The sequence below is a fragment of the Arthrobacter sp. 2762 genome, from assembly GCF_040548745.1.
GTDB lineage: Bacteria > Actinomycetota > Actinomycetes > Actinomycetales > Micrococcaceae > Arthrobacter.
On record NZ_JBEPSI010000006.1, the window covers coordinates 111,265 to 168,935 of the forward strand.

Here is a 57,671-nt window from a genome sequence, read left to right on the forward strand (position 1 = left end):
ACCTCTTCATGGCACCGGTGATCGGACGCGACCCAGAGCTGTACAAATCAGTCCGCGGAATCGTGACCAATCCAATGATTGAGCCCTACCTGTCTTTCCCCGCCATCTTTAACTACGCCGACCTCTCATGGAATGGACCAGCGTACGATCCTGGCAAGTCCATGGACGCGGCCCTGAAACAGGCTTCCGGCTCGGATCCGGACGTCCGCGCGGCCGTAAAGGCTTTCGTGGACCTCAACCAAGACTGGCAGGACGACGAGCTCACGCCGTCCGCTCCGGACCTGCGGCAGGATATAGAGCAGTTCTGGTCGGATTACGACGCCGGAAGGTCGCCTTCAGGCGGCTTGAAGGCCCGAGCTGAGCTGCTGCAGAGGTTGCCGGAACTGTTACCCAGGATGGCAGTCCCGGGGTTCGCAGCGGATGCCACCCATTGGGCAAGTGCGGCAGCCAATTACGGACGAGGAGTGGAAGAGGCCCTGATCATGCTCGATGCTGCCAAGCGCGGGGATTCCTCGGCCGTGGCTGAAGCACGCCGGAATGTCCAGGCCGCGTTGGCGGCCGCCGATGCCAAGACGCAACCGACACTGGAGCTCGGCGTGGTGACTCCCGTGCTGGGGGATAGTGAACTGAAGGCATTCCTGGAGCGGGCGCTGAAGAGAGTCCCGCCCAACTAAGTGAATTGGTTAAATGCAAAAGTCCCGGTCATTTCTGACCGGGACTTTTCTTATGGTGGAGGCACGGGGACTCGAACCCCGAACCCCCTGCTTGCAAAGCAGGTGCGCTACCAATTGCGCCATGCCCCCATAAGAAGCAACCCGTCAATCATACCCCATGTCAGGACTGGCTTTTGCCAGTTCCAGACCGGGCTCCGTGGCTAGTCGACCTTGTCGGTTGACTTGCTCCAGAGATCCTTCCGGGCTTCGGATTCCTGAGCCTTTTTATAGACCAGGACGCCTGCGACCGCCGCTGCGACTACTACCAGCAACTTCTTCACAAGCACCTCATTCCGGTTCAGTGTTACCTGAACCTGTTAGGTTCCGTGGGCGTACCAGGACTTGAACCTGGGACCTCTTCGTTATCAGCGAAGCGCTCTAACCGCCTGAGCTATACGCCCCGATGCCTCATCGGGCCGAGATATGACTGTACAGCACATCCCGGCCCGATCTCAAATCGAGGCATTCCGACCGCTGAATCTCACCGTTTTCGGCGTAAATTCGCGGTTTTTTACTAGTCGTCCGTCAGGGTGACGCCGATGCCGCCAACCAACGTTGCGGAAATGTTATAGAGCACGGCTGAGAGCATCGACAGGGCGGTCAGCAGAACTACGTTCACCACGGCAATAATCGTGGCGAAGGAGGCCACCTGACCGAGCGAAGCAATCTTCTTCAACTCGAAACCACTACCTTCGGAACCGGCCAAGGTCCCCAGCAGGCTGTCCACCTGGTTGAAGATACCTGTGAGATCCAACACAGTCCACAGCACGATCGCGGCGACAACGGTGACGATGCCCAGCGCCACAGACAGCAGGAACGCCATCTTCAGTACTGACCACGGGTCAACCTTGCTGACCAGGAGGCGCGCACGGCGCACCTTGGCCTTGGGGGCCGGCTTTACAAGTCCCGGCCCGCCCTGGGCGGGGCGTTGACCGGGCGCACCAGCCGGACGCTGCCCGGGCTGTGCGGGACGCTGGCCGGGGGCTCCGGCGGGACGCTGCCCGGCTGAGGCGGGGCGTTGTCCAGGAGCTCCTGCTGGTCGCTGGGCCGAATTGGTTGCCGTTGCCGGCCGGGCCCCGGTTGCTCCCGCACCGGCTGAACCGGTTCCCGGGCGTTGCTGGGGCCTTGCAGGCGTTCCCGCCTGCGGGCTGCCCGAGGGCTGCCGGAGTCCGCCGGGGACACCTGTGCTCGGCTTGGGATATGAGTCGGAATTACTCACTCGTTACCTCCGGTGTTGTCTTCGTTCAGCTCCGCGCCCGTTTCTGTATCCGGGTCCGCGTCGTTTTCCGTTTCTGACGTGACGGTTGCCTCAGTGGCTCCGTCTTCTGCAGCCAACGTTACGTCATCGTCCTGTCCGTCCTCTGACTCTTCGCCTTCCAAACCGCGTTCGCTGTTGCGGGCGACCTCAATAATGCGGTCATTCTTGTCCGGCTTCGCAAAGATGACGCCCATGGTGTCACGGCCCTTTGCCGGGACGCCACTGACGGCAGAGCGGACAACCTTGCCGCCCTCCATGACCACCAGGACTTCGTCTTCTTCCTGCACAATCAAGGCGCCTACGAGGTCACCACGGTCCTCCGCGAGCTTCGCCACCTTGATGCCAAGGCCGCCACGGCCCTGCAGGCGGTACTCATCCACGGCGGTCCGCTTCGCATAGCCGCCCTCGGTCACGATGAAAACGAACGAGCCGTCCTGGACCACATCTGCCGCCAGCAGTTCGTCATCTTCACGGAACTTCATACCCGTCACACCGGACGTCGCCCGGCCCATCGGACGAAGTGCATCGTCCGTGGCGGTGAAGCGGATGGACTGGCCCTTGCGTGACACCAGCAGGAGGTCATCAGTTTCACTGACCAACTGTGCAGAGACGAGCTCGTCACCGTCGCGCAGGTTGATCGCGATGACACCGGCCGTGCGGTTGGTGTCGTAGTCCTCAAGCCTGGTCTTCTTGACCAAACCGTTCTTTGTTGCAAGCACCAGGTAGGGAGCTTGCTGGTAATCGCGGAGATCCAGGACCTGTGCGATGTGCTCGTCGGGCTGGAATGCCAACAGATTTGCTACGTGCTGTCCCTTGGCGTCGCGTCCCGCTTCTGCCAGTTCGTAAGCCTTCGCACGGTACACGCGGCCAAGGTTGGTGAAGAACAACAGCCAGTGGTGCGTGGTGGTCACAAAGAAGTGCTCCACGACGTCGTCGCCGCGCAACTGGGCACCCTTGATGCCCTTTCCGCCACGCTGCTGGGAGCGGTAGTTGTCACTGCGTGTGCGCTTGACGTAACCACCGCGGGTAATGGTGACAACCATTTCCTCTTCAGGGATCAGGTCCTCCATGGACATGTCCCCGTCGAAGCCCATGAGAATGTGCGTGCGGCGGTCATCGCCGTGCTTTGCAACGATCTCAGCCAGTTCCTCGCTGATGATCTGGCGCTGACGCTCCTCCGAAGCCAAAATCGCGTTGTATTCCTCGATCATGGCTTCGAGTTCGGAGTGACGGTCCTGGATCTTCTGGCGTTCCAAGGCAGCCAAACGGCGCAGCTGCATGTCCAGGATGGCACGGGCCTGGAGTTCATCGATCTCCAGGAGCTCCATGAGTCCCTCGCGGGCTGCCTCTGTGGTGTTGGACGCACGAATGAGGGCGATAACCTCATCCAGCATGTCCAGTGCCTTGAGGAGCGCACGCAGGATGTGCGCTTCTTCCTCAGCCTTGCGCAAGCGGTAACGGGTCCGGCGGGCGATGACGTCCATCTGGTGGGTCACCCAGTGCCGGATAAAGGCGTCCAGGCTCAAGGTGCGGGGAACGCCGTCGACGATTGCCAGCATGTTCGCTGAGAAGTTGTCCTGAAGCTGGGTGTGCTTGTACAGGTTGTTCAGGACGACCTTGGCCACAGCATCGCGCTTCAGCACGATCACGAGGCGCTGACCAGTACGGCCCGAAGTTTCATCGCGGAGGTCCGCGATGCCTTGGATCTTGCCATCCTTGACCAGTTCGGCGATCTTGATGGCCAGGTTGTCCGGGTTGGCTTGGTAAGGCAGTTCGGTGACCACCAGGCAGGTGCGGCCCTGGAGTTCTTCCACGTTGACCACTGCGCGCATGGTGATGGAGCCACGACCGGTGCGGTAGGCGTCCTCGATGCCCTTGTGGCCGAGGATGGTGGCACCCGTGGGGAAGTCCGGTCCCTTGATCCGCTGCAGAAGCGCCTCAAGGAGTTCCTCGCGCGAAGCCGTGGGGTTGTCCAGGGCCCACTGCACGCCCTCGGCAACCTCGCGCAGGTTGTGCGGCGGAATGTTGGTAGCCATACCCACGGCGATACCTGAGGAACCATTCACCAGCAGGTTCGGGAAACGCGCCGGCAGGATAGTGGGTTCCTGGTTCTTGCCGTCGTAGTTGTCCTGGAAGTCGACGGTTTCTTCGTCGATGTCGCGGACCATCTCCATGGCCAGTTGGGCCATCTTGGTTTCGGTATAACGCGGAGCAGCGGCGCCGTCGTTGCCGGGGGAACCGAAGTTGCCTTGGCCCAGCGCCAGCGGGTAGCGCATGGTCCAGTCCTGGATCAAGCGGACCAGGGCGTCGTAGATCGCCATATCACCGTGGGGGTGATAGGTACCCATGACGTCACCCACAACACGGGCGCACTTGTTGAAAGAGCGGTCAGGACGGTAGCCGCCGTCGAACATCGCGTACAAAACGCGGCGGTGCACCGGCTTGAGGCCGTCACGGACGTCCGGGAGGGCGCGTCCTACGATAACGGCCATGGCGTAGTCCAGGTAGGAGCGCTGCATTTCAGTCTGCAGGTCCACCTGCTCCACGCGGTCAGTCAGCACATCGCCTTCAAGGATGAGGTCGTCGACGGTGGGTTCCACCGGGACTTCGGGAGTTTCGTCACTCATAATCTAAGTTTTCCGTTTCAGGTATATGTCAGTTCTGGAATATCTGCGGCCTTGTAAAGCACTAGATATCCAGGAACCTGACGTCCTTGGCGTTCTGCTGGATGAAGTTACGGCGCGATTCGACGTCCTCGCCCATCAGCACCGAGAAGGTCTGATCGGCAGCAAGGGCATCGTCCATAGTGACCTGCAAGAGAGTCCGGCGGTCCGGATCCATGGTGGTATCCCACAACTCGGTGTAGTCCATTTCGCCAAGACCCTTGTAACGCTGGATTCCGTTGTCCTTGGGAAGGCGCTTGTTCATGGCCGCACCCTTACGGATGGTGTCGTCCCGTTCGCGATCGCTAAAGACGTAGTCGTGTGCGGCGTTGGACCACTTGATCCGGTACAGCGGCGGCTGCGCAAGGTAGACGTAGCCGTTCTCGATCAGCGGGCGCATGTAGCGGAACAGCAGCGTCATCAACAGCGTGGTGATGTGCTGGCCGTCAACATCGGCGTCTGCCATCAAAACGATCTTGTGATAGCGCAGCTTGGCGATGTCGAAGTCTTCGCCAATGCCGGTGCCGAAGGCTGTAATCATGGACTGGACTTCGGTATTACCGAGCGCCTTGTCCAGGCGTGCACGCTCCACGTTGAGGATCTTGCCTCGCAACGGCAGGATCGCTTGAGTTTCCGGGTTGCGGCCCCGCTTGGCCGAGCCACCTGCGGAGTCACCCTCCACCAGGTAGACCTCGCAACGCGAAGGATCCTTGGAGGAGCAGTCAGACAACTTGCCGGGCATGCCGAAGGATTCCAGCGGGCTCTTGCGTCGGGCATTATCGCGAGCCTTGCGGGCAGCCATACGTGCCTGGGCAGCGGAAATGGCCTTCCGGATGACGTCGCGGGCGGGGCCGGGGTTACGCTCCAACCAGTCGCCGAGCTGGTCCGTGACAACGCGCTGGACGAAGCCCTTGACCTCTGAGTTGCCCAGCTTGGTCTTGGTCTGGCCTTCAAACTGCGGCTCGGAAAGCTTGACCGAGATGACGGCCGTCAGACCTTCACGGATGTCATCACCGGTAAGGTTGTCTTCTTTTTCCTTGATGATGCTTTTCTCCCGCGCGTAGCGGTTGATCAGCGAGGTCATCGCGGCGCGGAAACCCTCTTCGTGGGTGCCACCCTCGTGGGTGTTGATGGTGTTCGCGTATGTGTGGACGCTTTCGGAGTACGCGGTTGTCCACTGCATGGCGACCTCGACGGCGATGTGCCGCTCAGTGTCTTCAGTTTCGAAAGCGATGACGTCCTCGTGGACGATCTCCACCTTCTTGCTCGAGTTCAGGTGCTTGACGTAGTCCAACAGTCCGTCCGGATACTGGTACACGACCGTGCGGTGCTCGGCAGCAATTTCGCCTTCGGTAGCGACGGCGTCGAGATCCAGATCGTCCTCACCTTCCCGGGCGGCAGGACGTTCGTCAGTCAGGGTGATTCGCAGGCCCTTGTTCAGGAAGGCCATCTGCTGGAAGCGCGCACGAAGCGTCTCGAAGTCGAATTCGGTGCTCTCGAAGATGGTGCCATCAGGGTAGAACGTCTGTGACGTCCCTGTTTGGTCCGTCTCTTCTCCCTTGACGAGTCCGCCTTGGGGCTTGCCGCCGTCTGCGAATGACATGCGCCAAACGTGGCCCTGGCGCCGGACTTCCGTGTTCACCCGGCGGGACAGTGCGTTCACGACGGAGATACCCACGCCGTGAAGACCACCGGAAACCGCGTAACCGCCGCCGCCAAACTTACCGCCGGCGTGCAAGATGGTCATCACGACTTCGACGGTGGGCTTGCCCTCGGTGGGGTGGATGTCAACAGGGATGCCACGGCCGTCGTCAACAACCTGGACACCGCCGTCTGCGCGGAGCGTAACTTCAATGTGGGTGCAGAATCCGGCCAGAGCTTCATCGACAGAGTTATCCACCACTTCATAGACCAAGTGGTGCAAACCGCGCGGACCGGTGGAACCGATGTACATACCGGGACGCTTGCGTACCGCTTCAAGGCCCTCCAGGACAGTGATGTCGCTGGCGCCGTACTCCCGCGGGGTCTCCGCGGGCGTGTCAGGCTTAGGAACAGTGTCCTCTTCGGGCTCTACTGCCAAGGTCTCTGCATTGTCGTTAGCCACAGGCGCTTTCGACTCCTCTGTATTCGATGACGGCCGTTCCCGTTGAAGACCAGGGCAAACCGAGGCCTTCAACGAGCACGTGACTGATTGCGCCGTTTACTCCGACGAAGAGGGTCCTGGAAGCCATGAAAGTGTTTCCAGGACCCCGACGACGTTTCACCGGCGCTCAGTGATCTACGCCAATTCTATCGTGGAAATCCCGGAATCCTTGCAAATACGGGGGCAGCCGACAGCTGAATATGCCTGTGGGAGGCCACTGGCCCTATCTGAAATGGCCCTACGGTGGTCCTGATGGGTGCCTATACGACTCGGGGGCGTTGAAACGCCCTGCACGCCGTTCAGCCGTACGTGTCCCGGGGTCCCCGACCGTTGACGCTGCGCCCACCCTTGCGCCAACTTGGCGCAGACGGACCAAGCACGTGGATGCTGGTCACCACACCTTCCCCGAGTTCATTCCGGAACATCTCCAGCAGGCTTGTACTCAGCAATCGCAGTTGGGTTGCCCATGCCGTGGAGTCGCAACGGACATGAAGTGTGGTGTCGGTAAAGCTCTCCGGCGTGCAGTGTGCAGAGATGTCTGCGCCCACCAACGTTTCCCATTCGGCCATGACCGAGCCAACGGCCACGGGCGAAGTCCAACCACGTTCTGCCACCAACCGGCCGACGACTTTCCCGAGGCCCAACGGGTCACGTCCGGTCCCATGAAACTGGGTAAAACCCCTCGTGTCTCGAAGGCCCTTGCGTTTAGGCGCGGATCCGGGACGGGGAGCCCGCTGCCTGACTTCGCCTCGGGCTGCCGCGGCCTCCCGCATGCGGTTCAGCGCGGCTTGGGCAGCATCGATTTCGTCCGGATCGCGGCCGGGTTGAAGTCCGTCGCGGCTATCCTTCGCCATCGATGCCTCCCGGAACAACGGATATACGCCGCCCGGCCAGCTCCTCGGGAATATCGGCGTCGACGGCGGCCGTGACCAGTACCTGTTCGGCGCCGGCCACTATTGCTGCCAGTTTACGCCTGCGCTGGACATCGAGTTCTGCAAAGACATCGTCAAGAATGAGGATCGGCGCGGTACCGCCGGTACGGGCATCATCGAGCATGACGTAGTAGGAAGCGAGGCGCAGTGACAAGCACATGGACCACGTTTCACCGTGCGAAGCGTAGCCCTTGGCCGGTGCCTGCCCGAGCACGAGCTCCAATTCGTCCCGGTGCGGGCCCACCAGGGAGATGCCCCGCTCCAGTTCCTTCTTACGGGATGTGGCGAAAGCCTGGACGTAGCGCTCGGTGAGTTCGTCCACCGACAACAGCCTGAGGTCCTCGCCCGACGCCGAAGGTTCAGTTGGGCGATCGGCGGGCCCGCCGTCGTCGTCCAGTACGCCCTGGATGGTTGAGCGGTACACCGCGCCGGCATCTTTTGAACCGTCAGTGAGCTGCGCGTAGGCACCGTTCAGGTGCGGGCGGAGCCGTTCCACAAGTTCCAACCGCGCATGCAGGAGTTCGGCACCGGCGCGGGCCATATGCTGGTCCCAAACATCCAGTGTGGCCTCGTGGCCTGCTGTAAATTTGCCCGTCCGCGCGGATTTCAGCAGGGCGTTGCGTTGCTTCAACACTCTGTCGTAGTCGCTGCGGGTAGCAGCATGGCGGGGAATCAGGCTGACCAGGAGCTCATCAAGGAACCGCCTGCGGTTGGAAGGATCGCCCTTGACCAAGGCCAAATCCTCAGGTGCAAACAGGACAGTCTGGCAGATGCCCAAAATATCCTTTGCGCGGACTGGGTTTCCGCGATTAATCCGGCCGCGGTTTGCCCGGCCTGCATTAATTTCCACCTCAATAACCGTGGACTGCTCGCCGCGGATCAGCTTGGCCCTGATCATTGCGCGTTCCGCGCCGAAGCGAACGAGCGGAGCATCGGTGCTCACCCGGTGCGAGCTCAGGGTTGCCAAATATCCGATGGCTTCCATGAGGTTGGTCTTACCGATCCCGTTCGAACCCACCAGAACAGTAACCCCGGGGCCAAGCTTCAGGTCAACCTGGGCGTAGCTGCGGAAATCGGTCAGCGAAAGATGTTCAAGATACACGCCGTCTGCTGGACTCCTGGGGTCTAGTTGGACGGACGTGTGGCGTGTCCGCCGAACTGGTGGCGCAACGCTGAAACCATCCTCATGGCCGGAGAGTTGTCTTCGCGCGAAGCGAACCGGGCAAACAGTGCGGCGGTGATAGCCGGCGCCGGGACAGCGTTGGCAATTGCTTCTTCCACGGTCCATCGGCCTTCGCCGGAGTCTTCCACGTAGTCGTCGATCGAGGCCAGGCCCGGATCTTCGTCAAGTGCTTTGACCATGAGATCCAGGAGCCAGGAGCGCACGACCGTCCCTTTTTGCCAGGCGCGGAAGGTTCCGGGAAGGTCCTTCACGATGTCCTTGGCGGCCAGCAATTCGTAACCTTCGGCATAGGCCTGCATGAGCCCATACTCGATACCGTTGTGCACCATTTTGGCGTAATGGCCTGCGCCCACTCCACCGACGTGGACGAAGCTATCTGCTCGTTCCCCCTCGGGACGCAGTGCATCGAAAACGGGCAACGCCAGTTCGATGTCTTCGTCAGCGCCCCCGGCCATCAGGCCATAGCCGTTCTGCAATCCCCACACGCCACCGGATACACCGCAGTCTGCGAAGCGGATGCCCTTCTCTGCAAGTGCCGCAGCGTGCTTCTGGTCCTCCGTGAAACGTGAGTTGCCGCCGTCGATCACCAAATCACCAGGGCTGAGCTTTTCGCTGAGTTCGGTGATCACCGCATCTGTGATCCCGCCCGATGGAACCATGACCCATACGAGCCTCGGGGAGGGCAGGGCAGCGATGAGTTCGTCCACGGAAGTGACGTCCGTGACGTCGGGATTCCGGTCAAATCCAGTTACTTCAATGCCGCCGTTCCGCATGCGTTCCCGCATGTTGAAACCCATTTTTCCGAGGCCGATCAGTCCGATGTGCACGCGTTGAACTCTTTTCTGCGCTAGTGGATGTGTGGCGGATCGCTAGTTTGGCAGGCGAACCGGCATCACGAGGTAGCGGTAATCATCCTGGTCTTCGCCATCAGCTTCAGCTTGGGCCGTGATCATGGCCGGCTTGGGAGCCGTGGTGAAGGAGAAACGAACGTATTTCGTCTCGATGACGCTCAGGCCTTCAACGAGGTAGTGCGGATTGAAGGCGACAGTGATGTCTTCGCCGGAAAGCTGGGCTTCCAGTTCTTCGGAGGCCTGCGCATCTTCACCGGTACCGGCGTCGAGGTTCAGCAGACCTTGGCTGAAGGCCAGGCGGACCGGTGTATTGCGCTCAGCCACAAGCGACACACGACGAACGGCTTCAACGAGTTCCTGAGTTTGGACCGTTGCGTGGATGGGGGTGGAATCCGGGAAGAGCGAGCGGATTTTGGGGTAGTCGCCATCCACCAGCAAGGACGTGGTGGTGCGGCCTCCGCTTTCGAAGCCGATCAGGCGGCTGTCGTCGTCAGCGAGGGCAAGGTTGATGTCGCCACTGCCACCGAGGGTCTTTGCCACCTCGTTCAGGGTCTTGGACTTGACCAGGGCGCTGGTGGAAATGCCTGGAGTGACGGGCTTCCACGGGACTTCGCGCATCGCGAGGCGGTAGCGGTCCGTAGCGAGGAGGGTGATCATGTCATCCTCGATTTCCATGCGCACGCCGGTGAGGATCGGCAGGGTGTCGTCCTTGCTGGCAGCGATGATTACCTGGGAAACAGCCTGGGCGAAGGCGTCACCTGGCAAAGTGCCGCTGATGGCTGGCAACGCCGGAAGTGCCGGGTACTCGGCCTCAGGCATCGTAGCCAGGTGGAAACTGCTGCGGCGGCAGGTGAGGGTGACTTTGCTCCCGTCGGTCTCAACTTCCACGGGAGCCGAAGGCAGGCTTCGGCAAATGTCTGCCAAGAGACGGCCGGATACCAGAATGGTGCCTTCCGTGGCGATATCCGCCGGGATCTCCAGGCGGGCTGATGTCTCGTAGTCAAAGCTCGAAAGGCTTACCGTTCCAGCCTCGGCTTTGAGGAGGAGGCCGGAAAGCACAGGTACGGGCGGCCGCGGAGACAACGACCGCGCGGTCCACGTAACGGCTTCTGCCAGGACGTCGCGGTCGACTCTGAACTTCACGGAAGGGTGCCGCCTTTCATTGCTGCTGCCAAGTAGTAGCTGCGGATTCCTGCTTGGAACCCACCAAACCTTTGCTGTCCGATACCGGAACCTGCATGGTCCGCACTCAAGCGAATTACAAACAGGCCCAAGGATGGGAGCGCTGCTGACAGCTTAGCCGGAAGATCCGCGATTAACCCATCCCCGGCAGCACTCATCCCTCGTATGTGGACAGCCGCAGGCTGGCAGTTGATCTGGTTGATTGGTCTGCCGGTGGCAGGCCGGTGGGGTGCAGAACGAGATTGTTATTTGAGGGATTTCAATTTTTTGGGATTCGTAGTGTTAATAACTGCTGTGGAAACTGTGGATAACCGGATCTGGCCGCGCAGTTTCGGGGTTAAGCCCTGTTCATGGACTGTGCGTTAACTGGGTTTTAAACAGGGTGTGGATGGGGACAACTCCCAACCCGGTTTTTGACGATCCACAGATGCCTTAAGGGTTTTAAGCCCATTAACCGCGCTTGTCCCCTTAAGTATCCACAGGGTTATCCACACTCACCTGTTAATAAGGTATGTAGTGCGCGGCGGGATGTGGATTCAGGAGTCCCGCTGTTGCTGCTTGATGCGGTTTGTGAGCTCCGTGACCTGGTTGTAAATCACACGACGCTCGGCCATCAGCTCACGGATCTTGCGGTCGGCGTGGATGACCGTGGTGTGGTCGCGTCCGCCGAGCTCCTGTCCGATCTTTGGCAAGGACATGTCGGTGAGCTCACGGCAGAGGTACATGGCGATCTGTCGCGCAGTGACGAGGGTGCGCGTACGGGACTTGCTGCACAGCTCTTCCATGCTGAGCTTGAAGTAGTCAGCGGTCTGGTCCAGGATCTGCTTCGCGGTGATCTCCTGGGCGCCGTCGTCTGTGATGAGGTCCTTGAGGACCATCTCGGCGAGGGCCACATCCACCGGCTGTCGGTTCAGGCTGGCGAAGGCAGTGACGCGGATCAGGGCACCTTCAAGTTCCCGGATGTTGCTGGAGATCTTGGAAGCGATGTATTCCAGGGCGTCGTCCGGTGCAGACAATCCTTCGCTGAGGCCCTTCTTGCGGAGGATGGCAATGCGCGTTTCCAGTTCCGGCGGCTGGATGTCCGTCAGCAGGCCCCACTCGAATCGCGAGGTCATCCGGTCTTCGAAGCCCGCCAGCATCTTGGGAGGCTGGTCGGAGGTAATGACCACCTGTTTGTTGGCGTTGTGCAGGGCGTTGAACGTGTGGAAGAACTCTTCCTGGGTCCGGTCTTTGCCCGCCAGGAACTGGATGTCGTCGATCAGCAGCACATCCACGTTTCGATACGTGGTCTTGAAGCTGGTGCCTTCGTCATCGCGGATCGAGTTAATGAAGTCGTTGGTGAACTCTTCGGAGTTGACGTAGCGTACGCGGATTCCGCTGTAGAGGCGGCGGGCATAGTGGCCGATCGCGTGAAGCAGGTGCGTCTTGCCGAGCCCGGAGTCGCCATAGATGAACAACGGGTTGTAGGCCTTGGCAGGGGCTTCGGCTACTGCAACCGCGGCCGCATGGGCAAAGCGGTTGGAGGAACCGATCACGAAGGTGTCGAAGATGTACTTCGGGTTCAGCCGGCCGAATTCATGTGAGGTGCTGGGCGGTGTCGGCTGAGGCTTCGGCTCTGCGGCCAGGTCAGGCATCGCGGAAAGCTCGACGGCGGGTTCCGGCTCTTCGTGGATGGGCACCAGATCGGTGTCAACGTCGATCGCGCAACGGATGTCATCGGAGAAAACGCTGCGCAATGCGTCGTCAAGTGCGTCCTTGACCTGCGTCTGCAGGACTTCTCGGGTGAGCTCGTTGGGAACGGCGACCAGAAGCGTGGAGCCGATGAGGCCTTGGGCTTGGGCGAGGATGACGAAACCGCGCTGGCGGGGTGTGACCCGGTCGTCCTGTTCCAGAAGGCTCAGCACCCTGCGCCAGGAACTTCCGACAGTATTGGCGTGGTTGGCTTCGTCTACTGTCATCAATCAGTTCCTAAATACTTGCTTGCCGGCGTTGCTGGCAGCCGAAGTGACTCCGACTGGCGATGTTTCCGGGGTTAATCCACAGAGTTATGCACAGCGGGTGGACAAAGGGCTACTGAGCCACTCTAGGGGATGGAATCGCTAGAAGATAGCTGGGAAGTTGCTTGTGGATAATTACACGGTTGTGGTTCTGATTTGGGCCTTGTGAGCCACTTCATCCACAGGCTGTGCAGCGTCCTTTGACACAGCTGTGGATAGCTGTGGGAATGGCTCCCGGTTTGACTGAGGGTGCCTTTTTGCCCTAACGTTGTGAAGTCCTTTGTGTCCGCTTTTGTGATCAGCTGCATCGACGTACGTTTATCGTGCGGCAGGCAGCGGCGGCAGGCACATACAAAACTTAGCGTCGGCCAGTTCTTCCCCTTTTGATCGGGTGGGCGCACCTTTGATCCACTGGAGTAACTAACGTGAGCAAGCGGACTTTTCAGCCGAATAACCGCCGTCGGGCCAAGAAGCACGGCTTCCGCCTTCGTATGCGCACCCGTGCCGGCCGCGCCATCCTGGCTGCACGTCGCGGCAAGGGCCGCGTCGAACTGTCGGCGTAAATAACTGACTTGTCGGTCAGGGTCTTTTTGCGGGTTCGACGGTGCTAGCCACCCCTAACCGCCTGCGGACGTCTACCGACTTTTCAACAACTGTACGTTCCGGCGTCCGCAATGGACGCCGGAACTTAGTGTTATATACGGCCCCTATTGGGGCCGCGGAGCCGAGTCGAATCGGCTTCATTGTCTCCAAAGCCGTCGGGAACGCCGTGACCAGGAACCTCGTTAAGAGGAGACTGAGAGAAGCAGGCGCACTGTCCTTGCATACGCATGGAACGGGCCTGGCGGTCGTGGTCCGGGCACTGCCTGCAGCTGCATCTGCCAGCTGGGAGCAACTGCTCTCGGATTACAACGCCGCATTGGCAGTGACGACGAAGCGACTGGGTGGATCAGTTCCACGCAGCGCTTCGCCAGAACACAACGGCACCACAAGGGAAGGGACACCGCGTGCATGACATAAGCACCGCCGTCGTTCCTTCCTCAGGTGACCCCGCTGGTTTAAGCGACCCCGCCGGTAAGGTTCCCCACGGGAACCTGTTGGCGGCGGTAGGCAAGTTCATCTGGGACCTGCCCCGAAACATCCTGATTCTCCTGCTGAAGATGTACCGCAAGGTCATTTCACCCCTCTACGGCCAGGTTTGCCGGTTCTTTCCGTCCTGCTCGGCATATGCCCTGGAAGCGGTGACGGTGCACGGCGCCATGAAGGGTAGCTGGCTCGCAGCCAAGAGGCTCGCCAAATGCCATCCTTGGAATGCCGGCGGAGTGGACCATGTCCCCGCCGGCCATCGTCATTGGCCCGAAGGCCAGACGCCCACAATTGTTGTACTGAACAACCCGGACCAGTTCCTGGCTGCTCAGGCTGATGAAGAAGGCCGCACTGCGGCCTAACGAATAGGGATATCGTATGGACTTCTTTGGAACGATCATGTTTCCGTTCAAGTGGTTGGTGTCAATCATCATGGTTGGCTTCCACGACGGACTGAGCTTCATCGGCCTGCCAGCCGCCAATGGCTGGACGTGGACGCTGTCGATCATTGGCCTTGTGTTGGTGATCCGTGCCGCCCTGATCCCCGTGTTCGTGAAGCAGATCAAGGCCCAGCGTGGAATGCAGCTGCTGCAGCCTGACTTGAAGAAGCTGCAGACCAAATACAAGGGCAAGACCGATCAACTCTCCCGCCAGGCCATGGCACAGGAGCAGATGGCCCTGTACAAGAAGCACGGCACCAACCCGTTCTCCGCATGCTTGCCCATGCTGATCCAGATGCCGTTCTTCTTCGCCCTGTTCCAGGTGCTGTCTGGTATTTCGACCGCCAAGAACGCTGGTGAAGGCATCGGTGCGCTGAGCCACGATCAGGTTGTTCAGTTCGATCAGTCCAGCATCTTTGGCGCGCCGCTGTCGGCGTCGTTGCTCCACGGCGGCGCCCCTGGCAGCGAAGTTGCCGTCTGGACGCTCTCCATCATCATGATTCTCGCCATGACTGCCTCGCAGTTCATTACGCAGAAGCAGATCATGGCCAAGAACATGTCCGAAGAAGCCCTGGCCAGCCCGTTCATGCGCCAGCAGAAGATGATGCTCTACATCCTGCCGCTCGTGTTCGGTATCGGTGGTATCAACTTCCCCATCGGTGTCCTGATTTACTGGACCACCACCAACCTCTGGACCATGGGACAGCAATTCTTCGTTATCCGCCGCATGCCCACTCCGGGCTCGCCTGCCGCTAAGGCACTGGAAGAGCGCCGCGCCGCGAAGGGCCTGCCGCCGCTGCTGGGTGGCAAGAAGAAGGACGACGACGACGCCGAGGCTGCCGCGGCTGCTGCTGCGGCCGAGATCAGGGCCCAGCGCGTCCAGCCACAACGTAAGAACAGGAAGAAGAAGTAATGTCTGCTGAGAGCACTGAAGATGTAACTGCCGCCGAGACCGAGGAGCAGGACGACACGCAGGAAGAGTCGCTGTCCAAGACAGCGAGCCGCCTCGAAGAGGAAGGCGACATTGCTGCCGACTACCTTGAGGAACTTCTTGATATCGCTGACATTGATGGCGACATTGACATTGAGGTCCGGAATGGCCGTACCTACATCTCCATCGGAACCGACGAAGAGTCCGCTGCCCTGGATAGCCTCGTAGGCCGGGACGGCGAAGTTCTCGAAGCGCTGCAGGAACTGACCCGTCTGTCCGTCCTTTCGGCGACTGAAAGCCGGTCCCGTTTGGTATTGGACATCAACGGCTACCGCAAGGAACGTGCCGGCGTGCTTCAGCAGATCGCCGAAGACGCCGTTGCCAAGGTCAAGGAATCCGGTGGGACCGTTGCACTGGAACCGATGAGCGCCTATGAGCGCAAGATCGTTCACGACGCCGTCGCTGATCTCGGATTCGTCTCCGAATCCGAGGGCGAGGGCGCTGGCCGTCACATCGTGGTCTCGGCTGACTAGCGGCTCATGGTTGAAATTACCGCAACAGAACTGCAGGCAGCAGAGAAGATCTTTGGGGAGCGCTTGGATCTCGCCAAGCGCTATGTAGAACATCTGGCTACGTCCGGGACCGAACGTGGGCTGATCGGTCCTCGTGAGATTCCCCGCTTGTGGAGCCGCCACGTCCTGAACTGTGCAGTCATCGAGTCAGCCATTGCCATGGACAGCCACGTGGCAGACGTTGGATCCGGCGCCGGACTTCCTGGCCTGTGCCTTGCAATTGCCCGTCCAGACCTTGAACTGACACTGATTGAACCTCTGGAGCGTCGAGTCATCTGGCTTCAGGAAGTCGTGGACGACCTTGGTCTGGACAATGTCACCATCATGCGAACCCGCGCTGAACTGGCCGTGGGGTTGGTGGATGCGGACGTAGTTACGGCACGCGCAGTTTCCGCTCTTTCCAACCTGGCCGGCCTGACTATCCCCCTGCTGAATGGCAAGGGGGAGGTTGTGGCTATCAAGGGTCGCAGCGCTGCCGAAGAAATTGAGAAGGCCAAGAAGGTCATCCGTAAACTTGGCGGCGTGGAAACGTCCGTTGTTGTTTGTGGACAGGAGCTTTTGGAGGAACCCACCACCGTGGTGAGGATCATCGTCAACAAGCCCGGAAAGACGGGCTAGTCACCGCTCGGTTTCCCGCGTGTCGGCGGCTGAGCAGTTAGGCTAGAGAACGGCAGCAAGCGCCGAATGAGAGTGAGAGTGTGACCAGTGGGCAGTAGCGAAACCTCCACGCAACGGATCCCCCCCTTTATGTCCTTGGGGTCCGCGCGGGCCATGGCCACACCCTCGGCGTCACTTCAATCCGCCATTGCGCGAACGAATTCAGTTGATAATGCTGCCGTTTCACGTGAAACGCTGACGGATGAGGTTCACAACGTGATGGACTCCATCGATGATTCGAGCCCAATTGCCCGCCAACTGGCCAACGAGACGCGTCGACGCGAGCGGCTGATTGGACGTGAACTCCCTAAACCTGATCGGACCCGGATTTTCACGGTCTCCAATCAGAAGGGTGGCGTTGGCAAGACAACCACCACCGTCAACATTGCGGCTGCTCTGGCGTCTGCCGGCCTCAACGTCCTGGTCATTGACATCGATCCCCAGGGAAATGCCTCTACCGCCTTGGGCATTGAGCATCACGCAGATGTGGACAGCATCTACGACGTCCTGATCAACGATCTTCCGTTGAAAGACGTGGTGGCTCCGTGCCCTGATATTCCCAACCTGATCTGCGCTCCTGCGACCATCCACTTGGCCGGGGCCGAAATCGAGTTGGTGTCATTGGTGGCCCGTGAACAGAGGCTTCGCCGCGCCATTGACGTCTACTCCAAAGAGCGGGAGAAAAATGGTGAGGGACGTTTGGACTTCATCTTCATCGACTGCCCTCCCAGCCTGGGTCTGTTGACCGTCAATGCGTTCTGCGCCGCCAGCGAGGTCCTGATTCCCATCCAGTGCGAGTACTACGCCTTGGAGGGGCTGAGCCAGCTACTGAAGAACATCGAGATGATCCAGAAGCACCTCAACGCTGACCTGGTGGTTTCGACGATTCTCCTCACCATGTATGACGGCCGGACCAACCTCGCAGCACAGGTGGCCTCCGAAGTTCGCCAACACTTCCCCCAGCAGGTTCTGAGCGCTGTGGTTCCCCGCTCGGTACGCATCTCTGAAGCGCCGAGCTACCAGCAGACTGTCATGACCTATGATCCTTCATCGAGCGGCGCGTTGTCCTACATGGAAGCCGCTGCCGAAATCGCTGAACGCTAGAATTCTTGAAACACTGCAACAGCCTGGGCGGGTCCGCACTCGGCTATTCCATCGGAGGGATGAATCAATGAGCGAAAAGCGAAGGGGCCTCGGCAGGGGTCTTGGGGCTCTCATTCCTAGCTCGCCCGCGGCTGCCCAGGGAAACGGCGCTGCGCCCTCCCGCCCAGTGGATCTGTTTTTTCCGGAAGCCCGGAAGACAGCAGAGCCGGTGGAAGCGCCCGATGCGACGGCTCCTGCACCTACGGCCGACTCCGCGACGACGAGTGGAGCCGGCGGTTCGCGTGGCGGCGCTGCGAAGGATGCACCCCAGTCTGCTTCCACGGCACCTGCTGCAAGCAAGTCCAGCGACGCGAAGGCCCCGGCATCCAAGCCATCCACTAAGCGCTCTTCATCTGCCTCGGTGAAGACCGCAGATGCAGAGACGAGTTCGACGGCGTCTTCCGCTGCCGCTGCAGCTACTCCACCCGAGGTGGAGTTGGTTGAAGTTCCGGGGGCGAGATTCGCTGAAATACCGGTGACGGACATTCATCCCAACCGCAAGCAGCCTCGATCTGTCTTCGATGAAGACGACATGGCCGAGCTGGTGCACTCCGTCAAGGAAATCGGAGTCCTCCAGCCAATTGTCGTACGTACTTCAACCGAAAAGGGTGGAGAACCGTACGAGTTGGTTATGGGTGAGCGCCGCTGGCGTGCAGTCCAAGCCGCTGGGCTGGAAACAATTCCGGCCATCGTACGTGACACCACTGACGATGATCTTCTTAGAGACGCGTTGCTGGAGAACCTGCACCGCAGCCAGTTGAACCCGTTGGAAGAGGCAGCCGCCTACCAGCAGCTCCTGGAAGACTTCGGAACTACGCATGAGCAGCTGGCCGATCGCATTGGTCGGTCCCGTCCTCAGGTATCAAATACGCTGCGTCTCTTGAAGCTTCCACCGTTGGTGCAGCGTCGTGTGGCAGCCAGCGTCTTGTCAGCAGGCCATGCCCGGGCTCTCTTGGCGTTGCCGGATGCGGCAGCCATGGAGCGCCTTGCGCAGAAGATCGTCGCTGAAGGTATGTCTGTCCGGGCCACTGAAGAAGCCGTAGCCCTGTACCAGGATCCATCCATGCCGGCCAAGAGTGCTATTCCTAAGCCCAACGCCCGGCACGAGCGACTGGACTACCTGGCCTCCTCGCTATCCGACCGCTTAGATACGAACGTGAAGATTACCCTGGGTGCTCGCAAGGGCCGCGTCAGCATCGAATTTGCCAGCGTAGAGGATCTCAACCGAATCATGGATGTTTTGGGACCAGGCTCTGAAGACTAGCTTTTCCTGACCAACTGAATGGGGTTTGCCTTGTGGGCAAACCCCATTCTTGTGTCCAGAAACGTGACGTTCTTCCCAGCGCAGATCGTTTGGTCGTTGGCGGACATGCGGCTCATTCGTGTGTATGGTTTCACGTGAAACATGACGAGGTACTCTCAGACTGCCGCTGATGCTTGTTGCGGCATTGATCACGGTCTGCGGTACCACAAAAGTCGTCCGTTCCTTTCTCGTGGGAGAATGCGGATGCGGATCGGGGGGTCCCTCCCATGCATATTTCAAAAGACTGACTTCGTTCGATGTGCTCCATTCGCGCTATGTGTGCGCATTCGCCCTTGAGGCAGGAAATTGGTCTTCGGGCTCCATACCCGGAGACGCGTTCCATCTGGGGCGCACCCTGGTGCCCGCGTGGGCCCGTTCTGAGACCCTTCTGCAGCGCTTTCGAAGAGGACCAATCCGCGTTTTGCTGCGATCGGCGCGCCTCTTTGATAGGAGATGTTTCACGTGAAACGCGCAAGTAGGGAAAGAGTTCGGATAGGCCTCACCCCTTGCCCCACGCTCGGCCCATGGTTTTGGATTTGTATGCCTACACTTCTTCTCCTGCAATTAGGGAAGACGGTGCTTCAATCGATTAGATGCGAGCCAAATGGTAGCGAGTCATCCATTACAGACCCTGTGATGCTGTGATGCTGTGGGGTCTCGACAGCTGTATCCCCATCGCAGCCTCGACGCAGGTCGGCAGTTCCCTCAACTGTCGCGCGGAGGGGTACGAACACTCCTTGGACTGAACGCTTCGAACTCTCGTCTTGATTGTGTTTACGAACACTGGAGCGGCTCTACTTTACGGTTCAGCAGTCTTCTGCGTGGCCCTGTTTTTTCTGTCGCTCGCGTCGACGGTGTCTTGCTGGCCTGGCGTTGTTTCACGTGAAACTGTCCCTCCCTCTCAGAGTCCCGGCTGGTGGAACATCCTCCCCTAGGCAACGAATAGGCTGGGTGAGTCGGTTGAAACATGCAATGCAGAGAACCACCATCTCCACCTGAGAATGTGGTCGCCGAAGTCATGGAACCCCTGACCTGTTCCACGTGAAACGCACAGGTCCCTGACCGGACTGCGGAAGGTGGAGGGTGGGCACCGACGAAGGCGCAGGAACAACTGACCGAACTACAACCATGTTATTCACGCCCTTGGTTGGTCCGAATACCGCATCGGGTGGAGGTGTCCTCGACAAGTGCCAAGTCCAGGGCCCTTCATGACTGACGAGTACTAAGTACCGGGAAGGACTGGTTTTCCTTCAGGACGACTTTACTGAGAGATGACTCCCTGTTGAGATGGACCATTGCGTCATGGACTGGTCAGCCATTGGAACGCCCCGTGTTATCGATACCAAACGGTGCATGTGTATTCCTATAACTGAAACTGCGTAATGGGTTGAGATACAACGGCCTAGTCGCGGTCCGGGTGAGCCTATCGACCCTTGATCTGCTGTCTGATGAGGTCCAACCGGTAGAAGCATCGAAACCAATCACCTTTCTCCAACGCACCGGCGGGTCCGAGGTCGGGGACTTCAGGTTTCGCGTCAATCTAAGATGTCGTCCTGACACTGGGGCGCCTTCCAGGAGTGTCCTTTTCCTTCGCCTGCAGCGGCGCTCCAACAGTCAGACGCGCTACTGCCCGCACTGTACCGGTCAAGGCGAACTCACCATGCAGATGGAGCGCGAGCCCCCGGACCTAAAAGAGAAGAACGTGCCAATGTTCAATGATGCTAGAGCGACGATTGAGGCCAGGTGGGCGCGCTGTCAGGAAGTAGTCTCCGCTGATCGGTCTCCCTCACGCCGACGGCTCCTCTGCCGTGATTCTGGAGCGCGATGGCTCGGAGTTACCGACGGGCGAAGCTGTGCTCGTTGGCCACCTTACCCCTTCGTCCACAGCAGGATGCGAGGCTTTCCTGGCGTGTCACAAGCAGATCGCTTCCTTCGGGGAGCACACAGCCAAACCAAGACGCGGACACGCTAGGTAGCGCTGGGCCTCCCCTGCAGCCCACGCGACTCTTGCTCGGCGAGCCACGGACGCACAGCTGTCTTGGGTGATCGATGCCGCGTGTCCGGGCCTAGTTTTGGTCCCACTTATTTGATATGGCTGCATATAGATCTGATGTTGTACGTTTCCTTGAATGTTGGTCGGTGCTGCCTTTCGGCTCAGCCATATTTCGAGTCGTGCTGGTCCAGTCCCACCGCGTCTTCAACACCAACCTCAACGAACAAAGCTCAGCCGTCGCCGGGCCTCAACTGTGGAGACTGTTTGTTTCACGTGAAACATGGTCCAACGTCTGCTGCAGGTTTGCTGACCGAAGCAGGCACAGAGAGAGCATGTGAATTTGACTATATCGGCAGTGGATAAGCCTGTGGATAACTTTGGGGATAAGTCTGTTGATGGTTCGGGCGGACCCGAGTCCAGAAGGGTGCAGATTCCTTGGGAGCAAGGGCTACGATGGGACGGCTCCATACTGACGTCCTGCCACATGTTCCACGTGAAACGATCCGTCGCTGGAACGGGTGTATTTCATGTCACATGATCACAAAACCCTTTGATTTGCGGGAATCTAACGCGCACTTAGGGACGGGCGGGGAAACCTACCAGGTCATCGCGTTCGATGTCGCATCCCTGAGACGAAATGGGCGAACGACTTCAGCCGTACGAAGAGGTGTGGAAATGATATGTGGATTGCCTAGTGGGCCGTGGATAAGCCTGTGGATAACTTTGTGAATATCATGACCCACCCTTCCAGCCTATGTCTCGCTGTTGTCTCCACGCGACATGGTGCTTGGGCACCTCCTCTCAAATAGATGGCATCCAAGGGTGACCTAGGAAGCGGCCGCCGTGCAAGCGAGTCAGCCCGTTCGATGCCGAAGGCCTCCCGGCCAGTCCTTAGACTGGCGCGTCAGCATCGCAGGAGGCTCGCGGTCCATGAGGAGTGATGCTGCAGAATCGTCAGATCCAAATGTCGACTCTGCGTAGGGGGCAACTTTGATCCGATGTCTGTGTGCAGGACATCGTTGGAGACTTACGCAGAGCGCACCGAAATTCGTAGCCGTGCGCGGTGGCTTTCCACTGGGCCCGGGAATACTAGGTCCTGCCGTGTGCAGGTTGCTGTATCGCCACTCCCTGGTAGTTCAGGGAAGAAGGGCATCAACGACTTACACTGAGCTCGCGATACTCGTCCGGGGAGGGTAGGACCACAGGTGGAGGTTTGAGAAGGGTGGGGCTGATTGCCCCAGTCCTCGAGATTGGTGCTGACGTTGGAGCAGGTCGCCCTCTGCCCATCCAGGTTCTTGGGTTGCCGGCATGTGAGCCTTACCGCCTGACAACATGCAGTGGGACGGTCAGGTTCCTGACTATCTCCCCTCGTCTGCGCTCGTGTTTCACGTGAAACAGCACACTCTCCACGTGCTTGACGTTGCCATGAACTGAAGTCGTAGGCTTGGTTCCCGAGAGTGAATCCCCAGTGCCGTCGAGTACTGCCGGGAGTCACTGATTCCCTGGCATAGATACTAGAGGAGGGCAGCACGCCTCCAGCACCAAGACTTCGTTCGCGACGATAGTCTCCCCTCCTTTCCTGAGCTTCGTCGACGTTGAGTGGAGGCAGTTGTCTGGACCGCGCTACAGATGGCCCACCATCCCTGGGCTTCGCAGGAGGAATCACGGACTGTAGGGCATCCGTCTGACGCCAGATTAGGCCAGGCTGAGGTTCTTACTCGGAGAAGGCTCATGAAAGAGTGGGTCACCATTCCTAGGCCTCTGCTCGTCCTTAGAGGAGCCCGCTATCCCCTGCCCAAGGCCCCGTTGTACGTGGCTGCGGCCCACGGCACCTTGGGACGCCTCCGTCCATGTAGGGCCATATAGGGGGCGCTGGCCCCGACAGCGCAGCTTGGCTACAACGACGAGAGCGAAGGGGCCGAAGATACAAACACTGAACCTGATAGTCACCGATGCCGATGTTTCACGTGAAACGGATGCCCGCATCAGGAGAGATCGTTGTTCTGATCAGACTAGGGGCCTACGCTTGCCGAGGCACATGGACAGGAGGCAGAGTTGCGCTGCGAGCTTAGTGGCAGTGAGCGCGGCGAACATTGAGCGGAGTCTGTCATCGCCATCGGCAGTCAGAGATCGAATGCCCGTCACGAATCCAACTTCGACCGAGGGTATTCATGTGTTTGTGCACAAGAGTTGAAGTCTTGCCTGACTGAGACCTCAAATTTCCGCGCATCCAAGGTCCAGGCCCCAGCGAGAGGAAGGCTGTGTATGGCTTTCTAAGCTCCCGCAAGGGCGTTGCGGGCCTCGGGTTCCATTGCCCTCCGGAGTGGTGAACATGAAGCTTGGCGTGAAGGACCGGGGTATTCGTCGGTAGAAAGTACCGTATTGAAGTGAGGCTGCCGCTCTCAGGCGTATGTACATACGCTGCGGGCTTCTCCTAAATGGGAAGAGCGCAGTCAGCTATTCCTCCAAGAAGACATATTCACACGAAGAACAGCACAGATGATACTTGCCGGAGGCTGGCACGATATCCAGCAGGCATTTTCCCGAGGGTCTTGGATGTCCGTCCACTCGCATAGCCAATTTTCGCACCCAGGTACCGCATCAGGTAGAGGAGCACTTGTCTGAAGCCAGCAAACAAGAGGTGCGCTCACACCACGTCAACGTCGATCGCCCCCTGGGCGCCGGCCCTTCCGGCCGGGCGATTTGTCATGCTGTGATGAATCGAGGGTTATGCCCTGCGTGAGACTGTCGCCTACTAGGCGGTTTACGCTGAGTCTCCCTGGAATTATCAATTTCCATCTCGCTGCATGAGTGCGTTTCACGTGAAACATAACGAGGCTGCCTAGCCCGATGATGAATCCACAATGAGTACCGCAGCTTCGGTCGTAAGCCAGAAGGGAATGGGAACCGCAAGTGAGGCCGAAGCGAAAGTCGTTTCACGTGAAACATCTCCAGAGCGGCGTCCCTGAAAGTGAAGAGGCAGCGATGAGAGGGTCAACAGTTTCGCGTTCGGGATGCTTCTTAGAACGTGAGCAGCATGAACTCGCCGTTTTGAAATCTCAATTCTTTCCGGATGCGGGGTGAACGATGCAACTAGCAGCAGCGGAAGGAATCGGAAATGTCCCCCACTAAAACGCTTGAGACTTGCGGGTGTTGCGTGACATGACTGCAGGTTCCACCGATGGCATTGAGCTCAGCGCCGAGGCTCGGTGTCATCGGAAAGACCACCGGCCTTGACGAAAATATGCGAAGTCCACAGACGCACTGTGGCACCAGATTAGCTCGGTCACGCACGACTGCTGGATTGCATCAACGGCAACTTTCCCGTCGGTCTAAGAGTGAGCTGAAACTTTCCGCCCAGAGTCGGAGGGAGCTTTGTCCGTTTGAACATGACCCCAAGGGAAACGTCCAACCGCGGCTCATCACTCGACACGGACGACATACTCCATGGTCCACTCGGCCGGAGGTGGTTGGGATGTGAGAGAGGGTGTGGCGGAACGCGTCGGGATGTGAGAGAGGGTGTGGCGGGAGGGGGTGGGATGTGAGAGAGGGATGGGCGGGAGGGGGTGGGATGTGAGAGAGGGATGGGCGGGAGGGGGTGGGATGTGAGAGAGGGATGGGCGGGAGGGGGTGGGATGTGAGAGAGGGACCGTGTTGACCTACCCCAGGCAAGGGGAACACGCATTCAGGAGTTCGGCGGACGCCCAGGGCGTTTGGTGAAATCAAACCGATAAAAACAAACTTTACTGGGTGCAAAATGATCAAATGCAAAAAACCGGCGACTTCCACTCCTTCAGGAGGGACAGCCGCCGGCTTTTCACTGACTAACTAGGGGAACCTAGGACAAGACGTCCGCGAATTCCTTTTCGAAGAACTGCTTTGGCTTGGCGCCGATGACCGTGCTCTTCACTTCTCCCCCGCTGAAGAGGTACACAGCCGGGATGGACGTGATGCCGTACTCGGCAGCGATGGCAGGGTTGTCGTCGACGTTGAGTTTCACGACGTCAACCTTCTCGCCGTATTCAACGGAGATCTCATCGAGGATCGGGCCGAGCTTGCGGCAGGGTCCGCACCACTCTGCCCAGAAGTCCACGATGACCGGCTTCTCGGAAGCCAGGACGTCCGTGCTGAAGCTTGCGTCAGTTACGTCTTTAGCGTTGCTCATAACTTTTCCCTTCGTATGGTTGCTGGTCTGGTGAAGCTCAGGAATGCAGGTCTGCGAGGTAGTGCTCGACATCGAGGGCAGCCACACAACCGGAACCCGAGGCCGTGATGGCCTGGCGGTAGGTGGGATCGATGACGTCGCCTGCGGCGAACACACCCTTGATGTTGGTACGGGAAGTCCGGCCCTCTACGGCAATGGTTCCTTCGGGGGTCAGATCAACTTTGCCCTTCACGAGTTCCGTGCGGGGATCGTTGCCGATGGCCACGAAGACGCCGGTGACGTCGAGTTCAGATTCGGTACCGTCCACCAGGTTCTTGAGCTTGAGGCCTGTTACCTTGTCTCCGCCGAGGACATCTTCCACAGCAGTGTTCCAAATGAAGTTGATCTTCTCGTGCGCCTGGGCACGGTCGCCCATGATCTTGGAAGCCTTAAGGGTGTCGCGACGGTGGACCACTGTTACGGACTTGGCGAACTTGGTAAGGAAGAGGGCTTCTTCCATGGCGGAGTCGCCACCACCAATGACGGCGATGTCCTGATCCTTGAAGAAGAAACCGTCGCAGGTTGCACACCAGCTAACGCCGTGACCCGACAAGCGCTTTTCGTTCTTAAGCCCAAGCTCGCGGTAGGCAGAACCGGTGGACAGGATGATGGCCTTCGCGTGGAAGGTCTCCCCCGTGCCGATGGTGACCGACTTGATGTCGCCGTCGAGATTCAATTCGGTGACGTCCTCGAAAAGAATCTCGGTGCCGAAGCGGGCCGCCTGTTTCTCGAAGTTTTCCATGAGATCTGGACCCATGATGCCATCGGGGAAGCCCGGGTAGTTTTCCACGTCCGTGGTGTTCATCAATTCGCCACCAGCAGTGACGGAGCCGGCAATGAGCAGAGGCTTCATGTTGGCGCGGGCGGTGTAAACGGCGGCTGTGTAACCGGCGGGGCCTGAACCTACGATGATGACGTCACGCACCTGCGATGCGCTGTTTTCTGCAATGCTCACGTGGCGTGAACCTCTTCCTTAGTCGATGCTGCGGCTTTCGGGGCAGCCACCTGACTCAACCCCTGCAACGGTCCAAATATTCCGTTGGATTTGGAGGGCCAAAAACCCACCATCATTCAGGGTACCGTCTGAAGGCCTGGCGCATCGAAGCGGGGACGCCGGATGACTGGGGGCCACATCAGTCACAAAGCCTGGCGTACATGCGAAAAGTAAGTAGCAGCACATGTCGTTTTGAGGGCTCAAAACGACATCTACTGTCACCTAGTTGGCTAAGCGCACCGAAACGGAACTACTGGACCGTGACCTCGGCCAAACGCAGACCAAATCCGAACTGTGTCTTGGGGGCAGCAAGTTTAGGCAGCGTCTTGATGACCACTATGACGTACTGGGTTTGCGTGGGCGCAGCCAGCGGCATCGTCAGTTCCGGAGACGTAAAGCTGTTGGTGCCCACGAGCTTGGCGCCGTCCATTGCGGGACGATCGTTGGTGTAGACGCTGATGCTTCCACCCGAGCCGCCTAATTGGTTCAGCACCACTGACTTGACCTCTGTGGGCTGCTTGAGCTTCACGACCAAGGGCATCTCACCCGAGAGTCCACCCCAGTTGGCGGAAGCGAACTCCATGTCGGACCAGTAACTGGCCGGGTTCCCATCAAATGCTTTGGGAAGGTCTTTGTCGAACGATGCAGCGAAGGGGAAATCGCCGAGGCGCGTAATGCCATCGATGGCCGGAGGCGTTGCGGGAGCAGCGGTCTCGCTGGGCGTCGGTTGTTCGGATTCGGTGCCCGCTGATGGCGATGACGCCGTTGTTTTGTCTGAGGCCGCCGGAGCGCCGCTCGGCAAGAGGCTTCCCAGGTTGGTGACCGCCAGGACAAGGCCCACGATCAAGACGGCCGCAAGCAGACCGCCTACGAGCCAACGCATGGAGCGCGGCTCGCGTTCCGGGGTTTCGTCCTCGTAGACCTCTTCATCTTCGTAATCTTCAGTGGCAGCGGCCGACGCTGGGAAGCTGGTAGGAGCACGATCGTAACCAGGGTCCGAGCTAGCTCCGGTGGCTTGAGACGCGCCACCGGCAGCGAGGCCGTAGTCCTCCTCTGACCAGAGGGAAACCTTTGGTTCGCCGGCAGGCTCGCGAGTCGGTGCGGGCTGCGGGTTCACAGATTGTGAAGCCACAGGCTGCGAAGTGACGGCTTGGGTAGGCGGCTGAACCGGGGCAACGGGCGTGGTAGCAGGCGAAGCTCCGGACGACGGCGACTGTACAGCCTGCGTCCGCGGCTGGCTTTCCGTAGTAGCACCGGCACTGGCACCACCACCAGCGCAAGCCCCGCCACCGGAAGCCCCATTCGCGGCAGCCCCGGCGTCGTGGTTCTTCGATCCAGCGTTCTTCAGCGCGGCAGCGGCAGCAACTCCCGCCGCGCCGGCGCCAGCCGCAGCAGCAGCGAGCTTCCCCGCGAGACCACCCCTGGCCGATGACGGGCTGGATGAAGGCATGGGCGGAAGGTTGCTGGCCTGCGTGGCGGGCGCTTCGTGGGCAGCATCCGATTCCGATTGGACCGGGTAGCCATTTTCGTCGTACTGGATGTACTCGGCTTCGTGCTCATCGTCCTCGTAGAGGCCATCATAGGTTTCGGGCTCGTAGGTGCGGGGCTGGCCGAAGATCTCGCTGCCGAGGGTTTCCGTGAAGAACGGTTCCACGTACGGCGGGTGGGTTGCGACTACCAGATCCAGGAGGTCCGGCGCAGTGCTGTGGTTGGTGATCAGGTACGTGGTGTTGTCGCTGACTCCGAGGTCCAGGATCTGGACATGGCCAGGGCGCTCCCCCGTGGCGACTTCGCGGGCGCTCTGTGCTACCTGCTCGGCGTTTCCGGGACCGGCAACGAGGATGCTGACGGGGCGGTTGAGGACCTGGTCCACGCCGTCGAGCACCAGATCTTGGTCATGCGAGGTCAATACGGTGGCCGTGACCTTATAGCGGCCGCCAAGCACTGATCCGACGTCGATCGGGTGGGACACGTGTTCCTCCTAGGCTGTCCGGGAGCTGCGGGTCCTGCATGCGGTCCGCCCGGCGAGCCGGTTGTACCGCTTTTGCAACTACCTGTATTCATTTCTAGCCTAGCCGATTGGCGCCCGCCGCCCATGTTGGCGCCACCGGTTCACTTCTTCCGCTTCTGCCGGGTGTGCTGTCCAGTGTCCCCTTTGGCGGGAAAGTAGGGATTGTGGCCAGGGTCGCCTTGGTAGGTTCGCCTGCCTGGCAACGGGACCTGCGGGTGGAACCTTCCTCCCTTGGCCGTGTTCGGTACGTCCTCATCCGGCAGATAGTTCGTGTGCGGTTCTTCAGAGCCGGAGGTGTCAGAGAAGTCTGAAGTTCTGGCTGGAGCCTCGGCGGCGGGCTCCGGTTCGAGTGCCGGGCCGGCCCTGAAGGAGGCAGCATCGAACTCGCCCGAGATGCGCGGAATCAAACCGGTATCGTCCGAGACCGTGGCGCGTGCCGCCGTCGTCGGTTCAGCAGCGGCCCCCGCCACGGCAGGTGCGCCGCGGCCAAAGCGGCCCATCAGCGGGCGCATGAGATCCCGCAGCTCGGTGACGTGGAAGAGGCGAAGCAGGAGCAGATAAGCCACCAGCATGACGGGCCCGACGACGACCACGGTCACCAGGGCCGCCGGCCGGCTGCTCCACGCGAAACCGTCGGCACGGTAGCTGCCCAGGAGCCACAACGCCAGAGCACCCGCAATCGCAGAGCCGAGGCCCGCATAGCCCATGCGGATGTAGGAATTGGCGATCCGGGGACCATCGAGATGGCCCATCATACGACGCAGGAACCAGACGCTGATCACCACGGAAAGGATGTTCCCCAAGGTGTAGAGGACAGCGATCGCGTAGATGATCTGGCCCACCGGCAGGAACTGAATGATAAACGCGCCCACCACATAAACGACGGCGAGCAACAGCTGCACATAGAGGGGGGTGCGGGCGTCCTCGTTGGCGTAAAACACGCGCGACATCATGAAGTTTGCGCTCATGAACGGCGTGCTCAACGCCAGGATGGTGAGCGTCTGGGCCAGCATGACGCCGTCCTGGGGCTTCCCGCCGGAGAAGAACATGCCCAGCGGGCCAGCCAGCGCGAACAGCGCCAATGCGCCAAAAACTGTTGCGACAGCCATGGTCCGCAGTCCATGCGAGAGCGCGTCACGCAGTTCGGCCTTGTTGCCATCCTGGGACGCCCGCGTCATGCGGTTAAAGAGGACAGTGGCCAGCGACAGCGCAATGATCGAGTGCGGCAACAGGTAGAGCTGGCTCGCAACTTCAAGGACCGCGTTACCCGGGAGAGTGGAGGCCGCTGTGGTCTGGCCTGAATTGTCCAGCCGGAGCCGTTCGGCACCGGGAATTGTGGCAATTTTCATGACGTACAGGAACGCCAACTGCCCGACGGCGGCAGTCAGCAACGTCCATACGCTCAGCTTGGCTGCCTGGCCCAGTCCAACGCCGCGCCACCCGAAGCGGGGCCGCAGGCCCAGTTTCAGCCTCATGACGGGAATCAGCAGGATGGCGGTTTGGGCGATCACGCCGAACGTGGAGAACCCGGCAATCAGGAATGTCTGGGTTGGTCCCCAGTTATCGAGTGTGTGCGGATTGGTGTAGTTGGCACCCAGGATCCAGATGAACATGCCCAGGCCGGCGATGGCCACCACGTTGTTCAGGATGGGAGCCCACATGGCGGGGCCAAACGCACCATGCGCATTCAGGACCTGTGTGAGAAGTGCGTAAAGGCCGTAGAAGAAGATCTGTGGAAGGCACCAGAACGCGAAGGTGACCGCCAGGGCCTTCTGCTGTTCCGAGTAGCCCTGGGTCGTTAGATCGATGACGATGGGCGCGGCCAGTGTGACAAGGGCCGTCAGCGCCAGCAGCACCAACACAGCCAGGGTGAGGAGTCGGCTGATGTAATCGGCGCCGCTGTCCGCACCCTTGCTGGCTTTAATGATCTGCGGGACCAGGACGGCGTTGAACACGCCGCCAGCCACCAACAGGAAGATCAGGTTGGGAAGGTTGTTCGCATTGATGAACGTGTCATTGACCGTTGAACCCAGGCCGAGTGCAGCGCCGAGCATCCACGTTTTGGCGAAGCCAAGGAACCGGGAAACCAACGTTCCGGCGGCCATGATGGCGCTGGAACGTGCTTCTCCGGATTGAACGGACTGGGTAGTTTTGGCTTCAGACATCGCCCTTATCGTCCCATGTAGCCGGGTCAGAGGTGTTCGGGAAGCACTTCCCGTGCCAAATCGGCGATGCGGCGTTCATTTGGGAAGGACAATTTGCGTGCCAATTCCTGGATCGGCACCCATGCGGCATCCACCGCCTCCTGGTCCGGGTCATTCTCGATGGTGAGCTCGCCGCCAGTGGCCTGGAGCAGGAAATGGTGGACGGTTTTGTGGACCCGGTGGCCGCTCACAGTGAACCAGTAGTCAATGCTGCCGAGGGGCGCCAGGATGTTGCCCTCGATGCCGGTTTCCTCGGCGATCTCGCGAACGGCAGCTTCCTCGTTGTTCTCCCGGCCTTCCGGATGGCCCTTGGGCAGGCACCATTCAAGCCGGCCACCCCTATTAAGGCGCGCGATAATCGCGACCCGGAGTTCGCCGTCGGACGTGTCTACTACGACGCCACCCGCAGACACTTCCTCCACAGTGGGAAGCGAGGCCTGGACCGGGTGCTGCGGGGCAGGCGCGACGTGGGCGCCGATTGCCGACGGCAACGGTGCGTTCGTCCTCCTGCCAGGAGCGCTCGGGATCGGATTGGCCATGAAGTCCACTCTAACGACTCTTGCCCTCGAGTGATGACCGGGACATGGCCGCAAGATGGACTGCAGGAGACGCGCGTTACGGGTCCGCTGGTTTTCGGATGCAACTCTGGCCCAATGCTGCGGAAAAATCTGCCAAGCTTAAGGAACTATGGCGCACGTATTGGACAGCTCTTCAGTTAACTTCACCATCGATCCGGTGGTGCTCGATCTCGGGCAGCGCTTTGTCGATGCCGGCTTCGAGCTGTCCTTGGTTGGTGGACCTGTGCGCGACCTTTTCCTGGGGAGGACCTCCCCGGACCTGGACTTCACCACAGATGCGACCCCCGATCAGACGATCTCCGTCATCAAGAAGTGGGCGGACAACTTTTGGGAAATCGGACGGGCTTTCGGCACGATCGGGATGAAGAAGAACGGCTTCCAGATCGAAGTCACCACGTACCGCGCCGAGGCGTACGATCCCGACTCGCGTAAGCCCGTAGTCGCCTTTGGCAACTCCTTGACGGAGGACTTGCTGCGCCGCGACTTCACCATCAACGCCATGGCCCTGCGCCTGCCGAGCCTGGAGCTGGTGGACCCTTTCGGTGGCGTCCGGGACCTCCACGCCTCCGAACTCGCCACTCCCGGCGCGCCGGAGGCGTCCTTCTCTGATGACCCCCTGCGCATGATGCGGGCGGCTCGTTTCGCGTCCCAGCTTGGCGTGTCGGTTCACGACGACGTCCGGCTCGCAATGTCCCAGATGGCCGACCGCATCAAGATCATCTCCGCCGAGCGGGTCCGCGATGAACTGGTCAAGCTGATTAAGGGCGCGCACCCGCGCGTGGGCATCGATCTCCTGGTGGATACCGGGCTGGCTGAGTTTGTCCTTCCCGAGGTATCCGCGCTTCGCCTGGAAGCCGATGAACACCACCGCCACAAAGACGTGTATCAGCACTCCCTGCAGGTCCTCGAACAAGCTGCTTCACTGGAAACCGGCGCCGACGGTCCCGTACCAGGTCCGGACTTTGTGCTTCGGTTCGCTGCGTTGATGCACGACGTCGGCAAGCCGGCTACGCGCCGGTTCGAACCGGGCGGCGCGGTGAGCTTCAGGCATCACGATGTTGTCGGTGCCAAACTGACGGCCAAGCGAATGAAGGCGTTGCGCTTCGACAACGAGTCGATCAAAGCCGTGTCCCGCCTGGTCGAATTGCACATGCGGTTCTATGGCTATGGAGACGCTGGCTGGACGGATTCAGCCGTCCGCCGCTACGTGACCGATGCCGGTCCACTGCTGGAACGCCTGCATCGGCTCACCCGATCCGATGTCACCACGCGTAACCAGCGCAAGGCCGACCGCTTGTCCTTCGCCTACGATGACCTTGAGCATCGAATCTCTGCGCTCTTGGAACAGGAATCGTTGGCGGCTGTCCGGCCGGACCTAGATGGAGCGCAGATCATGGCGCTTCTGGGGCTAAAGCCAGGTCCTGTCGTCGGCAGGGCCTACAAGTTCCTCCTGGAAGAACGGATGGAACACGGTCCGCTGTCCCCGGAGGAAGCTGAGAAGAAGCTCTTGGCGTGGTGGGAAGCGCAACCCGAGTCCGCCGTCGTCGAACCTTCAACCGAAACCGCCGCAGAAACCAAGGAGTCCTAATGAACGCCGCGATCTCCCCGCGTCCGCAACTTTGGATCCTTCGCCACGGCGAGACGGAATGGTCCAAGAGCGGCCAGTACACGGGCCTGACCGACCTTCCCTTGACCGTCGAGGGTGAGCAGCAGGCTGTCGAAGCGCGCAAAGTCCTTGAGGGCATCGACTTCGACCTCGTTCTGACCTCCCCACTGCGTCGCGCCCGCCGCACGGCTGAACTTGCAGGTTTTCCCGACGCCGTCCACGAGCCGCTGGCGGTGGAATGGAACTACGGAGACTACGAAGGCGTCAGCTCCGACCTCATCCGCAAGGACAATCCGGACTACCTCATCTGGACGGACGGCGTGCCCAACGGCGAAACGCTGGACGAAGTGGCCGCCCGCGCTGACAAGATCATTGGACGTGTACTGGAGTCAGGCATGGACAATGTGCTGGTTGTTGCACACGGGCATTTCTCCCGTATTCTCACAGCGCGTTGGCTGGAAATGGACGCCAGGGAAGGTCGCCACTTCATTCTTGGAACCGCCAAAGTTTGCACGCTTGGATGGGATAAGCGGACGCCGGCGATTGTCCGTTGGGGCCTCTGAAACGCGAATTTAGAAAAACTTTGGCTAAATAGCGAATTGCACTGGCCAAGACTCCTATTCATGGGGTAGCTTATATCTTGTTCCCAGAGCGACCCGCCGGGAACAAGGCGCGCATTACCCCGGTTAATCAGTCGGGACGTAATGCCACAGCGGAAAAGGAGGTTGGGAAAATGATTACTTTGACTAGCGGATGGAATGTGACCGTCACTGCTACCCCGGCCTCTTGCGCTGATCGACGCCATTTTTCGAAGCATTTTTCGAAGCGCTGACCACTCCCTGAACCACCGGACCGGCTCCAACGCCGGCGGTCTTCATGGCCACCCGTCAAGGGTGGCATTCTGAGCAGTCAGTTGTAGGCGCAGACCCACGCAACAAGCCGCGGGTGCGCAGTTTCCCCAAAGTTCGGAACCAGCTTCTTGTTGGGGACGACTGCAGGAAGCACACGCAATTGTGCACGATCATTCGCCGCTCCCGCACAGGTCTGCTCACTCCCCTTATTAGCGTCCGGCTATTTGTGTGCTCTTTTATGCCTTGATTTCTCCCGAATTCAATTGGCTTTATTTGTGGTGCCCAATTCCGGCAATTTCCTGCAATGAAAGGAGGTGAACCACATGCCAAAGCGCCCCAAGGACCTGCGCTTCTACAAGAGCAGCGATGCTCCCAAGGAACGCACGCTGTTCAACGACCAGTTGCTCAAGCAAGGTCGTGAAGACGTCTTCGTCGTCCTGCACCAGATGGGACTCATCCGTTGATGCCCTTCAGCCCTTCCGAAGGAGTTTCCGGTGCCGCACATGCATGCTGATCCACAGGAAGCCCACGCGGCTACGCGTGGGCTTCCCCCTTTTAACTGGGCGATCAGAGTTGCTCCGGTGGCGTTACCGAAGCTGCCTGACTGTAAGCTCGATTTATGCAGGAGACGAAGCCGCGCCGGCAGCGAAAACGTGCCCGCTTTGTGGTTCCAAGCCGCAGCGACTCCCTGCTTCGTAACTTCACGGAGGTTGTAGGTGGGCCCTTGGGCCGACACTCGGCCCCAGGACAGATCTCCCCCGCACCGTTCACGGTTGAACGCGTCCTCGTTATCTTCACCGTGACAGCTGCTCTGCTGGCCGTGCTGGCGAAGGACTATTGCCGCGTCAATGGCTGGGAGACGCCCACGCAGTTTTACGCCACGTGCTACTCCGACTTCCCCGAGCTCTTCCGCAACCGCGGCCTGGGCGATGGAGTGTTCCCCTTCTTCACGCAAGGCAGCTTGTTTGAGTACCCGGTCCTCATGGGGATCATCGCAGGCTTGACGGCGCTGCTCGTGCCAGGAAAAGGGGTGGGCGCCGAACGCATTCTGGGTTACTTCGACGTCAACGCAACGCTGATTGTTGCCGTATGGATAATTACCGTCCTCCTCACCGCCCGAATGAACAAGCGTCGCCCCTGGGATGCCGCCATGGTGGCCCTGGCCCCGGGAATCGTCCTGGCGGGGTTCATCAACTGGGACATGTGGGCGGTGGCCCTGCTCGCGTTGGCCATGTACTTCTTCTCCCGCGACAAGTTGATCCTGGCGGGAATCTGCATCGGGCTGGGAACGGCCACCAAGCTGTACCCCATCCTCATTCTGGGTGCCATTTTGGTGTTGGCGCTGCGCAGTGGTCGTCTGCGGACCTTCTTGGTGACTGCCGCCGCCGCAGCCGCGGCATGGTTGGCCGTCAACCTGCCCATCGCGGCAATGAACCCTTCAGGCTGGCGCTACTTCTTTGAGTTCACCCAGGAACGGCCCGCCGGGTACAGCTCGCCCTGGTTCGCGTTTAACCTCGTGGCCGATCGGCTTCAATGGACCCAACTTAACGCAGCCACCATCAACTCGCTTGCGCTGAACCTCTTTCTCATTGCTTGCGTGTTGGTAGGTGCCCTGGCTTTGACGGCGCCCCAGCGCCCGCGCCTCGCCCAGTTGGCCTTCCTGATTGTGGCCGCGTTCATCCTCACCAACAAGGTGTACTCGCCCCAATTCGTCATCTGGCTCATTCCGCTCCTTGCCCTTGCGAGACCGCGCTGGCGGGACTTCCTGGTTTGGCAGGCTGCTGAAGGCCTGCACTGGGCTGCCATTTGGATGTACTTGGGCATGGCCACCAGTGGTGGGTCCGTGCAGCACAACATAGATATGTCCTACTACGTCCTGGCTGTGGCCCTGCACATGATTGCAACGGCGTACCTGATGGCAAGGGTGGTGATGGATATCTGGGATCCATCGCAGGACCCTCTACGTGCTTTAGGCGAAGACGATCCCCATGGCGGGCCTTTCGAAGGCACACAGGATTGGCTCAGGATTAACCTCCTCCATCCGTCCACGTCAGTTCTCCCCTGGCGTTCAAGGGTTGAGCCTGCCGAGCCTGAAGCACCCCGGCAGTTGGAGGTGGGTAGCGATGGCTGATGTCGCCGTCGTTGGTTCTGGTCCCAACGGCCTGGCCGCGGCAGTGACCATGGCCCGCGCAGGGCTGGAGGTACATCTGTACGAGGCCGCCGATGCCATCGGAGGCGGAACCCGAACAAGCGAGCTGATCGAGCCGGGATATCTGCACGATGTATGCTCCGCGGTGCATCCAATGGCAGTGGCGTCTCCTTTCTTCAAGGAATTCAACCTTTCGCAGCGAATTGAGCTGCGCGTGTCTGAAGTCCAGCACGGGACGCCGTTGGACGTGGGCGGAGCCGCCCTCGCTTACCAGTCCTTGGAACGGACCACCATGGAACTGGGGGTGGACGGCCCAGCGTACCGTCGCCTGATTGCGCCGCTCCTTGCGCGCGTCAATGGGGTCGTGGACTTTACGTCGAGCCAGTTGCTCCGCGTGCCCAAGGATCCTCTTGCGGCTGTGTTGTTTGGTCTCGCGACCCTTGACCAAGGAACGCCGTTCTGGGGACGGCGCTTCCGTGAAGAGGCTGCTCCGGCCTTGTTGACCGGTGTGATGTCCCACGCGTTGGGCTCCCAGCCCTCGCTTAGTTCCACGGGTGCCGGACTTTTGCTCGCCGTCCTGGCCCACGCCGGCGGATGGGTGGTACCGGTGGGCGGATCGGCAGCTATCGCAGGGGCAATGGCCGAGGACCTCATTGCGCACGGCGGGACCATCCACACCGGTGTGCGCGTGGATTCTTTCGACCAGGTCAGGCCGGCAAAGGCCATCCTGCTGGATGTTGCACCTCCGACGCTCGCACGTCTGGGTGGGGCTGAGATACCCGACAACTATCGTCGGGCATTGGCTGCATTCCGCTTCGGGAATGCAGCCTGCAAAGTGGACTACATTCTGTCCGAACCCGTTCCCTGGCTGGCCCCTGGCCTGAAGCGGGCGGGGACGGTTCATGTGGGCGGTTCGCGAATGGCCATGGCCGAATCCGAGAACCTCGTGGACATGGGCAAACACCCAACGGAGCCCTACGTGCTGGTTTCCCAACCGTCCCTTGTGGACTCGTCGCGGGCACCGGCGGGGCGACACATCCTGTGGACGTATTGCCATGTGCCGGCTGGCTCTGACGTGGACATGGGTGAGGCTGTCACTGCACGGATAGAGCGATACGCACCCGGCTTCCGGGACGTGGTGGTGGCCTCGAAGACCACGACGGCGGCCGAACTGGCCGTTTACAACGAAAACTATGTGGGTGGCGACTTCAGCGCAGGATTGTTGGATTTGCGGGGTCTTGTGCAGAGGCCAGTAGTGTCCAACGTGCCTTGGCGTACACCGATGCCGGGCGTCTACTTGTGTTCTTCATCCACCCCGCCCGGGCCTGGTGTTACAGGGATGCCCGGGTACCATGCGGCGAAGCATGCCCTCAAGGACATATTCCAGCTGCCGGTACCCGGGCTCGGTCTGATTGTCGGTTAGCCCGGACTCGGGCCAGGCTGCTGTTTAGTTTGCAGCCGTGAAGCGTGCGCGGCGGTGGGCCGGGCTTTCGATTTCATCCAGCATGGCAACGGCGTAGTCCTGCGAGGAGATGCTGGTGCCGGCGGGGGAATCCTTGGCCACGGTGTATTCGCCGGTACGCTCACCGGGTTGGATAACGGGAGCGGGGGCAAGTACCGTCCAGTCGACGTCCTCGGGAGTCTGCTTGACGGCTTCCAGTGCCTTCGCAGCGGTGGTGGCTTCCGCCCTGTATGCCTCGGGGAAGTCCGGGGAATCGAGGAGTCGGACGCCGTCTACCTCGAGTGTGCCTGCACCGCCAACGATCATGAGGCGGGTTCCTTCGGCGTTGCTGTAAGCCGTGGCCATGGCATCAAGCCATTCTCCATGATCCCCGCCGGTGCGGCTGGGACCCGTAGCGAGCACAACGACGTCGTGGTCCTTTGCGATGGAGGCAAAGACCTCCGCGTCGGCCAAATCCGCTACCTGGACAGTTGCGCCGGCGATCCCGGCGCCCTTGCGGGAGATAGCCGTGACTTCATGGCCGCGAGTGATGGATTCATTGACGATTTCACTGCCGACCATGCCCGTTGCGCCGTAGACTGCGATTTTCATGACTCTCCTTTGGGTTGCTATCCTTGCGATAACACGAAGGTATCTATTGGATACTGATAGCTTCAAAGGAACTGAGTTACCTCATGGATACTAATGCCCTCCCAGGGAACGTCCTGGATCCCAATTGCCCATCACGCGTGATCTTCCAAAGAATCGGCGACAAATGGGCGTCTTTGGTGATCCAAGTCCTCGGTGACGGGCCCGTTCGGTTCTCGGAGCTGCGCAAGATGGTCCACGTTGTCACGCCGAAGGTCCTGACGCAGACGCTGCGGGCCCTGGAACGCGATGGGCTCATTACGCGGACCGTCCACGCCCAGGTGCCGCCGCGAGTGGATTACGAACTCACATCCATGGGTGAATCCCTCCTGCAACCCCTCACCCTTTTGCGTCAGTGGGCGGAGAGCCACGTCCCTACGATTCTCGAGGCCCGGGACACTTACGACGAGGCACAGGACGATCTGTTGCTCGGGTCATCCAACTAAGTAGCAGTTAAGCGCGTTCTGAACGTCCAAAACGCGCTCTACTGCGACCTAGTTGGGCAGGGCGGACGGGAGTGTGGCGCGGCTGATTCGTCCGTCCCGCATGGTCGCGACGGAGTCAGTCAGGGGAAGGAACTCCGTATCATGCGTGACCATCACAGTAGCCGTGGAGAACTCGTCCGTAATCCGGCCCAACAACCTGACGATCGATTCGCTGCGTTCGTGGTCCAGGGCTGCGGTAGGTTCGTCCACCAGCAATACTGTGGGGCTGCCCATGAGCGCCCTGGCGATGTTCACCCTCTGACGCTGCCCGCCGGATAGCTGGTGCGGCCTCTTGTTTGCCGATCGGGCCAAACCCACGATCTCCAGGAGCTCATGGGCTTTACCAAGGGCCCCGCGGACAGCCTTGCCGCGCAGGTGGTCCCGGATCAGCAACTGCTCGACGGCGGTCAGTGACGGAAGAAGATTGGGCTGCTGGAAGATGATGCCCACCTTGTCGCGCCGCAGGGCTGTGCGTTCGGCGTCCCTGAGCGCTGAAACGTCCGCGCCGTCGATAACGACGAGTCCGGAGGTGGGCTTCACGAGTGTGGCCGCAACAGCCAAGAGCGAGGATTTGCCGGAACCGGACGGACCCACCAAGGAGAGGAACTCCCCGCGTCCAACTGCAAGGTCTACGGCGTCCAAAGCCTTGAGGGTTGAGTCGCCGTCGGGGTAGTCCAGAGTGATGTTGATGAGATTCAATGCATGGGTCACGATGTATGCCTTTCTGGGAATGTTCAGAACTTAGTTGCCACCGAGGGCAAACAGCGGCTCTACTTTGGTGACATTCCGGACCGCGAGGACAGCGCCGCCCAGGCCCAGCACGACGACGCCGACAACGGGTACCAAGGTGGTCAAAGGCGTGACGAGGAAGGGCGCCGCGCTGGCCGCGAGAAGTCCGCCCGCCAGGCCCAGCAAACCGCCACATACGGCGCCGGCCAACAGCACGATCGCCGCCTGAGCCAAAGCATCTCGCAGGACATACCCGGAAGAGCCGCCGAGTGCTTTTAGGACCGCGATGTCACGTGTCCGCTGCACTGTCCACACCGTAAGGAAGGCCACGATCACCAAGGCAGAGATTCCGTAAAGAAATGCCTGCATGAGCATGAGCGAACCGTTCTCACTCTTGTACGAGGCGAGAGCCTGGAACGAGCCGACGGGATCCATGCTCACCGTGCCAGCCGAAGCGTTGGCAGCTTCAACGCCGACGGAGGCACCGGCGTTGTAATTGATGGCCAGGATTGTGGCGGTGCCCTGGGGAGCGTGGGCGATCTTCCGCCAGGTGTCCAGCGTCGTCCAGACCACGCCGGTGTGCGAGTACCACTGGTCCTGCACAACTTCTGAAACAGTCAGCTCCGTTCCACCGACCCGGACGCGGCTGCCGGCCTCAAGGGCCAGGTCCTTCGCAAGCGTTTCGCCGACCACGACGGTCCCGTCCTCAACAGCGGCAGGAGCCGTCGAACCGCCAAAGACTGCCACATTTGCGGTTCCGTTCGGAGTGCCACTGCCAGCCAAGGATTGGAAGCGGGTTTGGCTGATGCCCACCGCGTCTGCCGATGAAACGCCGGGTTGTTGCCGCCAGGCCTCGAGCTGGGCATTGGAAACCTCAGACTCGGTGTAGGAGGCCTTCGGCTCCCCGCCCGCCGGTGCGCCGAAGACGATCTGCTGTGCGGGCAGTGATTCAATGGCCGATGTCGACTGGTTTCCGAGCCCGGCAGTAAGCCCCGAAAGCATGACCAGCAGCAGCGTAATAAGTGCGACAACGCTTCCCATGAGCGCGAAGCGGCCCTTGGCGAAGCGGATGTCGCGGATGGCAAGAAACATCAGAATCCTTTGCTCGGATGCGGGCTTGGTCCCGGCTGGATCCACTCTTCCGTCCAATGGATTCGGGCACATCGGGAGCCTGATGGATTCGCGCACATCAAGGGGTTGAACCGGCCATCATCCGATTGGTTGATTCCTGCTTCACGACGCGGAATTTCGAGGGAGCGGCGCAACGCCGAGGATAGGCTGGGACGCATGCAGGAGACTTCCACGGGCACCGCCACAATCCTCCGTGTGCTGCGGATAAGTCTCCATGTGGGCTTCGCGGTGCTGCTACTGGTGGCAGTGGTGCGGCTCCTGACGGGCACTGCGGGCAGTCCGTCGCCGGTGGCTGTCATTGCTGGACTGGGATTGTCGGCTGCCTTGGCCTTGGTGTATCTCGTGGGAACCATCCTGGAGAAACGCCATGCCACCGGAGCCGGCCGCTTCGATCCGACACCTTACTCAGGTTGGTGGCTTGCCGCTGTGATGATCTTGTGGCTGTTGCTTCTCCTGGTCAGCGGCGATTTCGCATGGGTTGCCTTCCCACTCTTCTTCCTGCAACTGCACGTACTCCCCCGGCGTCTCGCCTTGCCGGCAATCGTGGTGAGCACCGCTTTGCTGATTGGTGCCCTCTGGTTCCACAGCAGGGGCTCGGCCGACGGCGGTCTGCAGCTTGCGATGGTTCTGGGACCCATGTTTGGAGCTGGCTTTGCCGTCGTCACCGGACTGGCATACCGCGCCTTGTTCCTGGAGGCCGAGAATCAACGCATTGTTGCTGCCGACCTCCGACGAACACGGGCAGAATTGGCCAAAACCCAGCACGACGCCGGGGTCCTGACTGAGCGCGAACGGTTGGCCCGGGAAATTCACGACACCTTGGCACAGGGGTTTTCCAGCATCGTCCTGATGGGTAGGTCTGCGGGGAAAGCCTTGGACGAGGGGGACGTGAAGGCCGCGAATGAACGGTTGAGGATCGTACAGGAGACCGCATCAGCCAACCTTGCGGAGGCACGGAATTTTGTCCGTGATCTCCGGCCACCTGCTTTGGAGGAGTCCGATCTGGTGGACACGTTGCGGAGGCTTTGCGCCAAGACTGAGACGGAAGCAGCCGCCCGGGGAACCGCACTGCGCTGCCGTTTCGAACTTGTGGGCACCCCCTTGGACTTGCCCAATACCTACCAGACCACCCTGCTTCGTGCCGCCCAGGCCTCCCTTGCGAACGTGTGGGCGCACGCCCGCGCACGTGCCGTCGTCGTGACTTTGTCCTTCCTCGGCCCGGAGGTAACCCTGGATGTTTTCGACGACGGCATCGGTTTTGAACCGTCGACGGCGGCCGGTACAGCGCGCGGCGACGGCACCGGCGTCGGGCTTCAGAGCCTTCGGGAACGGTTGGCTGCGCTGGAAGGCAGCCTGGATGTCGAGTCGGCGCCTGGCGAAGGAACCGTGGTTGCCCTTCGGGTGCCGCTGCCTGCCGGGAATGGTGAGGCATGAGCGACATCCGCATCCTTCTGGTGGACGACCATCCTGTTGTGCGGGCCGGCCTCCGGGCGATGCTCGCTGATTTTCCTGGTGTCAGCGTTGTGGCCGAGGCGGCGAACGGTGATGCGGCGCTGGCCGAACTGGGCAGGTTGAACACCCTGGGTGAGCCTGTGGACCTGGTGCTGATGGACCTGCAAATGGGTAACGGTATGGACGGCGTGACGGCCACAGGCAGGATCAAAGCCGGCGAGGCCGGGACTCCCCCGCCGCCTGTCCTTATCCTCACCACCTACGACACGGACGCTGACATCCTCGCCGCTGTTGAGGCCGGTGCCAGCGGCTACATGTTGAAGGACGCCCCGCCTGAACAGATCCAGCAGGCTGTGTTATCCGCTGCCGCCGGTCAAACCGCGCTGGCCCCGGAGGTGGCGGCCCGGCTCATGGGAAGGATCCGGAATCCGTCGCCCGCATTGAGCCCCAGGGAAGTCCAGTTGCTGGAACTCCTGGCCACCGGAATGGGCAATCGCGCCATGGCGAAGCAGTTGTTCATTTCCGAGGCAACAGTGAAGACACACTTGGTGCATATCTACTCCAAGCTCGGCGTGGAGAACCGAACGGCTGCGATTGCGGTGGCGGCGCAGCGCAGGATCCTTCGGCAGCGTTAAGCACTTTCGATTGGCACGCCGAGAAGGTCGTGTCGGAGGACCTGGTGTGGGGCGGGTCCGCCTTGTGGTCGCGACGAGAAACTGTCAGGGGAACGGGGCATAATGTCGCAAATGGGGAAAATGAAAACACGGAATCTAGTTCTTGGCTTGGTAGCGCTGGTGATGGCTGGTTCGCTGACCGCTTGCGATGACGGTCGCTCCGGTGCCGAGGGTGCAGCGAAGCAGCTGGCCTCCTCTCTTGCCGCGCTCGACGTCGGTTCACTCGCCGTGGAGGGCAAGGACGCTTCCGCGGCCAACGATCAACTCAAAGCGGTGTTTGAGGGACTCGATGCCAAGCCATCGGTTCAGTCGGGTGACGTGAAGCTCGACGGCGAGACCGCCACCTTCCCTTTGAACTACAGCTGGAACATCGGCTCAGCCAAATGGGAATACAGCTCCGAGGCTACGTTGAAAAAGTCCGGTGACAAGTGGGCCGTTCAATGGAATCCGCAGCTCCTTGCCCCGGAACTTTCGGATGGCGAGACGCTCTCCGTTAAGACGGTTCCTGCCCAGCGCGGACAGATCCTCGGCGCAGGCGATGCCCCCATTGTGGAAGACCGCCCTGTTTTCCGCGTTGGTATCGATAAGACCAAGCTTGCCGCTGATCAGGCGGATGCCTCCGCCCGGGCAATGGCTGCTTTGCTCGGCCTTGACGTTGAGGAGTACGCCAAGCAGGTGGCAGCCTCGGGTCCACAGGCTTTCGTGGAAGGCATCGTCCTCCGCGCCTATACCCCGGAAATTACCGAAGCAAAGATCACTGGCATTCCGGGTGGCGCGAGCATCCTGGACTCCATGGCGTTGGCACCAACACGCACTTTCGCCCGGGCGCTCCTGGGAAGTGTGGGCCAGGCCAGTGCAGAGCAGATCGAAAAGTCCAATGGTGCCTTGCGGGCCGGGGACACCACAGGAACCGGCGGCCTTCAACAGAAATACGATTCGCTGCTCCGCGGGAAGGACGGCGTGGAGGTGGTCGCCAAGCAGGAAGCGAAGTCGGAAGGTGAGACCCCTGCAACCAAAGTATTCTTCTCGTCCCTTCCTGTGCCCGGAACAACCCTCAAGACCACGCTTGACCTGAAGTTGCAGCAACTGGCCGAAGAAACGCTTGCCGGAGTAGGGCCAGCGTCCGCCATCGTGGCACTTAAGCCTTCTACTGGAGCTGTCCTGGCGGCCGCATCCGGTCCGGGCAGCAACGGCTACAACACAGCGATGCTTGGTCAATACGCGCCGGGCTCCACGTTCAAGATCGTCGATTCCCTGGCGCTCTTCCGCGACGGCGCCACGCCTGATTCCAAGGTCGAATGCACCCCGACCCTGACCGTTGACGGCAGGACCTTCAAGAACTCCGAGGGCTACCCGGAAAGCTCCTTGGGATCAGTTACGCTGCGGGACGCTTTTGCCCACTCCTGCAACACCGCTTTCATCAATGCCCGTGACACAGTCAGCCAGGACCAGCTCGAGTCTGCCGCGATGGCATTGGGCGTGGCCGTGGAAGCGCCCAAGCTGGGAGCCGATGCCTTCCTCGGTTCCGTCCCGGGCGCCGCAGAGGGTACCGAGCACGCGGCATCCATGATCGGCCAGGGGAAGGTGCTCTTCTCTCCGCTGTCTGCGGCGATCATGGCAGCCTCTGTTGGCAACGGCGCTCCGGTGTCGCCTCAACTCGTGCTGAACCCTGAAGCCCGGAACTCCAGCGCGACAGCGGCACCCACGGAAAGCGGCAGCGCGTCGCCGTCGTCCTCTTCCGTTAGCGCAGCGCCCGCGTCACCGCCCTCAACCAAGCCGATCACGAAGGAAGAAGCCGCCGCGCTGTCCGACATGATGCGGGCGGTGGTGACCTCCGGGCACGCAGGATTCCTCGCCCAGGTACCGGGAGCGCCCGTCGGGGCAAAAACGGGAACTGCTGAGTTCGGCAATGACGACCCGCCCAAGACTCACGCATGGATCGTTGCGGTCCACGGAGACCTGGCGGTTGCTGTGTTCGTGGAAGACGGCGGGCTGGGTGCGACCACCAGCGGGCCGTTGTTGAAGTCGTTCCTCACCGCCGCCGGCTAAATCGGGAGAAGCTATGCAAAGCAGCACGCAGTGCGTTGTGGTTGGCGGAGGTCCGGCCGGGATTGTGCTGGGCTTGCTCCTTGCCCGGGCCGGAGTTGAAGTCACTGTGTTGGAGAAGCACGCCGACTTCCTGCGGGACTTCCGTGGCGATACCGTGCACGCCTCCACCGTTCGCCTCCTCGACGAGTTGGGGTTGGGCGAAGGGTTCCGGCAGCTACCGCAGAGCAAGCTCGGCAATTTCCAGCTGCCTGCCGGGAGCGGGGATTCAGTGATCCTCGCTGATTTCGGGCTCCTCAAGGAGCCGTACAACTATGTGGCCATGGTGCCCCAGTGGGACTTGCTGAACTTTCTGGTGGAGGCAGCCAAGCAGGAACCCACCTTCGCATTGCGGATGAACACTGAGGTCACAGAGCTGCTCCGCGACGGGTCCGGTGCGGTTTCGGGTGTGGCGTACAGAACCCGGGATCCCCTAACCGGCGAAACCTTAGGGACGGGCGAACTGAACGCTGCATTGACGGTAGCGTGTGACGGCCGTGGTTCGGTGCTTCGTGCACGGGCGGGCTTGGTCCCACGCGAATTTCCGGTGCCGTTCGATACGTGGTGGTTCCGGCTTCCGAGGAACGCCGATGAGAGGGATCCCGTGGCGTCGATTGCGCCCAGTTTCGGGACTTCGGACGTTCTGCTGAGTTTGACCCGCAAGGACTTTTACCAGATCGCGTACCTCGCGGCGAAGGGACTGGATCCGAAGTTGCGGGCAGAAGGCGTAGAGGCGTTTCGCGCACGCGTCGCCAGGTTGCGGCCAGACCTTTCAGACCGCGTGGGCAACATTCGCTCCGTGGATGATCTCCACCTGTTGGATGTAAAGCTCAACCGCTTGTCCGAGTGGCACAAGCCGGGCCTCCTGCTTATTGGCGATGCTGCCCATGCGATGTCCCCTGCCGGTGGCGTGGGGATCAATCTGGCGGTGCAGGACGCCGTCGCAGCGGCCCGGATCATTGCTTCCCCGCTGCTGAGCAACACGCTCGATGACGGTCACCTCGCCGCCGTCCAGAAGCGGCGCTGGCCGCCGACCGTGATTGTGCAGACGTTTCAGCGAGTGCTGCATCGCGTTATCTTCGCACAGGTCATGGCGGGCAAGCAGCCAAAGCCGCCCAAGCTGTTGCTCTTTGTGCTCCGTAACTTTCCCGGCTTCAGGAAGTTGCCTGCACGGATGATTGCCTTCGGCCCACGACCCGAGCATGCACCGCAGTTTGCCCGGCGAAAGCCTGACGCTTAGCCCGCTTGGGCACCCGGGCCAAGTTCCGCCGTCGAGCCTTAATACCTGGCCATGGGAAGATTGGGCGGTGGCCCATATTGACGTTTCCGGCATCGACTACTTCCTCTCCGACGGCACCCAGCTGCTCAACGGCGTGACCTTCAAGGTGCCGGACGGCACCAAGACCGCGCTGATTGGACCCAACGGAACCGGCAAAACGACGCTGTTCAAGATTATTTCCGGCGACCTCACACCCGACGAAGGCGTCATAGGAAAATCCGGGAACATGGGCATCATGCGGCAGTTCGTTGGGCAAGTCCGGGATGAGTCAACTGTCCGGGATCTGCTGGTTTCCACGGCCCAAGCCGGACTCGCGGCAGCTGCCAAGGCGGTAGAAGACGCCGAGCTCGCCATGATGGAGCACGATGACGAACCCACCCAGATGAAGTACGCCCAAGCGATCGTGGATTGGGGAGACGCCGGCGGTTACGACGTTGAGACGGTCTGGGACGAAGTCTGCATGGCGGCTTTGGGAATTTCCTTCGACAAAGCGCAGTTCCGACGTGCCTCCACGCTGTCCGGTGGCGAGCAGAAGCGACTCGTATTGGAAGCCCTGTTCGCGGGTCCGGATGAACTCCTGCTGCTGGACGAACCGGATAACTACCTTGACGTTCCCGGTAAACGCTGGCTGGAGTCAAAGCTCAACGAATCCAAGAAGACCGTGCTGTTCATTAGCCACGACCGCGAGCTGCTCAACAACGCCGCCGGACGAATAGTGACGCTTGAACCAGGCATCAACGGTGCCGGAGCATGGATCCACGGAGGGGGTTTCGGCTCCTACGTGGAGGCGCGTGCCGACAGGAATGCCCGGTTCGAGGAACTCCGCAAGCGTTGGGACGAGGAGCACGTGAAGCTCAAGGAACTCGTCAACATGTACAAGAACAAGGCTGCGTTCCGGTCCGACATGGCCAACAGGTACCAGGCGGCGCAGACCCGTCTTGCCAAGTTCCTGGAGGCTGGGCCGCCCGAGGCACTGCCCATTGAGCAGAACGTGAAGATGCGCCTCAAGGGTGGGCGAACAGCCAAGCGCGCCGTCGTGGCGGAGAAGCTTGAACTGACTGGGCTCATGAAGCCGTTCTCCACGGAAATCTGGTTTGGCGACCGCGTGGGCGTACTGGGTTCCAACGGTTCCGGGAAGAGCCACTTCCTGCGCTTGCTGGCTACCGGTGGCACCGACCCCGAGCGGGAGCACTTGCCGGTGTCGGACGTTGTCATTGCTGAAGTGCCGCATGAAGGAACTGTGAAGTTGGGCGCCCGTATCCGCCCCGGATTCTTCGCGCAGACGCACGTTCGTCCGGATCTGCTCGGCCGGACCTTGTTGGAGATCCTGCACCGCGGCGACGAACACCGATCGGGCCTTCCCCGCGAAGCCGCCGCAGGTGCCCTGGACTCCTACGGATTGGCGGGCCAGTCGGAGCAAAAGTACGAGTCCCTGTCCGGTGGCCAGCAGGCGCGGTTCCAGATCCTCCTGCTGCAGCTGTCCGGCGCCACACTCTTGCTCCTCGACGAACCCACTGACAACCTGGACCTGCACTCCGGCGAGGCCCTGGAGCGTGCCATCGATGCTTTCGAGGGAACGGTCCTGGCTGTCACCCATGACCGCTGGTTCGCCAAGTCCTTTGACCGCTTCCTGATCTTTGGCTCCGATGGAAAGGTCTACGAGTCCGAGGAACCCGTCTGGGATGAGAAACGCGTGGAGCGCGCCCGCTAGTCCGCACGTTCTCTCACATCATTGCCCTTTTCGCCCGATGCTCTCTCAGTTGATGAGAGAGCATCGGCATTTAAGGGGTGGGATGTGAGAGAGCATCGGTGATCAAATGATCACATTGCATGATTAAGTGAACGTCAGCCTGATACCGTTGGAACATGGGAACTCCTGACCGCCATCGGCTCATTGGCGAGCTGCTGCGCAAACGCGAAGAAGTATCAGTGGACGAGCTGGTAGAGGCTACGGGAGCCTCGGGCGCCACGATCCGCCGCGACCTCGAGATTCTTGCTGCCAATGGAGTGCTGAAGCGGGTCCACGGCGGCGCCCGCAGCCTGCTTGCGCGCGGTGACAACCCCGGCTATGGGCAGCGAGAACTGGAAGACCACGAGGCAAAGCTCAAGATCGCAGCGGCTGTTGACGCACTGCTGAAGGACCGCGAGCATGTGTGGTTGGACAGCGGATCCACCGCCACGGAAATCGCGCGGCGACTGAGCCAGCGTGAACTCACAGTGATGCCGATGTCCTTGCACGGCGTCGAGGCGCTGACCCACGCCAAGGAAGGCCGAAGGCCGCAGCTCATTCTCCCCGGAGGAAGCCTCATTCCCGGCGAACAGTCTTTCCGCGGTCCCATGACCGAGGCGAACATACGCTCGTTGCGATTCGACACCGCAGTGGTCACGCCCTGCGCCCTCAACGTCAAGGACGGACTGCTGGCCCATGACCTTGACGACGCCGCAGTGAAGCGCGCCGGCCTGGAATCGGCGTCGCGGGTCATCGTTGCCTCCTCCGGCAGCAAGTGGAATGCCAGCGCGGTAGCACTGGTTGCCGCGATGGAGACTGTGGACGTTATCGTGACGGACCTGAAGCCATCCTCCGAAGATCTTGCCCGGCTCGACAAACTCTCTGTGGAAGTTGTGATTGCATGACCACCAGCACAAGAAGCGCCACCAACGTCAACGCGGCGGCGGTGGCGACGTTCCTGATCTTCGCCATGAACGGCTTGGTGTTTGCCAGCTGGGCGGCACGCATTCCCGCCGTCACTGAGGCTCTCAGCCTGACCTCCGGCCAAATGGGCACCCTGCTGCTTTGCACCGCCGTCGGGTCCTTGATGGCTTTGCCATCCGCAGGTTGGGTGGTAGGCCGAATCGGTACCGCCGGAACGGTTCGTCTTGCCGGCATCGTGGCGGGTGCCGCAGGTGCGGCGATCGCCTTCTCCCTCATGGCTGCATCGGTTCCGGCCACAGCCATCGCCCTCTTCTTCTTCGGCATCGGCATCGGCCTGTGGGACGTAGCCCAGAACATCGAAGGGGCCGACGTCGAACACCGGCTCAAGCGGACCATCATGCCGCAGTTTCACGCAGCGTTCAGCGGCGGGGCGTTTGTAGGCGCTTTGATCGGCGCGGGGCTCTCGCAACTTGGTGTTGGCCTCCCTGAGCATCTGCTCGTGATCGCCGGACTTGCTGTCCTCCTCGCGCTGACCGTGCCGCGTTACTTCCTGCCGCACGAAGCGTCAGTGGCTGAAACGCTCGACGACGGCGCGCCGGCTCCCAAGGGACCCACGGCTTGGCGGGACGGCCGCACCCTGCTCATCGGTGTGGTGGTTTTGGGTGCGACCCTCACGGAGGGAGCCGGCAATGACTGGATTGCCAAGGCAGCAGTTGATGGACTCAATACCTCCGAAGCGACCGGCGCCCTGCTCTTCGCGCTCTTCGTTGCAGCCATGACCGGGATGCGGTTCCTCGGCGGCACGGTTATCGACAGGTTCGGCCGCGTCGCTGTTCTCCGTGCCAGCATGGCAGCGGCCGCGCTGGGCCTGGCGTTGTTCGTCTTTGCCGGCAACGTGGTGCTGGCCGGACTTGGTGCTGCTCTTTGGGGCGTTGGTGCGGCGTTGGCCTTCCCCATGGGCATGTCCGCTGCGGCCGACGATCCCAAGCACGCAGCGGCACGCGTTTCCGTGGTCTCCACGATTGGCTACGTCGCGTTCCTGGCTGGCCCGCCGCTTCTGGGTTACCTCGGCGACCAAACCGGAATTCACATGGCACTGCTGGCGATCGGATTGCCTATTCTTGTTGCCCTGCTTCTTGCTGGCGTTGCAAGGCCCTTGCGCGCCAAATAGTCGCCCGGCCAGCGGTTTCATTCTCCTGGATGCATATGTTGCAGAACGGCCACCACAACAGCAGGACCACGCCGGCGGCCAGGCAAGCACCACCTAGGACATCACTTAACCAGTGAGCAGACAGGTAGGTTCTGCTGACCATCATCGCCAGTATGCCAAGAACAGCCACCACTTTGGCCCACTGCTGACCGATCAGCAACGCCAATACGACGAGAAAAGCGGTTGTGGCAGAAACATGCCCCGACGGGTATGAACCGGTATCCGAGAGGACCTTGGCGCCTTGAGGCCGATCACGCCCAACAACCGCCTTGGCCAGTTGAGTGGAGCCCAGGGCAGAAAGGCCGGCAAGTGCAGAGAAGGCAGCAGCTCTGGGTCGTCGCCAGACGAGTAGCGCGGCCGCCAAAACAACGTGCAACACCAGCATGCCCACATACCCAGCCCAGTTGAGCACCACGTTCACCGCGTCCCAGAACGGGGCGTGCAGGGTGAAGGAATAGGCCTGCCACGTTGTATCAATTCTGTTGAAGGCGGGCTCCCCTTGACCGGCCACGATTATGCCTCCCGGTACCGCGAACGCGCCGAGCAAAAGCAAGGCAGGCGTGACAATCTGCCAGCTGGGCCGTTGGCGCGGACGCAGGACGCGAATCATGCACTCATCGTAGCCACCGCGGTCGGGCAGGGTGGCTGGAGGTTCCCGTATTCCTCCCGGTCCTGCCACGTGGACTCGCGCTAGTGTGGTGGAATGCGAGGTTTCCTGGGCAAAGGGCCCAAACACGTGGCAAGGTTCGATCATTTCCTTGTCAGGGCGGTTTCGCGCCAGCCTCACGGCGAGCATGATGATCTCTTCCGGCGGCTTTCAGCAGCCGCCACCAAGGGGAAGCTCTGGTTCGGCATCGCGGGAATCATGGCCACTGTTCCAGGAAAGCCGCGCAGGGCAGCCCTGCACGGACTCCTTGCCTTGGGCGTGGCCTCCGGGGTCACCAACGTCATCTTCAAGACGGCACTGCCCAGGACTCGACCCCTGCCCGAGCATTTGCCCGTCTTCAGGTTCGTGCATCCGCAGCCGGTTAGTTCCTCCATGCCGTCCGGCCACTCAGCTTCAGCCGTAGCTTTTGCCGTGGGAGCGGGGATGGTCTCTCCCGTCTTGGGGGCCGTACTCGCGCCTATCGCCGCGGGCGTTGCCTATTCCCGTGTGCACACAGGGGCCCACTGGCCGTCTGACGTGGTGTTTGGTTCTGCACTTGGCGCGGGTGCTGCCCTGCTGACACGCACGTGGTGGCCAGCCAAGCCGGCCGAACCCAAACCCCGCCGGACGCCGGCAGAGGCCCCGGGAATTTCCGACGGCGAGGGGCTGAGCATCGCTGTTAATGTCCTGGGCGGTTCCTACTCCCCCGAAACCGGCGAACTGCTACAGGAGGTATTCCCCAAAGCGCATATTCATGAAATTGCTGAGGGCGAGGATGTCGCCGCTGAGATTGAAGCAGCCGCAGCCCGGCCAAGCACCGTAGCGCTTGGCGTGTGGGGTGGTGACGGGACGGTTGGCACCGCGGCCGCTATCGCCGTCGAGCATTCCCTGCCTCTGTTGGTGTTGCCGGGTGGCACCCTCAACCACTTTGCCCGTGACCTCGGGACCAATTCCATTGACGCCGCAATCAAGGCAGTCACAGAGGGGCAGGCTGCGCTTGTGGATTTCGGGCATGTTGCCGTCCATCGAGGTTTGCCTGACAACCCTGAGAGCAGTGAGATTGCCATGCTGAATACGGCCAGCGTGGGTGTTTATCCGAACCTCGTACGCCGCCGGGAGCGACTGCAGCCCGCCATGGGCAAACCCCTGGCCAGTCTGGTGGCATCGCTGCGGACTTTCGGAGTGAACTCGCCCACGACGCTCACCGTTAACGGCGTGAAGCACAAGCTGTGGATTCTGTACCTGGGACGTGGGCGTTACTACCCCAGCGACCATGCCCCACTTCGACGCCCTGTGCTGGACGACGGCGTCTTCGATCTCCGCATGATCACTGCGGATGAACCATTTGCCCGTGCCCGGCTCCTTTGGGCCGTCATGACAGGCACCGTTGCTGCTTCCAAAGTCACGCATCTCACCGAGGCAACTACCGTCACCATTGAGGCGATCGGAGAACCGTTGGTCCTCGCCGTGGATGGTGAGCCCAAGCCCGGGGTGCGCAGTGCAGTGTTCACCGTCAAGAGCCACGAGCTACGCGTGTATTGTCCGCTTCCGGTTGACCCAGCTTCGTAGCGTCATCCGGGAGGACTACCCTGACTGGACCCTGAATCATCCCTGAGACAGGCGATTTCCGCACCCTCTGTGACTAGCGTTGTCAGTACAGTCAACAACTCATCTGCACGCACACGTGCTCCGAGGAGGGAACGCTTCCATGATCGAAGCAAAAGGCCTGACGAAGGTCTACGGCGAGAAGACCGCCGTCGGCGGTGTCAGTTTCACTGTCCAAGCCGGACGGGTGACGGGCTTCCTGGGCCCGAACGGTGCCGGCAAGTCCACCACGATGCGCATGATCATGGGGCTGGACACTCCCACCGCGGGTTCGGTGACCGTGAACGGTGAGCCGTTCGCCAAGCACGTTGCGCCGTTGCGTGAAATCGGTGCCCTGCTTGATGCCAAGGCAGTCCACACGAGCCGCACGGCGTACAACCACCTGCTCGCCATGGCCGCGACGCACAGCATCCCCAAGAGCCGGGTGCGGGAGGTCATTGAGATGACCGGGCTGGGAGAAGTCGCCAAGAAGAAGGTGAAGGGTTTCTCGCTCGGTATGGGTCAGCGCCTCGGCATTGCGGCAGCGCTGCTTGGCGATCCGCAGACCATCATCCTGGACGAGCCCGTCAACGGCCTGGACCCGGAAGGCGTGGTCTGGGTTCGGAATCTGGTCAAGTACCTCGCTTCCGAGGGCCGCACCGTGTTCCTGTCCAGCCACCTCATGAGTGAGATGGCATTGACGGCAGACCATCTGATCGTGATTGGCCGCGGCAAGATCATTGCGGATGCGCCCATCGCAGAGATCATCACCGGCAAGGGCCAGGCCCGCACCCGCGTCCGCACGGACCAGCCGGAGCGGCTCATGCAACTGCTCGCCGGCACGGGTGTCTCCGTGGAGGTCCACGAACGTGAGCTGCTGGAAGTTTCGGGCCTGGATCCTCGCGGAATCGCCCGGACTGCCCTGGACAACCAGGTCATGGTCTACGAGCTGACCCCGCTCCAGGCAAGTCTCGAAGAGGCTTACATGGAGTTGACCAAGGACGAGGTGGAATACCACTCGCACATCACCGCCGGGGCGTCTGTTCCCGTTCAGGCCGGAGGGAAATAGACATGAGCACCACCACTTTGGACCGCAAGTCCATGCGTAACTCCGTCGGTCCAGGACCGGCCTTCCATCGCGTACTGAACTCCGAGTTCATCAAGTTCCGCACGCTGTTGTCTACGCTGATTCTCCTGGCTTCCACAGCGTTGGTGATGGTTGGCTTCGCAGCACTTTCGGCTTGGGGTACAGGGCAGTTCGCCGAACAAGCTGCCAGGGATCCAGAAGCCGCGGCCGCCATTGCCGCGCAGGGCGGCGACATCGCAGTCACCATCCCCACCTCGGGCATCGCATTCGCCCAGCTGATCCTCGGTTCGCTGGGCGTCCTGCTCATGAGCTCCGAGTTCACCACGGGAATGGCGCGCTCCACCTTCGCCGCGGTCCCGAAGCGCCTCTCACCGTTCCTGGCCAAGCTGATAGTCGTGATGGTCAGTGCCTTCCTGTTGACGGCGGTGTCCACCTTCATAGCTGGCCTCGTGTCACTCCCGATCGTGGATAACTACGATCTCAAGCTGGATCTCAGTAGCTCGCAATCGGTCAAGCTTTTGCTGGTCAACAGTATTTACGTGGCAGCCGTGGCGGCGATTGGTATGGCACTTGGAACCATCGTCCGCAACTCGGCAGGAGGCATCATGAGCCTCGTGGGTCTGTTCTTTGTGGCCCCGATAGCTTTTCAGCTCATTCCCGGCGATTTCTTCGTGGAGGCCCGCAAGTACCTTCCGGGCAACACCATCAACCCGATGACTGCCGTCGAGCATGTCCCGGACACGCTGGAAGTCTGGCAAGCCGCCCTGGTTCTCGGCGCTTGGGTTGTAGTGCCGGTTGCCTTGGCGACGGTCCTGCTGAAGAAGCGGGATGTCTAGGCCGTCTAGGCTCAATCCATGACTGAAGTTCCACAAGTGAAGGACGCGCCGGCTGTCACAGCCGACGCGTCCTTCGCTGAAATTGCCCAGCGTCGCAGGGGCCGTATCCGTCGGTACTTTTTCGAGCGTCCCCGTGCGATGGATGCCGTGGTTGTCCTTTGCTACGTCCTTTTGGCCCTGCCCACCATCATCGCCTCGATCATTGAGGGCAAGTGGCTCGTCGTCGGGCTCTTGCTGCTGATCGCGACTGTCCTGATATTCCGGCGGCGCTACCCGCTTCAGGTGGTTGCCGCCGTCGCGGTCCTGGAAGTCCTGGCCACCGTGCTGAACCCGTGGGGCTCAAACGTTTCCGCGGGTCTGTGGTTCGCCCTCTACGCTGTAGCGACGACCCGGAAACGGGCAACTTCACTGGTGGTGTTTGGCGCTGCCAGCCTGCCGCTGAGCCTGCTGTACCTTTTCATGTGGACAAGTCCCAGCAGTATGAACACCCTGCAGGACGTCCCCGAGAACTTCCACCTCATCAACAACATCGCAACTGCCGTGACCATCATGTTGTCCAACCTGCTGGCCACGGGCATTGGTATCTCGGTCCGCCAGCGGCGGGAGCATGAGGCCGAGATCGCCGCATGGGCAGCGCGGACAACGCAGTTGGGCAAGGTCACCGAGCGCAACAGGATTGCGCGGGAAATGCACGACGTCGTGGCTCACTCCCTGACGGTAATGATCAGTTTGTCGGACGGTGCGGCAGTCGTGGTCAAGAAGGACCCCGGCCGCGCCGGCGACGTCCTGGGTGAGCTGTCGCGAACGGGAAGGGCGGCGCTTGCGGACATGCGCCGTGTGCTTGGAGTCCTGCGCGACGATTCCGGCCGCCCGGCGCCACTGACGCCGCTCGAGTCCGGGCATAACCTGGCCAAGCTGCTGGATGGATTCCGTACGGCCGGCCTGCCGCTGCACTACGCGCACACGGGCCCCGCGCTTCCGGCCGATCCTGCTTTCGAGCTCACCGTTTACCGGATTGTGCAGGAATCGTTGACCAATGTCCTCCGCTATGGGCGCTCTCTCAGCCGCGTGGACGTGCAGGTAGCCCGCGACGGCGACCTGGTCACCATTGACGTGCTCGACGACGGCCGGGGAACCCGGGAGGGTGGCGAGTCAATGGACAGCCTGGGAACACGGCAAGGCATTGCCGGAATGCGTGAACGGGCAGGAATCTATGCTGGAATCGTTAGTGCCGGTCCGAGCAAAAGGGGAGGCTGGGCGGTCCACGCCGAGCTGCACTGGAACGGCGAAAAGGGGGAATAGTGGTAGATCAGGGCGTCATCAAGATCCTGCTGGTGGATGACCAGCCACTGCTGCGGATGGGCTTTCGACTCATCCTTGAAGGTGAAGAGAACTTCCATGTGGTGGGCGAGGCATCGGACGGGAACGAGGCTGTCCGGCAGGTTGAGGAGCTGCAGCCGGATGTGGTGCTCATGGACGTCCGAATGCCCACCATGGATGGCATAGAAGCCACGCGCCGCATTTCGGACGGCGGTTCCGAAGCCCGGGTCATTATCCTCACCACGTTTGACCTGGACGAATACGCTTTCTCGGGACTGCAAGCGGGTGCTTCTGCATTTCTCCTAAAGGATGTGGCCCCGGTTGAACTCGTGCACGCCGTGCGACTTGTGGCAAGTGGCGACGCCGTTGTAGCCCCCCGCGTCACGCAGAGGCTGTTGGAGACGTATGTACGCGGCGGCAGTGTGCCCGGCCAATCGCCCAGCCCACATCGCGATCCGTTGTTGGACGATCTCACACCACGCGAGACCGAGATCCTCACGACCATCGCGGAGGGGCTGTCCAACGCGGAGATAGCCCACAAATTCTTCCTGTCCGAGGCCACTGTGAAGACCCATGTCCGCCGCATCCTCAGCAAGCTGCAACTGAGGGATCGTGTGCAAGTGGTGGTGTATGCCTACGAGACCGGACTTGTTGTGCCGAGCAACCCGGACTACTAGTGTCTTCGGCACGTAACGTGCAACATATGCATTAACAAATGTTTTTAATGACCACGTGCGACGAAACTGTGTTACCTTCGTCACTACAGACGCCCTCCTTGGCACCCTCAGTCCGGATGTCCTCAGGCGTACCGTTCGCATCTGTCATTAACCGGAGACACCACATGGAACCTTCAGCACCCCTGCAATTGGACCATCTACCTGATGCTCCCGCCGCTCCTGCCGAAACCGGCCTCCGCCGAACGATGGGTCCGCGGCACCTCATCATGATCGCGATGGGAGGTGTTATCGGATCGGGCCTGTTCCTCAGTTCCGGATACACGATTTCCCAAGCAGGTCCCCTTGGCGCCGTCATTGCCTACCTGGTGGGGGCCTTCGTGGTCTATCTGGTGATGGCCTGCCTCGGAGAACTCGCCATCGCCTACCCGGTGTCAGGCGCCTTCCACATTTATGCTGCACGATCCATCGGTCCCGCCACGGGCTTCGCGACGGCCTGGCTCTATTGGCTTTGCTGGGCAGTTGCGATCGGGTCCGAATTCACGGCGTCGGGCCTGCTCATGCAGCGGTGGTTCCCTGGCGTCGAAGTGTGGGTCTGGTGCGTGGTGTTCGCAGCAATCCTCTTCGGACTCAATGCCATTTCCTCCAGGTTCTTCGGAGAATCCGAGTTCTGGTTCTCCATTGTTAAGGTGGGTGCGATCATCGCGTTGATCGTGCTTGGCGGAGCCGCACTCCTCGGGTTCCAGCCGCTCTCGGGATCCGGTAACCACCCGTTCCTTTTTGAGAACTTCAACACCTCAGGGGGCCTCTTCCCCAACGGTTTCTCGGGGGTTCTTGTTACTGCCCTGGCAGTCTTCTATGCCTTCTCCGGCTCTGAACTCATCGGCGTCGCTGCTGGAGAAACTACCGATCCCGCGCGAAACATCCCCAAAGCCATGCGCAGCACTGTAATCCGCCTCCTGATCTTCTTCGTCGGTGCCATTGCCGTCATCGCCGCCACTGTTCCCTTCGATCAGGTGGGCTTGGATGAGAGCCCGTTCGTTACCGTGTTCTCCTCGGTGGGCATCCCCTACGCGGCGGACATCATGAACTTCGTCATCATCACGGCGCTGTTGTCTGCCGGCAACAGCGGACTGTTCTCCTGTGCACGCATGCTGTACTCGCTGTCCGATGAGGGGCACGCGCCAAAGGCCCTGAAGCGACTGACGAAGCGCGGTATTCCCCTTGTTGCCCTTTCTGTCAGCATGCTTGGCGGGCTGGCATCACTGATCAGCAGTGTGGTTGCCCCCGAAACGGTGTACCTTGCCCTTGTTTCGGTAGCCGGATTCGCGGTGGTAGGGGTATGGATGTCAATCACGGCATCCCACTTCTTCCATCGCCGGGCATTTATCCGAAACGGTGGGCAGGTGGCCGATCTTGCCTACAAGGCCCCGTTCTTCCCGCTGGTTCCCATCCTGGCATTCACGCTTTGTCTGGTCTCACTGGTCGGCATTGCCTTCGATCCAAACCAGGTTGCTGCCCTGTACTTCGGTATTCCGTTCGTGGCCGCCTGCTATATCTACTTCCACTTCAGGCATGGACGCGCGCCGGTGAAGCAGATCGCCTGATCTATCCAGCACGGGGCTTCACGGCCGGACTTCAAAGAGAGTCCGGCCGTGAAGCCGTTCGTCGCCCCGACCAAGTGGCCATGATTCTTACCGCTGACATGGGCGTGTGAGAATGGCGTGAGCGCTTGGCGGAAGGAGGGGGATTCTTGGACGTGTCACCGGAGGCGTCGTCGTTGGCGCAGGGGCTTCGTCTCGTTCGGTTGGTTACTGACCGCGAAAAGCAGGGCCGTCAACTGCTTGGCGTATCCCAACTCGCGGCTGAGCTGGACATGGAGCAGAGCCGGGTTTCGCGCCTGGCCCAGGAACTGTGCGACTTAGGGCTGCTTGAGCGGCTGGAGCGCGGACCTTTCCGTGCGGGACCACGGTTCTTCAGCCTGGCCGCCTCCCTCAATGTCGGCTGGGTCCACGATTCCCGTGCAGAACTGGAAGAGCTGGTCTCGTCCCTGGGACTCAGGTCCCGGCTGTCAGTGCGCGAGGGTGTCAGGG

Annotated in this window: 46 protein-coding genes, 2 tRNA genes and 1 pseudogene (2 of these 49 only partly in view); 29 read left to right on the forward strand and 20 right to left on the reverse strand. The window is 60.8% G+C overall.

Annotated elements, in window-relative coordinates:
• A protein-coding gene (locus tag ABIE18_RS12825; protein ID WP_499723172.1) for a glycoside hydrolase family 84 protein crosses the window boundary here: on the forward strand, nt 1–674 show its final stretch. Its footprint begins 1,324 nt before the window's first position; only the last 674 of its 1,998 coding nucleotides appear in the window; the start codon falls outside the window, past its left edge; its stop codon occupies nt 672–674.
• A 53-nt stretch (nt 675–727) separates the two neighbouring features.
• Here the strand turns inward: ABIE18_RS12825 and ABIE18_RS12830 are convergent.
• The 11 genes and pseudogenes from ABIE18_RS12830 to dnaA all read right to left on the reverse strand — a co-directional run bounded on the left by ABIE18_RS12830 (nt 728) and on the right by dnaA (nt 12,883).
• Nucleotides 728–803, reverse strand: a tRNA-Ala gene (locus ABIE18_RS12830).
• A gap of 71 nt (nt 804–874) precedes the next feature.
• Nucleotides 875–994, reverse strand: a complete 120-nt coding sequence (locus ABIE18_RS12835) for a DLW-39 family protein (RefSeq protein ID WP_216924378.1) — start codon at nt 992–994, stop codon at nt 875–877.
• A 46-nt stretch (nt 995–1,040) separates the two neighbouring features.
• Nucleotides 1,041–1,114 (reverse strand) — tRNA-Ile (locus ABIE18_RS12840).
• Nucleotides 1,115–1,227: 113 nt separating this feature from the next.
• Entirely contained in the window at nt 1,228–1,932 is a 705-nt protein-coding gene (locus ABIE18_RS12845) for a DUF3566 domain-containing protein (protein WP_499723173.1), read from the reverse strand.
• Nucleotides 1,929–4,598, reverse strand: coding sequence for a DNA gyrase subunit A (gene gyrA / locus ABIE18_RS12850; RefSeq protein WP_499723174.1), 2,670 nt, complete (start codon nt 4,596–4,598; stop codon nt 1,929–1,931). Before gyrA ends, ABIE18_RS12845 begins: the two co-directional genes overlap by 4 nt.
• Before the next feature lie 61 nt (nt 4,599–4,659).
• Nucleotides 4,660–6,738 carry a DNA topoisomerase (ATP-hydrolyzing) subunit B gene (gene gyrB, locus ABIE18_RS12855; RefSeq protein WP_499723175.1) on the reverse strand — a complete coding sequence of 693 codons (2,079 nt, stop codon included), beginning with the start codon at nt 6,736–6,738 and terminating at the stop codon, nt 4,660–4,662.
• A gap of 338 nt (nt 6,739–7,076) precedes the next feature.
• Entirely contained in the window at nt 7,077–7,631 is a 555-nt protein-coding gene (locus ABIE18_RS12860; RefSeq protein ID WP_431117354.1) for a DciA family protein, read from the reverse strand.
• On the reverse strand, nt 7,618–8,811 hold the full coding sequence (gene recF, locus ABIE18_RS12865; protein WP_499723176.1) for a DNA replication/repair protein RecF: 1,194 nt from the start codon (nt 8,809–8,811) through the stop codon (nt 7,618–7,620). The genes ABIE18_RS12860 and recF overlap by 14 nt, the downstream gene beginning before the upstream one ends.
• A gap of 23 nt (nt 8,812–8,834) precedes the next feature.
• Nucleotides 8,835–9,746, reverse strand: a pseudogene (gene gnd, locus ABIE18_RS12870) (phosphogluconate dehydrogenase (NAD(+)-dependent, decarboxylating)); the annotation flags it as partial.
• A gap of 15 nt (nt 9,747–9,761) precedes the next feature.
• Nucleotides 9,762–10,886 carry a DNA polymerase III subunit beta gene (dnaN, locus tag ABIE18_RS12875; protein WP_431117352.1) on the reverse strand — a complete coding sequence of 375 codons (1,125 nt, stop codon included), beginning with the start codon at nt 10,884–10,886 and terminating at the stop codon, nt 9,762–9,764.
• A 575-nt stretch (nt 10,887–11,461) separates the two neighbouring features.
• Nucleotides 11,462–12,883 (reverse strand): chromosomal replication initiator protein DnaA, encoded by a 1,422-nt coding sequence (gene dnaA / locus ABIE18_RS12880; protein ID WP_431117351.1) that lies wholly within the window; start codon nt 12,881–12,883, stop codon nt 11,462–11,464.
• A gap of 464 nt (nt 12,884–13,347) precedes the next feature.
• On the opposite strand from dnaA, the gene rpmH reads away from it, so the two are divergent.
• The 8 genes from rpmH (at nt 13,348) to ABIE18_RS12920 (ending at nt 19,015) form a co-directional block, all read left to right on the forward strand.
• Nucleotides 13,348–13,485 carry a 50S ribosomal protein L34 gene (gene rpmH / locus ABIE18_RS12885; RefSeq protein ID WP_011776797.1) on the forward strand — a complete coding sequence of 46 codons (138 nt, stop codon included), beginning with the start codon at nt 13,348–13,350 and terminating at the stop codon, nt 13,483–13,485.
• 41 nt (nt 13,486–13,526) lie between these two features.
• A complete protein-coding gene (gene rnpA / locus ABIE18_RS12890; RefSeq protein WP_224165931.1) occupies nt 13,527–13,937 on the forward strand; it encodes a ribonuclease P protein component in 411 nt (136 codons plus the stop codon).
• Between the two features lie 79 nt (nt 13,938–14,016).
• A complete protein-coding gene (gene yidD / locus ABIE18_RS12895; protein WP_431120076.1) occupies nt 14,017–14,370 on the forward strand; it encodes a membrane protein insertion efficiency factor YidD in 354 nt (117 codons plus the stop codon).
• Between the two features lie 16 nt (nt 14,371–14,386).
• Nucleotides 14,387–15,361 (forward strand): membrane protein insertase YidC, encoded by a 975-nt coding sequence (gene yidC, locus ABIE18_RS12900; protein ID WP_309930414.1) that lies wholly within the window; start codon nt 14,387–14,389, stop codon nt 15,359–15,361.
• Nucleotides 15,361–15,912: a Jag family protein gene (locus ABIE18_RS12905; protein ID WP_309930416.1), complete on the forward strand. Its 552-nt coding sequence runs from the start codon at nt 15,361–15,363 to the stop codon at nt 15,910–15,912. Before yidC ends, ABIE18_RS12905 begins: the two co-directional genes overlap by 1 nt.
• Nucleotides 15,913–15,918: 6 nt before the next feature.
• Nucleotides 15,919–16,569 carry a 16S rRNA (guanine(527)-N(7))-methyltransferase RsmG gene (gene rsmG, locus ABIE18_RS12910; RefSeq protein ID WP_216924406.1) on the forward strand — a complete coding sequence of 217 codons (651 nt, stop codon included), beginning with the start codon at nt 15,919–15,921 and terminating at the stop codon, nt 16,567–16,569.
• A 129-nt stretch (nt 16,570–16,698) separates the two neighbouring features.
• On the forward strand, nt 16,699–17,712 hold the full coding sequence (locus ABIE18_RS12915) for a ParA family protein (RefSeq protein WP_499723177.1): 1,014 nt from the start codon (nt 16,699–16,701) through the stop codon (nt 17,710–17,712).
• Between the two features lie 67 nt (nt 17,713–17,779).
• Nucleotides 17,780–19,015 (forward strand): ParB/RepB/Spo0J family partition protein, encoded by a 1,236-nt coding sequence (locus ABIE18_RS12920; RefSeq protein WP_499723178.1) that lies wholly within the window; start codon nt 17,780–17,782, stop codon nt 19,013–19,015.
• A 5,870-nt stretch (nt 19,016–24,885) separates the two neighbouring features.
• Here ABIE18_RS12920 and trxA read toward each other — a convergent pair.
• The 5 genes from trxA to ABIE18_RS12945 form a co-directional block, all read right to left on the reverse strand.
• Entirely contained in the window at nt 24,886–25,212 is a 327-nt protein-coding gene (trxA, locus tag ABIE18_RS12925; protein ID WP_216924410.1) for a thioredoxin, read from the reverse strand.
• A 37-nt stretch (nt 25,213–25,249) separates the two neighbouring features.
• On the reverse strand, nt 25,250–26,206 hold the full coding sequence (gene trxB / locus ABIE18_RS12930) for a thioredoxin-disulfide reductase (RefSeq protein ID WP_499723179.1): 957 nt from the start codon (nt 26,204–26,206) through the stop codon (nt 25,250–25,252).
• Between the two features lie 289 nt (nt 26,207–26,495).
• Complete coding sequence (locus ABIE18_RS12935; protein WP_499723180.1) at nt 26,496–28,217, reverse strand: ABC transporter substrate-binding protein; 1,722 nt, start codon at nt 28,215–28,217, stop codon at nt 26,496–26,498.
• A gap of 140 nt (nt 28,218–28,357) precedes the next feature.
• Nucleotides 28,358–30,421 carry a murein biosynthesis integral membrane protein MurJ gene (gene murJ, locus ABIE18_RS12940; RefSeq protein WP_499723181.1) on the reverse strand — a complete coding sequence of 688 codons (2,064 nt, stop codon included), beginning with the start codon at nt 30,419–30,421 and terminating at the stop codon, nt 28,358–28,360.
• Nucleotides 30,422–30,447: 26 nt separating this feature from the next.
• Nucleotides 30,448–30,951 (reverse strand): NUDIX hydrolase, encoded by a 504-nt coding sequence (locus ABIE18_RS12945; RefSeq protein WP_442005289.1) that lies wholly within the window; start codon nt 30,949–30,951, stop codon nt 30,448–30,450.
• A 196-nt stretch (nt 30,952–31,147) separates the two neighbouring features.
• Here ABIE18_RS12945 and ABIE18_RS12950 point away from each other — a divergent pair, with 196 nt between their 5' ends.
• The 5 genes from ABIE18_RS12950 (at nt 31,148) to ABIE18_RS12970 (ending at nt 37,067) form a co-directional block, all read left to right on the forward strand.
• The gene (locus ABIE18_RS12950; protein WP_499723182.1) at nt 31,148–32,626 is read left to right on the forward strand and encodes a CCA tRNA nucleotidyltransferase; all 1,479 of its coding nucleotides are present in this window, start codon (nt 31,148–31,150) and stop codon (nt 32,624–32,626) included.
• Nucleotides 32,626–33,207: a histidine phosphatase family protein gene (locus ABIE18_RS12955; protein ID WP_442005263.1), complete on the forward strand. Its 582-nt coding sequence runs from the start codon at nt 32,626–32,628 to the stop codon at nt 33,205–33,207. The genes ABIE18_RS12950 and ABIE18_RS12955 overlap by 1 nt, the downstream gene beginning before the upstream one ends.
• Nucleotides 33,208–33,818: 611 nt before the next feature.
• The gene (locus tag ABIE18_RS12960; protein WP_223935169.1) at nt 33,819–33,959 is read left to right on the forward strand and encodes a hypothetical protein; all 141 of its coding nucleotides are present in this window, start codon (nt 33,819–33,821) and stop codon (nt 33,957–33,959) included.
• A 155-nt stretch (nt 33,960–34,114) separates the two neighbouring features.
• Entirely contained in the window at nt 34,115–35,626 is a 1,512-nt protein-coding gene (locus ABIE18_RS12965) for a glycosyltransferase family 87 protein (protein ID WP_499723183.1), read from the forward strand.
• Nucleotides 35,619–37,067 (forward strand): phytoene desaturase family protein, encoded by a 1,449-nt coding sequence (locus ABIE18_RS12970; RefSeq protein ID WP_499723184.1) that lies wholly within the window; start codon nt 35,619–35,621, stop codon nt 37,065–37,067. Before ABIE18_RS12965 ends, ABIE18_RS12970 begins: the two co-directional genes overlap by 8 nt.
• A 24-nt stretch (nt 37,068–37,091) precedes the next feature.
• Here ABIE18_RS12970 and ABIE18_RS12975 read toward each other — a convergent pair whose 3' ends face one another.
• On the reverse strand, nt 37,092–37,697 hold the full coding sequence (locus tag ABIE18_RS12975; RefSeq protein ID WP_499723185.1) for an NAD(P)-dependent oxidoreductase: 606 nt from the start codon (nt 37,695–37,697) through the stop codon (nt 37,092–37,094).
• An 83-nt stretch (nt 37,698–37,780) separates the two neighbouring features.
• On the opposite strand from ABIE18_RS12975, the gene ABIE18_RS12980 reads away from it, so the two are divergent.
• Nucleotides 37,781–38,179 carry a winged helix-turn-helix transcriptional regulator gene (locus ABIE18_RS12980; RefSeq protein ID WP_499723186.1) on the forward strand — a complete coding sequence of 133 codons (399 nt, stop codon included), beginning with the start codon at nt 37,781–37,783 and terminating at the stop codon, nt 38,177–38,179.
• 48 nt (nt 38,180–38,227) lie between these two features.
• Here ABIE18_RS12980 and ABIE18_RS12985 read toward each other — a convergent pair whose 3' ends face one another.
• Together ABIE18_RS12985 and ABIE18_RS12990 are read right to left on the reverse strand one after the other, a co-directional pair.
• Entirely contained in the window at nt 38,228–38,929 is a 702-nt protein-coding gene (locus ABIE18_RS12985; RefSeq protein ID WP_499723187.1) for an ABC transporter ATP-binding protein, read from the reverse strand.
• A 30-nt stretch (nt 38,930–38,959) separates the two neighbouring features.
• Nucleotides 38,960–40,039 (reverse strand): ABC transporter permease, encoded by a 1,080-nt coding sequence (locus tag ABIE18_RS12990; protein ID WP_499723188.1) that lies wholly within the window; start codon nt 40,037–40,039, stop codon nt 38,960–38,962.
• Nucleotides 40,040–40,234: 195 nt separating this feature from the next.
• Here ABIE18_RS12990 and ABIE18_RS12995 point away from each other — a divergent pair, with 195 nt between their 5' ends.
• From ABIE18_RS12995 to ABIE18_RS13025, 7 genes are all read left to right on the forward strand, one after another.
• Nucleotides 40,235–41,512 carry a sensor histidine kinase gene (locus ABIE18_RS12995; RefSeq protein ID WP_499723189.1) on the forward strand — a complete coding sequence of 426 codons (1,278 nt, stop codon included), beginning with the start codon at nt 40,235–40,237 and terminating at the stop codon, nt 41,510–41,512.
• Nucleotides 41,509–42,165, forward strand: coding sequence for a response regulator (locus ABIE18_RS13000; RefSeq protein ID WP_499723190.1), 657 nt, complete (start codon nt 41,509–41,511; stop codon nt 42,163–42,165). The genes ABIE18_RS12995 and ABIE18_RS13000 overlap by 4 nt, the downstream gene beginning before the upstream one ends.
• A 102-nt stretch (nt 42,166–42,267) precedes the next feature.
• Nucleotides 42,268–44,253 carry a penicillin-binding transpeptidase domain-containing protein gene (locus ABIE18_RS13005; protein WP_499723191.1) on the forward strand — a complete coding sequence of 662 codons (1,986 nt, stop codon included), beginning with the start codon at nt 42,268–42,270 and terminating at the stop codon, nt 44,251–44,253.
• A gap of 13 nt (nt 44,254–44,266) precedes the next feature.
• A complete protein-coding gene (locus ABIE18_RS13010) occupies nt 44,267–45,529 on the forward strand; it encodes an FAD-dependent oxidoreductase (RefSeq protein WP_499723192.1) in 1,263 nt (420 codons plus the stop codon).
• Between the two features lie 67 nt (nt 45,530–45,596).
• Nucleotides 45,597–47,279, forward strand: a complete 1,683-nt coding sequence (locus ABIE18_RS13015) for an ABC-F family ATP-binding cassette domain-containing protein (RefSeq protein ID WP_499723193.1) — start codon at nt 45,597–45,599, stop codon at nt 47,277–47,279.
• 155 nt (nt 47,280–47,434) lie between these two features.
• Complete coding sequence (locus tag ABIE18_RS13020) at nt 47,435–48,202, forward strand: DeoR/GlpR family DNA-binding transcription regulator (RefSeq protein ID WP_499723194.1); 768 nt, start codon at nt 47,435–47,437, stop codon at nt 48,200–48,202.
• Nucleotides 48,199–49,392, forward strand: a complete 1,194-nt coding sequence (locus ABIE18_RS13025) for an MFS transporter (RefSeq protein ID WP_499723195.1) — start codon at nt 48,199–48,201, stop codon at nt 49,390–49,392. Before ABIE18_RS13020 ends, ABIE18_RS13025 begins: the two co-directional genes overlap by 4 nt.
• Here ABIE18_RS13025 and ABIE18_RS13030 read toward each other — a convergent pair.
• Complete coding sequence (locus tag ABIE18_RS13030; RefSeq protein WP_499723196.1) at nt 49,337–50,041, reverse strand: phosphatase PAP2 family protein; 705 nt, start codon at nt 50,039–50,041, stop codon at nt 49,337–49,339. The two genes, ABIE18_RS13025 and ABIE18_RS13030, sit on opposite strands and share 56 nt — an antisense overlap.
• Nucleotides 50,042–50,134: 93 nt before the next feature.
• Between ABIE18_RS13030 and ABIE18_RS13035 the strand changes: the two genes are divergently transcribed.
• From ABIE18_RS13035 to ABIE18_RS13065, 7 genes are all read left to right on the forward strand, one after another.
• Nucleotides 50,135–51,646, forward strand: a complete 1,512-nt coding sequence (locus tag ABIE18_RS13035) for a bifunctional phosphatase PAP2/diacylglycerol kinase family protein (protein ID WP_499723197.1) — start codon at nt 50,135–50,137, stop codon at nt 51,644–51,646.
• A gap of 139 nt (nt 51,647–51,785) precedes the next feature.
• Nucleotides 51,786–52,730 (forward strand): ABC transporter ATP-binding protein, encoded by a 945-nt coding sequence (locus tag ABIE18_RS13040; protein ID WP_431117324.1) that lies wholly within the window; start codon nt 51,786–51,788, stop codon nt 52,728–52,730.
• Nucleotides 52,731–52,732: 2 nt separating this feature from the next.
• Nucleotides 52,733–53,584 (forward strand): ABC transporter permease, encoded by an 852-nt coding sequence (locus ABIE18_RS13045; RefSeq protein WP_499723198.1) that lies wholly within the window; start codon nt 52,733–52,735, stop codon nt 53,582–53,584.
• An 18-nt stretch (nt 53,585–53,602) separates the two neighbouring features.
• Nucleotides 53,603–54,886, forward strand: coding sequence for a sensor histidine kinase (locus tag ABIE18_RS13050; RefSeq protein ID WP_499723199.1), 1,284 nt, complete (start codon nt 53,603–53,605; stop codon nt 54,884–54,886).
• Nucleotides 54,887–54,942: 56 nt separating this feature from the next.
• Nucleotides 54,943–55,581: a response regulator gene (locus ABIE18_RS13055; RefSeq protein ID WP_499723332.1), complete on the forward strand. Its 639-nt coding sequence runs from the start codon at nt 54,943–54,945 to the stop codon at nt 55,579–55,581.
• Nucleotides 55,582–55,745: 164 nt separating this feature from the next.
• Nucleotides 55,746–57,185 (forward strand): amino acid permease, encoded by a 1,440-nt coding sequence (locus ABIE18_RS13060; RefSeq protein ID WP_499723200.1) that lies wholly within the window; start codon nt 55,746–55,748, stop codon nt 57,183–57,185.
• Between the two features lie 146 nt (nt 57,186–57,331).
• Nucleotides 57,332–57,671, forward strand: the start of a protein-coding gene (locus tag ABIE18_RS13065; protein WP_499723201.1) for an IclR family transcriptional regulator. Its footprint extends 446 nt past the window's final position; the window shows 340 of its 786 coding nt (coding positions 1–340); the start codon lies at nt 57,332–57,334; the stop codon falls past the right edge of the window.

What these genes read in the sequence shown, in the direction of transcription:
- ABIE18_RS13055 (WP_499723332.1), top strand. Translation starts at nt 54,943, where the DNA reads ATGGGCTTTCGACTCATCCTTGAAGGTGAAGAGAACTTCCATGTGGTG.
- ABIE18_RS12915 (WP_499723177.1), top strand. Translation starts at nt 16,699, where the DNA reads ATGTCCTTGGGGTCCGCGCGGGCCATGGCCACACCCTCGGCGTCACTT.
- ABIE18_RS13005 (WP_499723191.1), top strand. Translation starts at nt 42,268, where the DNA reads ATGTCGCAAATGGGGAAAATGAAAACACGGAATCTAGTTCTTGGCTTG.
- ABIE18_RS13030 (WP_499723196.1), bottom strand. Translation starts at nt 50,041, where the DNA reads ATGATTCGCGTCCTGCGTCCGCGCCAACGGCCCAGCTGGCAGATTGTC.
- ABIE18_RS12960 (WP_223935169.1), top strand. Translation starts at nt 33,819, where the DNA reads ATGCCAAAGCGCCCCAAGGACCTGCGCTTCTACAAGAGCAGCGATGCT.
- ABIE18_RS12975 (WP_499723185.1), bottom strand. Translation starts at nt 37,697, where the DNA reads ATGAAAATCGCAGTCTACGGCGCAACGGGCATGGTCGGCAGTGAAATC.
- rsmG (WP_216924406.1), top strand. Translation starts at nt 15,919, where the DNA reads ATGGTTGAAATTACCGCAACAGAACTGCAGGCAGCAGAGAAGATCTTT.
- ABIE18_RS13010 (WP_499723192.1), top strand. Translation starts at nt 44,267, where the DNA reads ATGCAAAGCAGCACGCAGTGCGTTGTGGTTGGCGGAGGTCCGGCCGGG.
- trxA (WP_216924410.1), bottom strand. Translation starts at nt 25,212, where the DNA reads ATGAGCAACGCTAAAGACGTAACTGACGCAAGCTTCAGCACGGACGTC.
- ABIE18_RS12965 (WP_499723183.1), top strand. Translation starts at nt 34,115, where the DNA reads ATGCAGGAGACGAAGCCGCGCCGGCAGCGAAAACGTGCCCGCTTTGTG.
- yidC (WP_309930414.1), top strand. Translation starts at nt 14,387, where the DNA reads ATGGACTTCTTTGGAACGATCATGTTTCCGTTCAAGTGGTTGGTGTCA.
- ABIE18_RS12970 (WP_499723184.1), top strand. Translation starts at nt 35,619, where the DNA reads ATGGCTGATGTCGCCGTCGTTGGTTCTGGTCCCAACGGCCTGGCCGCG.
- ABIE18_RS13020 (WP_499723194.1), top strand. Translation starts at nt 47,435, where the DNA reads ATGGGAACTCCTGACCGCCATCGGCTCATTGGCGAGCTGCTGCGCAAA.
- murJ (WP_499723181.1), bottom strand. Translation starts at nt 30,421, where the DNA reads ATGTCTGAAGCCAAAACTACCCAGTCCGTTCAATCCGGAGAAGCACGT.
- ABIE18_RS13000 (WP_499723190.1), top strand. Translation starts at nt 41,509, where the DNA reads ATGAGCGACATCCGCATCCTTCTGGTGGACGACCATCCTGTTGTGCGG.
- ABIE18_RS12920 (WP_499723178.1), top strand. Translation starts at nt 17,780, where the DNA reads ATGAGCGAAAAGCGAAGGGGCCTCGGCAGGGGTCTTGGGGCTCTCATT.
- ABIE18_RS12950 (WP_499723182.1), top strand. Translation starts at nt 31,148, where the DNA reads ATGGCGCACGTATTGGACAGCTCTTCAGTTAACTTCACCATCGATCCG.
- ABIE18_RS13045 (WP_499723198.1), top strand. Translation starts at nt 52,733, where the DNA reads ATGAGCACCACCACTTTGGACCGCAAGTCCATGCGTAACTCCGTCGGT.
- ABIE18_RS12905 (WP_309930416.1), top strand. Translation starts at nt 15,361, where the DNA reads ATGTCTGCTGAGAGCACTGAAGATGTAACTGCCGCCGAGACCGAGGAG.
- gyrA (WP_499723174.1), bottom strand. Translation starts at nt 4,598, where the DNA reads ATGAGTGACGAAACTCCCGAAGTCCCGGTGGAACCCACCGTCGACGAC.
- ABIE18_RS12860 (WP_431117354.1), bottom strand. Translation starts at nt 7,631, where the DNA reads ATGGCGAAGGATAGCCGCGACGGACTTCAACCCGGCCGCGATCCGGAC.
- ABIE18_RS13035 (WP_499723197.1), top strand. Translation starts at nt 50,135, where the DNA reads ATGCGAGGTTTCCTGGGCAAAGGGCCCAAACACGTGGCAAGGTTCGAT.
- ABIE18_RS13025 (WP_499723195.1), top strand. Translation starts at nt 48,199, where the DNA reads ATGACCACCAGCACAAGAAGCGCCACCAACGTCAACGCGGCGGCGGTG.
- ABIE18_RS12980 (WP_499723186.1), top strand. Translation starts at nt 37,781, where the DNA reads ATGGATACTAATGCCCTCCCAGGGAACGTCCTGGATCCCAATTGCCCA.
- ABIE18_RS12955 (WP_442005263.1), top strand. Translation starts at nt 32,626, where the DNA reads ATGAACGCCGCGATCTCCCCGCGTCCGCAACTTTGGATCCTTCGCCAC.
- ABIE18_RS13050 (WP_499723199.1), top strand. Translation starts at nt 53,603, where the DNA reads ATGACTGAAGTTCCACAAGTGAAGGACGCGCCGGCTGTCACAGCCGAC.
- ABIE18_RS13060 (WP_499723200.1), top strand. Translation starts at nt 55,746, where the DNA reads ATGGAACCTTCAGCACCCCTGCAATTGGACCATCTACCTGATGCTCCC.
- ABIE18_RS12990 (WP_499723188.1), bottom strand. Translation starts at nt 40,039, where the DNA reads ATGTTTCTTGCCATCCGCGACATCCGCTTCGCCAAGGGCCGCTTCGCG.
- ABIE18_RS13040 (WP_431117324.1), top strand. Translation starts at nt 51,786, where the DNA reads ATGATCGAAGCAAAAGGCCTGACGAAGGTCTACGGCGAGAAGACCGCC.
- ABIE18_RS12995 (WP_499723189.1), top strand. Translation starts at nt 40,235, where the DNA reads ATGCAGGAGACTTCCACGGGCACCGCCACAATCCTCCGTGTGCTGCGG.
- dnaA (WP_431117351.1), bottom strand. Translation starts at nt 12,883, where the DNA reads ATGACAGTAGACGAAGCCAACCACGCCAATACTGTCGGAAGTTCCTGG.